Here is a 55,935-nt window from a genome sequence, read left to right as displayed (position 1 = left end):
GCAACCGTCGCCAGCCGAGTGGGCCTGCACGCACGCCCCGCCGCCATCTTCGCTGAGGCGGCAGGCGAGTTCGACCTGGAGATCACCATCGCCCGCGAAGGGGAGCCGGCAGACGAGGCAATGGATGCCGCCAGCATCCTGTCCCTCATGAGCCTGGGCGCCTCGCACGGCGACGTGGTGGTCCTCCGCGCCGAGGGCGCGGGTGCGGACGACGCCTTGGAACGCCTGGTGCAGATCCTGGAAACGGATCACGACGCCGAGTAGCAGCCACGCTGCCTGGCAGCACACAGCCGGCGGCCGCCGTCGGGCTTCCCTCAAGGAGGGGTGCCCGACGGCGGCCGCTTGGCTTTAAGCGCCACGCCACCCAAGCAACTCGCAGTTGTTGTCTTTTTGTACGCCCAAAACGACAACATGTGCGACCCAGTTGGGAGGCGGGGATCAGCCGCGTTCGGCGATGGCCTTTACGTCCGCCACCAGCTTGTCCCACATCGCCTGGGAGTGGGCGGCGGCTTCCTCGCTGGGGTTGTTGTCCTGGGCCAGGGACAGCCGGGTGGTGCCGTCCTGGTCCTCCAGGGTCCATTCGAGCGTGTGGTAGTTTTCGGGCTCGTCAGGCTGGCCGGAGAGCGGACTGAAGTGGGTGTGGACCAATTTCCGTCCAGGTTCCACGGCCAGGATCTCGCCCTTGTCCTGGTACGGTTTCCCTTCCCACTCGCCCTGCCAGACGATGGGGCTGCCAACCTTCCAGTCCGTCTGCAGGGTGGCTCCGAACATGAACTCCTTCACCGCCGCGGGGTCGGTGATCACCTCCCACACACGGTCCGGCGGGGCATCGATGGTGGTGACTGACGTTGCCACGTGGTTTCCGGTCATGCTCAATCCTTCCTCGCGGTGAAGACCAGGTATTCCCATTCCATCTGGAACGGGATGTCGCCGTGCGCGTCCCCATAGGAGTCCGCCAGGTCCGTGAGCGCCCGGTCCAGGGCTTTGACCTTGTCCGGGTCATCGGCCAGTGATTTGTACACGGAGATCATCGGGCCATAATGCGATTTGAAGTACCTGACGAAGTCCGCCGGCTGGTGGAAGCTCCGGACGGCCAGGTTCTGCTTCCGGGTGCGGATCCCGGCCGCCCTGTCCCCCAGGAGTTCGCGGAGGTGTTCCTCGCTCCCCCACAGCGTGGCGGGCTGGGCACCCGCCGGGGGTGGGGGCGCGAACGGTCCCAGGGCGGCAAACAATTCCCCGATGAAGCCTTCCGGCGTCCAGCAGAGCAGCCCGATGGTGCCACCCCGTTTGCAGACGCGGAGCAGTTCATCGGCGGCGGCCTGGTGGCGCGGCGCGAACATCACCCCGATGCAGCTCATGACGGCGTCGAACTCCTCATCGCCAAAGGGCAGGGCTTCGGCGTCAGCCTCCGTCCAGTCGAGGGTGACGCCCCGGTTGGCCGCCTCTTTCCGGCCTGCGTCGAACAGCTCTGGGGTGAGGTCGCTGGCCACTACTTTGGCGCCCATCATGGCAGCGGGAATGGCTGCGTTGCCGGTCCCTGCCGCAACGTCGAGGACACGCTGCCGCGGTTTGATGCCGCACGCCTCCACCAGCACGGCACCCAGTTCCAGGAGCAGTTCGTCCGCGAGCGCCGGGTAGTCCCCCGACGCCCACATGGCCCGGTGCTTTGCCTTGAGTTGCCGGTCCGCCTCCGCTGCTGCCTGGTCGTTCATGTCCGCGCCCCTTTACGTGCCCGTTCCCACGGGTCCGTTCCGAATGGGTGACAGCACGCTGTTGGCACAGCGGAGGCTGCGATGCGACTCATTGTGGACGCGATGGCAGCCCCTGTAAAGGCGCAGCAACTGTCCCGGCCGGGCAGGATCAGGCAGGCTTGCGGGTCCTGGTGCTGGTCTTCGCGGCCGGCTTGCCATCCGCTGCGCCGGTGGACTTGGTGCCGGCGGACTTAGTGCCCGAGGTCTTGGCGGCGGTTTTGGCCGCCGGCTTCGCGGCAGCCTTCGTGGCAGTGGCCTTGCCTGCCTGCCTCGTGGTGGCCGGCTTTGCCTCATCGGTGCCTGTCTTGGCAGCGGCTGTCCTGGCACCGGACGCTTTGGTGCCGGCGGCCTTGCGTGCTGGCTTGGCAGGTTCCCCGTCCGCCGCGTCCTCGCCGCCGTCGGAATCTCCGCCCGAGGCGGCACCTCCGCGCTTCCGGTCCAGGCTCCGCTTCAGGGCTTCCATCAGGTCGATGACCTCGCCCTTGCCGCCCTCACCGGACTCGACGCCGAAAGTCTCCTCCGTATCCAGCGATTCACCCTGTTCGAGTTTCGCCTCAATGAGCTGGCGGAGTTGCACCTGGTACTCGTCGGTAAAGGAGGTGGGGTCGAAATCAGCTGCCATGGACTCCACCAGGGCCGCGGACATGTCCCGTTCCTGCGCCGAAATCCGGATGTCTGCTTCGAGGGAGGGGAAGCTGGCCTCCCGCACCTCGTCCGGCCAGAGGAGGGACTGCAGCACCAGTACGTCGTCCTTGATCCGCAGGGCCCCCAGCCGGGTCTTCTCCCGCAGCGCGAATTGGACCACCGCCACCCGGTCCGTGTCCTCCAGGGCCCGCCGCAGCAGGACGTACGCCTTGGGCGACTTGGAATCCGGTTCCAGGTAGTAGCTCTTCTCGAACATCATGGGTTCGAGCTGCTCGGACGGCACGAACTGCACCACTTCGATCTCGTGGCTGTTCTCGGCCGGAATGGACTTGAGTTCCTCCTTGGACAGCACCACGGTCCGGCCGTCCTCCTCGAACGCCTTCTCAATGTCCGAGTAGTCCACCACCTCCCCGCAGACCTCGCACCGGCGCTGGTAGCGGATCCTTCCGCCGTCGGCGTTGTGCACCTGGTGCAGACTGATGTCATGATCCTCAGTGGCGCTGTAGACCTTCACGGGCACGTTGACCAGCCCGAACGCGATGGCACCCTTCCAGATGGCTCTCATTCATACAGTCAACATCAGAGCGGGCCGGAGGTGAAGACCTGTGGCCGGCACTAGGGAACGTGTCCGGGTGGCGGGACGCGAATTGACGCTCACCAACCTGGACAAAATCATCTATCCGGAGACCGGCACCACCAAGGCTGACGTGCTGGCTTACTACGCCGCAGTGGCCCACGTCCTGATCCCCGCCGCGGCCAACCGGCCGGCCACCCGCAAGCGGTGGGTCAACGGCGTGGGCACGGCAGGCAAGCCCGGTGAGGTGTTCTTCCAAAAGGACCTGGAGGACTCGGCCCCCGGCTGGCTGCCCCGGGCCGCGATCACCCACAAGGACCGGACCATCCACTACCCCCTGGTCAATGACGCCGCCACGCTGGCCTGGTTCGGGCAGATCAACTCACTCGAAATCCACGTGCCGCAGTGGCGGGTGGATGCACACGGCAACCAGTTGAACCCGGACCGGCTGGTACTGGACCTTGACCCGGGTGAGGGCGCGGGCCTGCCGGAATGCCGCGAGGTGGCACTGCTCGCGCGGTCCATCCTGGAGGACGTGGGCCTGGAACCGGTGCCGGTGACCAGCGGCAGCAAGGGCATCCATCTCTACGCCGCGCTGGACGGGAGCCAGACGTCCGAGCAGATCTCCGCTTTCGCCCGCGAACTGGCCCGGGCGCTCGAGGCGGACCACCCTGACCTCGCCGTCAGCGACATGAAGAAGACGCTCCGCAGGGGCAAGGTGCTGGTGGACTGGAGCCAGAACAACGCGGCGAAAACCACGGTGGTTCCCTACTCGCTGCGCGGCCGGCCCACGCCTATGGTGGCAGCCCCGCGGACGTGGCGGGAAATCGGGTCTCCCCGCCTGAAGCACCTGGACTACCGGGAAGTGCTGCGCCGGGTGCGGGACGGCAAGGACCCGTTCGCCGTCGTCGTCAATGCTGCGGCCCGCGCGGAGGAACCGGAGGACGGGCACGACGGCGACCCCCGCCTGGGCGCGTACCGCTCCATGCGTGATCCCAAGGCAACGCCCGAGCCTTTCGCGGGCATCCCGACGGGCGGGAACGCGTTCGTCATCCAGGAACACCACGCCAGCCGGCTGCACTGGGACCTGCGCCTGGAGCACGAGGGCGTCATGGCGTCCTGGGCGTTGCCCAAGGGGGTCCCCCAATCCGGCGGCAAGAACCACCTGGCCGTCCAGACCGAGGACCATCCCATGGACTACCTCACCTTCCACGGGACCATCCCCAAGGGACAATACGGGGCGGGTGAGATGACCATTTGGGACACCGGCACCTACGAACTGCACAAGTGGATCAATGGCAAGGAAGTCATCGTCACCCTGACCGGATCGGAGGGTGGTGGCCTGGGAGGGCCCACGAAACTGGCGCTCATCCACACCGGCCGCGGCCGGGACAAGGACGGGGAGAAGCAGTGGCTCATCCACCTCATGGACCCGGAACACGCGGGCGGGAGACCACGGCACGCGCCGACGGGAGCAGCAGAGCCGTCGCCGGAACGGGGCGACGCCGGCGCAGGTGGCACGGCGCCTGCGCCGGAGCCTGCCCGGACCGCGCCCACCGCACCGGATCCGTCCCCGGACCCTGCCGAATACCGGCCCATGATGGCCACGGCGGGCACCGAACCCGACCTGCGCGGCAGCACGTGGCAATTTGAACTCAAATGGGACGGGGTCCGGGCAATCCTGGTGGCCGACAGGGAAAAGATCCGGATATTGAGCCGCAACGGCAACGACGTGACCAAGACCTACCCGGAGCTTACGGACCGCGCCTGCTGGCCGGAGCAGCCGTTCGTGGCCGATGGCGAGATCATCGCCGTCGGGCCCGGCGGCAGGCCCGACTTTGGGCTCCTGCAGGGCAGGATGAAACTCACCCGGGCCGCCGACGTCGCGAAAGCCCGCACCGCCATCCCGGTGCAACTGATGCTGTTCGACCTGCTTTTCGACGACGGGAAAGACCTGCGGCGCCTGCCGCTCAGCACCCGGCGGCGGAGGCTCGAGGAGTTCTTCAGGCCGTCGGCCTGTCCGGTGGACCTGTCCATGGTGCTCGAGGAACCGGTGGGGCTCCTGCTGGACAGCGCCAGGGAGCTGGGCCTGGAAGGAATCATGGCCAAACGGACGGACAGCCGGTACGTCAGCGGCCAACGGACCCGGACCTGGATCAAACTCAAGCTTGAGCAAACCCAGGAAGTGGTGGTGGGCGGTTGGCGGCCGGGGAAGGGCGGCCGGGAAGAAACGGTGGGCTCACTGCTGGTGGGGATTCCCGATGGCGACAAGCTGCAGTACGTGGGCCGGGTGGGCAGTGGTTTCAGCATGCGCGAGCTCACGGAACTGCGGCAAACCGTGGAACGGCTGGGCCGGAAGGCATCCCCGTTCCACGATGTCCCCCGTTTGGACGCAGCGGACGCCCATTGGGTGGCCCCGGAACTGGTGGGAGAGGTGACCTACAGCGAATGGACCGGGCCGGGCAGGCTGCGGCACCCTCGGTGGCGGGGCTGGCGCGTTGACAAGGACCCGGCGGAGGTGGTCCGGGAATGACGCCCCGGCTTGCGACGTACCGTGCGCGCGGCAAGACGGAAATTACCCGGCGCCCGCGACATTTCCGGGGCGCCAGGTAATTTGCGTTTCGATCGGTGCAGTGGCCTTTGCCAGGCGGCTAAGAGGAGTGCGGCATCTGCGGCCGGCCGGTCCGGTGGACGGCGGTTACTGCCGCCTCGTGGCCCATGCGGCCGTGTCCGGCAGCCCGGTCCTTCGGATGCCGGCGTTTGCCGCCGCCATCCGGCCATGCATTCTGCCGGGCCAGGGGGACAGCCCCGCCTACTGCGGGCCCGGGTGTGACCGGGGCGTCCATGGCTGCGGCAAGATGGTCCGCCACCTCTGGCCTGATATGGAACTGGTTGGACTCTTCACCCATGTCTTTTTCCCTTCTTTCCATCGTTCTTCGTTGAAACGAGGCGCCGGCCGGGCGCCCGGGCGTGCGCGGGCAGTCAGCCGAAAAGAAGTGTGTTCATCGCTCTACCATAGGCACCCCGAAGGCTCCTGTGAACCCCTCCTGAGGCCGTGACCGTGCTCACTTCCGCGCCCGCATTTACCCAAATAAACGGCTTGAAACGGTTCCCGAGGAAAAATTTTTGGTAACGGCGCCGTTGATCAGCCTGCTTCCCAGTAGTAGCGCGGGAATCCACGGCGAAAAAAGGTACCAAATGCGGCACTTCAGGGGTAGAAAAGGGAGCATGCTACGCCATTGGGCCGAGCAAACGCCATAGACATCCCGTAAAATTGAAGGCCTGCCCGGAGCGGGGCAGCTACAAGTCGCAAGCAAATGACCTCCACAGGAGTTGCCCAAATGCCCACAGACCGAAGCAGTAACCACTCTCCAGCAGGCGCCAAGAGCGCCCGCGGAACCGACCCTGCGGCCCCCACGGCTGCCAAGAAGCCCAGGCTCCTGCCACGCCGCCGGCTCAAGGAATCCGACGTCAACGTAGTTGACCAGCCCATGCTCAAAAAAGCACTGGGCGGCACCATCGTTGGAAACACGATGGAATGGTACGACGTCGGCGTTTTCGGCTACCTCATCACCACCATGGGGCCCGTGTTCCTGCCGGAATCCGATCCCACGACGCAGAACCTCTTCCTGCTGGGCACATTTGCGGCGACCTTTATCGCCCGCCCCCTCGGTGGCGTCATCTTCGGCTGGCTCGGCGACAAAGTGGGCCGGCAAAAGATCCTGGCCACCACGCTGATGATCATGGCGGCCAGCACGTTCGCCGTCGGCCTGCTGCCCGGATACGCCCAGATTGGATTGTGGGCGGCAGCATTGCTGGTGCTCCTCAAAGTCATCCAGGGTTTCTCCACCGGCGGTGAATATGCCGGTGCCACCACCTTCGTCAGCGAGTATGCCGCCGACAAGCGCCGTGGCTTCTTTGCCAGCTTCCTGGACCTGGGCAGCTACATGGGCTTCGCTATCGGCGCGGCCTTGGTCTCGGTCCTGCAGTTGACCCTGGGCCAGGCCACCATGGAGGACTGGGGCTGGCGCATCCCGTTCCTGATTGCGGGCCCGCTGGGCCTGATCGCCGTGTACTTCCGGAGCAAGATCGAGGAGTCGCCGCAGTTCCAGGCCACCCTGGACGCCCAGGAGGCAAACGCCAAAAACGCCTCCGAAGGCACCCCTACGGCCAAGGGACCTGTCGGTATCGTCAAGGCCTACTGGCGTCCGATCATCGTGGCCATGGTTGTGGTTGCGGCCGCCAACACGGCTGGTTACGCCCTGACCTCCTACATGCCCACCTACCTGACCGACGCCAAGGGTTACGACGAGCTCCACGGCACGCTGTTGACCATCCCGGTGCTGGTAGTCATGAGCCTTTGCATCCCACTGACCGGCAGGCTGTCTGACCGGATCGGCCGCCGCCCCGTGCTGTGGATCGGTGCGGTGAGCACCATCGTCCTGGCCGTTCCGGCGTTCCTGTTGATCGGTATCGGTGCCGTTTGGTCCACCCTGGCAGGCCTGGCCCTGGTAGCCTTCCCCGTGACCTTCTACGTGGCCAACCTCGCCTCGGCCCTGCCGGCCCAGTTCCCCACGTCGAGCCGCTACGGAGCCATGGGCATTGCCTACAACTTCGCAGTGGCGATCTTCGGCGGAACCACACCCTTCATCGTGGAACTGCTGATCAAATCGACCGGCAACGACATGATGCCGGCGTACTACCTGATGGCAACCTCTTTGGTTGGCGCCGTGGCCATTTACTTCCTGAAGGAATCCGCCAACCGCCCCCTCCCGGGATCGATGCCCAGCGTTGATACCCAGGCGGAAGCCAAGGAACTGGTGGAGACCCAGGACCAGAACCCGCTGATCAACCTGGACGAACTGCCGTTCGACACCCAGGACGGCACGGATCCGCATGCACACCGCGGTGTTCCGGCAGGAGCGTAAGCTCCCGCCTGCCGCCCGGGCATTCTTGTAGCCCACGCTCACAGGCCCGCTCCTGTGCTTCCTGCGGGAAGTACGGAAGCGGGCCTTCGCGTGCCCGCCGGATGTCCTGGTGTGTCAGGAGCCCAGCCGGCAACATATGACTCTGCGGGATGCCTGGTGATACGTTCCCAAAGGCCCTATCAGGCGCCGGCACCGCAGTAACAGGGAATGGATTCGGGATATGAAGCGCGTAGTGGACCAGGTGCGCGCGCTGCACCGGCTGGAACCGGCCACCAACGACCATCTTGCGGCGCTCCGGGTTGCCCTGAGCGTCGCAGCCCCCTCCCTGGTCCTGTTGGCCTTGGGCAGGACTGACCTGATCATCTACGCCGTGTTCGGTGCCCTTACCGGGATGTACGGCCGCTCGGAGCCCCACCAGTTGCGGCTTCGGCACCAAGGCCAGGCCGCCTTGGTACTGCTCTGCGGAGTGGCCGTGGGGATCACGCTGTCCATCAACCACCTCCATTCCTGGTGGCTGGTGGCCGTGGAAGCCACCCTTGCCGGGGTGGGCTCCGTCTACTCGGACCGGGTGCGGCTGAAACCCAACGGACCCTTCTTCGGCATCCTGGCCCTCGGAGCCTGCGCTTCCGTTCCTGTCGCGGTCCCTTGGTATGTGGCGATGCTCATCGCCGGCGGATCGGCTGTGTTCTCCATGGCTGTGGGCTTCAGCGGCTGGATACGGCGCAGGTCCTGGGAACCCGGCGCCACCAGGGCCGTACCCTCCCCCACCCCGGCGGGCCGGCGTGAGCTGCTGGTCCACGCCGCACGGTATGTGCTGGCCGTGGGCGCAGCCGGAACAGTGGGCGTCCTCAGCGGCAGCGGCCATCCGCACTGGGCCATGGCAGCCGCGGCAGTGCCGCTCGCCGGGGCGGACCTTCCCAGCCGTGTCCGGCGCGGCATCCACCGCATCGTGGGGACCTTCCTGGGCCTGGCCGTGACCGCCGTCGTCCTCCTTCCGGCACCCTGGACGCTGGCCGGGCTCTACCCCGCGTTCCAGGAGCCCGCGCGCCATGCCCAGGTGCTGGCCCTCCTGGTGATCCTTTTCCAGTTCGCCACCGAGCTGTTCATGACCAGGCACTACGGCTTGGCCATGGTCTGGTTCACCCCGGTGATCCTGCTCATGACCCAACTGGCCTCGCCGGCCGAACCGGGGGTCCTGATCCTGGAGCGGGCCGTGGAAACGTTGGTGGGCGCGCTGCTGGGCATCCTGGTAGTGGTGGCCGTCCGCCGCTCCGGGCCGCAAGCAGGCACCGGCTTCGAAGGCCCGGTACAGCTACCCGGGGTTGCGCTCCGGCTTGGGTTTGCGCGCCGGTCCCGCCATTAGCCGCGCCGGCGCCAGCTTGGCCACGGCGGCCACCGCCTTGTAGCGCCTGGAAGGCACGGACACCGCCTTGCCGCGCTCGTTGTCCGCCAGGCCTTCCCGCACCACCCGCTCCGCACGCAGCCACGTCCAGGACGGGGCCACGGACTTGTCCATGCCCATCCGGTCGTGGAACTCGGTATGCGTAAACCCCGGACATACCGCGGTGACCTGGATCCCGCGCGAGCGGTACGCCAGGTTGGCCCACCGGCTGAAACTGACCAGCCATGCTTTCGCTGCCGAGTAGGTGCCGCGGGGTAGGAAGGCGGCCACGCTGGCCACATTGATGATCCTGCCCTCCCCGCGTTCGAGCATTCCGCCGAGCGCCGCGTGGGTGAGCACCATGGCCGTTTCCACGTGCAGCTTCAGGTGGTCTTTTTCCGCCCCGATCGGGTTGTCCTCGAAGTTGTGCAGCAGCCCGATACCGGCATTGTTCACCAGGATGCCCACCGGCCGCGCGGGGTCCTTGAGACGTTCGACGACGGCGGCGACGTCGGCGTCCACCGTGAGGTCAGCGGGCAGGACCTCAGCCGTGATTCCGTACCGCCGGTGCAGGTCCGCCGCGGTTTCCTCCAGGCGGGAGGCGCTGCGGGCCACCAGGACAAGGGGGTGCCCCTGGGCCGCGAGCTGCTTGGCGAATTCGTGTCCCAGCCCGGCGCTGGCTCCGGTAACGAGTGCGATTGTTGGCGTCATGCTGCCAGCCTAACCAGTTGCCGGTACTACACCCCTGCGAACCGGGCCAGCGGGTTGGCCAGGCGTCCGGCCAGCTGCAGGCCGCCGGAGGGATCGGAGAGGTCCAGCATGTGCTGGTTGTTGCGCAGCTGCAGCCGGTTGAGGCAGGACAGTGGAAAGTCCGGGGCGAACAGGTTGTGTCTTGCGAACTGGTCCGCAAGCTCTGGATGCTCCGCCTGGTAGTCCCGGATGGCTGCGGCTGCGGTGCGCCAGAACTCCTCTTGGGGCAGGGTGCCGTCCTCGTCCAGCAGGGCCGCGAGGAAGCGGAAGATGCAGTCGAAGACGTCGGTGAAGATCGCCAATACCTTCTCCCCGTCAGGAATCGCGGCCTTGATCCTTGCGGCTTCGGCGGGCACCTCCAGCCGGTCCCCCATCACGACGATTTCCTCGGCGATGTCCTTCATGACGGCCCGCACGGGCACGCCGTTTTCCAGGACCAGGATGACGTTTTCGCCGTGCGGCATGAACGCCAGCTCATAGCGGCAGAGGCAGTGCACCAGGGGAACCAGGTAGGCCTCGAAGTACCGGCGGAGCCATGTGGCGGGCGCCAGTCCGGAACGTTCGATCAGTGCGGCGGCCATCGGCTTTCCTGCCGCATCCACATGCAGGAGCGACGCCATGGTGGCCAGCTGCCCGCCGTCGCGCAGCAGCGGCAGCGGACTTTCCCGCCACAGGGCGGACAGCATCTTCCGGTACGGTGAGCCTTCCGCGGAGCCGGCCTCGTAATGCGGGTTGTGGTAACCGACGGCGGCCACCTCGCCGATCATGGTGAACCCGCGGCGCTGCAGTGCCGGGTCTGAGCCGATTAGGTCCCGCAGCCAGTCGTTGATGGCGGGCGTCGCCTTCATGTACTGCGGGGAGAGTCCGCGCATGAAGCCCATGTTCAGCACGGACAGGGCGGTCTTGACGTAGTGCTTGGCGGGGGCGCCGGTGTTGAAGAACGTCCTGATCGACTGCTGCGCCTGGTATTGATCGGTTCCCCTGCCCAGGTGGACGATGCGTTGCCGGGCGATCTCCGCCGCGAACGTACCCGTGAGCTTGTTCTGCCACTGCCAGGGATGCACCGGCATGAGGAAGTACTGCTCCGGCTCGAGTCCCTGTTCCGCCAGCACGGCGTGGAAAGTGTCCAGCAGCGGCCCCAGTTCGGCGGCCAGGTGTGTCCGGTAGTCCAGCCCGGCAGCCGCGGTGAAGACGGCGCAGCTGCGGTGCACGGCGATCCATTCCAGGCGCACGGCGGCACCGGTTTCGGGAGCGAAGGCGTGGTAATCGCCGATGCCGAAGCCCAGCCGGCCGTTGTTGGCCACGAAGCAGGGGTGGCCTTCGGACATGCTGCGTTCGATGGCCTGGAAATCGGCGGCAGCGTCCGCGCCGCGGGTTATTCCGGCCGCCAGTTCCGCCGAGTCCGGCCTGCGGTCCGCCAGTTTGTAGGCGTGTCCGGCCAGCGTGCTGCTGATTTCTTCCAGGTAGACCGGAAGCATGGAGATGGTGATGCCGAGGGTCGTGTGGAAGGCCGTGATGAACTCCATGGCCTCCAGCGGCGCCTCGGCGCCCTCGTGGAGATGCCGGATTGAACCGGCGTCGATGGACCAGTGGTCCAGGTCCAGGATCCGCGCGTCGAAACGGTACTCGCGGGTTCCGTCGTCGCTGACCACCCGATAGCTGGCGGCGTGGTCCATCTCCTGAAGGCGCTCAGGCGCAAGGATCCGTTCGTGCGAGAACTCGGCGAGCGCCTTGCGGAGCAGATGCCGGTTGGCTGCCTCCCAGCGGTGCGGGCTGAGGTGGGAAACGTCGGACGGGAAGGCAGCGGCCGGGGCGGGGTAGAGGTCAGTGGTCACAGTGGTGCTCCATTGCGGTCGAGGTGGCGGGCAAGCGGATTGGGGCGGTGAGAAGGTTCAAAGCCCGGGCAGCCAGGTAGTCCTCCCGGCTGCAAAAGCTCAGGAGCGCGTCCTTGTCCGGGAGGGCCACCACCCCCTCGGGGCGGAAGCCGAGCCGGTTATTGAGGGCGTGGATCCGGGTATTCCGGACGTCGGGTTCCACCACGATCCGGTCCACCCCGGGTTTGGCGAACAGCCGGGCCAGCACGGCATCCATGACGGCCGTGGTGAACCCGGCCACAGGAGCGTCCGACGGCGGGGCCACCAGCAGGTGCATGCCGGCGTCACCGGGCCGGACCGGGTAGGCCGTGGCCAGCGGTGAGGACGCGGGCAGGTACTCCTCAACGAGGAAGGCCGGAATGCCGTCGTCGAGCCCCAGCAGGGCGTGGTGGTGTCCGCTCGCCTGGATGGCGGCGTACTCCTTTTCGACGTCGTCAACGCCGGAGGCCAGCATTCCCCAAAAGGAGGCGTAGGGCCGCGTGACCCAGCTGTGCAGGAGCGGGGCGTCGGCCGCGGGGTCGACGCAGCGGAACGTGAATCTCATGCGGGCACCTCCGCCGTGATGCTCTCCGGTGCGCCGAACTGTTGGAACGCGATGCTGCGTTCCACCGGATAGACCTCCCGGCCGCTAATTGCCCGGAGGATGCACGAGTTGCGGTAGGCACCCATGCCCAGGTCCGGGGCGGCGAATCCGTGGGTGTGCAGCTCGGCGTTCTGGACGAAGATCTCTCCGGGTTCCACGCCGGTGCTGTAGTTGCGGTCCACCGCAAAACGGCCCCCGCTGTCCCGGGCAATCCTGTCCCGGATTCCCGCGAGGAACTCCGGTTCCCGGTAGGTGTAGCCGGTGGCGAAAACCACGGCGTCGCTGTCCAGGGTGTAGGCGGTGCCCTGCTCGTCGTGGTGCAGGCGCAGGGTGTGGGTTCCGGCGGCGGCGTCCCACGCGGCGGCTGTGAGCGTGGAATGGGTCAGCAGCCGCGTGTCCACCATCCCGGCGAGGCTCCGGGTGTAGAGGAGGTCGTAGATTGCGTCGATCAGGTCCGCGTTGATGCCCTTGTAGAGGTTCTTCTGCGTCTTGTTGAGGTGGTCGCGGCGGTGCGGCGGGAGGCCATGGAAGTAGTCCACGTACTCGGGCGAGGTCATCTCGAGGGTCAGTTTGGTGTACTCCAGGGGAAAGAACCGGCCGGAACGGGTCACCCAGTCCAGCCGGTACCCGTAGGCGTCCGCGTCCGTGAGCAGGTCATAGTAGATCTCCGCCGCACTCTGCCCGCTGCCCACGATGGTGATGCTGCGGCGCTGCTGCAGGTCCGCCTTCCGGGCCAGGTAGTCGGCATTGTGGAAGGCCATGCCCCCGCGGCCTGCGGCGGCCTCGGCCATGATGCCATGGCCGGCTTCCGGTACGTAGGGGCTGGTGCCGGTGCCCAGCACCAGCCGGCGGGCGGAAAGTACCTCCGTGCCGCCGGGGCCGGAGACGGCCAGCCGGTACACGCCGTCGTCGTACGCCGCATCCAGCACGGTTGTGCCAAAACGTACCGAAGGCAACTGCCCGGCCACCCACTGGCAGTACTGGTTGTATTCGGCTCGCAGCGGGTAGAAGTCCTCGCGGATGTAGAACCGGTACAGCCGGCCGGTCTGCTTGAGGAAGTTCAGGAACGAGTAGGGCGAGGTGGGGTCCGCCATGGTCACCAGGTCCGCCAGGAAAGGGACCTGCAGGTGGGCCGGCTCCAGCATCATGCCGGGGTGCCACTCGAAGGATTCGCGCTGGTCGAGGAAGATGCCGGCCAGGCCCTCGACGGGCTCAGCCAGGGCGGCGAGGCCAAGGTTGAAGGGGCCGACGCCGATGGCTGCGAAGTCATGGACGTGGCCGGTTGCGGGGGTGGTCATGCGGCCGCACCGTCCTGCAGGAGGTCCGCGCCGGTGCGGCGCAGGAGGTCGATGATGCCGGCGATGTCCTCCAGGGTGGCTTCGGCATTGAGGAGGGTGAACTTCAGGTAGTGGCGGCCACCCACCGTGGTCCCGGCAACCACCGCCCGCCCGGACGCGAAGACGGCGGCGCGCACGGCAGGATTGAGCGCGTCGGCGGCGTCCTCACTGAGCCGCGCTCCCCCGTCCAGCCGCGGGCGGTAGCGGAACACCAGGGTGCTGAGCTGCGGCGGTGCCGCGATTTCGAAGTCGTCGTCTGCCTCCAGGAGCAATCCGACGCGCCCCGCGAGGTCGATGGCTTCGTCGAACAGCGCGCCGATGGCGTCCGCCCCCATGATCCGCAGCGTGAGCCACAGTTTCAGGGCGTCGAAGCGGCGGGTGGTCTGGAGGCTCTTGTCCACCTGGTTGGGAATGTCCGCAAGGGCAGCACTTTCCGGGTTCAGGTAGTCGGCGTGGAAGGTGACGTGCCGCAGCATGGCCCGGTCGCGGACCAGAAGCGCGCTGGAGCTGACGGGCTGGAAGAAGGTCTTGTGGAAATCCACGGTGACCGAGTCCGCGGACCGGGTCCCGTCCAGGAGGTGCCGGTACCGGCCGGAGACCATGAGGCCGCCGCCGTAGGCGGCGTCCACGTGGAGCCAGGCGCCGGAGGCGCGGGCAAGGGCAGCGAGGTCTGCGAGCGGGTCCACCGCGCCAAAGTCGGTGGTCCCGGCGGTGGCCACCACCGCCATCGGGACCAGGCCGGCCCGGTTGGCGTCGGCCAGGGCATCGGCCAGGGCATCGGGGTCCATCCGGCGGTCCGGCGTGCAGGGGACGCTGATGACGGCGTCGAATCCGAGGCCGAGCAGGGCGGCCGACTTTTGGATGCTGAAGTGGCTGTCCCCGGAGGTGAAGATCCGGAGTTTATCCAGCAGCGCCGGCAGGCGGAGGCCGCTGCGGGCCGGGTCCTGGCGGAGGCCTGCCACGGCCTGGTTGCGGGCGATCAGCAGCGCCTGCAGGTTGGACTGGCTGCCGCCGGAGGTGAAGATACCGTCAGCGGCGGCGCCCAGGTGCAGCCGTTGCGCGGTCCAGTCGATGAGGCGCCGCTCGATCATGGTGGCCCCCGCGCTTTGGTCCCAGGTGTCCAGCGAGGAGTTGACGGCGGAAAGGACGGCCTCGCCCACCAGTGCCGGGATCACCACCGGGCAGTTGAGGTGCGCCGCGTATTTGGGGTCATGGAAATAGACGGCGTCGCGCAGGTAGACGTCCTCGAGCTCCTCCAGTGCCGCAGCGGTGTCCCGCAGCGGCACGTCCAGGTCAACCGCCCCCACCCGGGCCTCCAGCGCTGACGGTTCGACGCCGGTAAAGGGCCGGGTGGTCCGCTCCAGCTTGGTGGCCACGGCAGTGACACCCTGCAGGACCTGCGCCACGTACCGGGCTGAATTCCTGGCATTGAGGAGGTGGTTGCTGGCCCCGAACGCCAGTTCCAGCCGCGAGGCAAAGTCCTGGCCGGCGGAAGCGGCTGGCGGGCCCTGTGGTGAGGCGGTGGCGGGAAGCGGTGTTTCCACGTGCGGAGCAGGGTGGGGCATCAGGGGCATGGGTTTCCTTTGCTGGGCATTGCCGGAGTGGCAATGGTCGTAGCAGGCAGGGCTGGAGCCGAACACCCCTGCCCTGCCTTCTTGTAAGGTAAGCCTTACTTAGGTAACCCTTTTAATCAAACTTTTGTGATGTATTTCGTGTTAAACCGCGGATTCGGCGTTCCGGAGCACCGGCAGGTCCCCGCGACGCTACGCTTGGGGTCAAGCGGGCACTGGGGATTGCGGGCCATCACCAGATGCCGGAACTTGTGCATCAATTAGTAAGCATGCTTTTCTTATGGGGTAGATGAACCTCCGCAAGCAGTTCGCGGCGGGACTGCCGGCTATGGCGGTTCCGTGAAAGAAGCCCAAGGAAGAACATGATGACCACCGCAATGGATGAGCAGCTGATGGCGTTTGGGGAGCGCCGCGAACCGGCTGAGCAGTTTCCGGCCGCCACGGTACCTGTCGATGCAGGACTGCTGGTGACCCTCAATTCGCGCATGCACTGCCGCACGCCGATGCAGCTTGTCGATCACGGGGAACTTCCGGTCCGGCAGCCCGTTTACGTTGACGGAACCTCCGTGGTGGCACTGCGGCCGGAGGCGGCCGAAACCGTCACCACCTACCGCTGTGCCTGCGGCTTCACCATCGACGACCCCGGGACCGCCTGGGCGGTCAGCGATTCGGCCCTGGCCAGCTGACCCTGCTCCGAGCGCGGGCGCCGGCCCGCGGCCAGCGAATGTGATCGGCGGATGCAATCAGCGTGCGGGGCCGGCGGGCGGGTCAGCGCTCGGGCCAGTCCACGAACTGTTCGTAGCCCTCGTGCTTGCGGAGGTAGCTGGACATAAACGGGCAGTGCGGGATGATGCGTTTGCCGGTGGCCACCACGTCATCCAGGGCAAAATGCGCCAGCACCTTGCCCAGCCCTTGCCCCTCGAAGTCCTGGCCCGTTTCGGTATGGGTGAAGTCGATATGTCCCGGCAGGTCGTGGAAGAAGGCCTGGACAGCGAGCCTGCCGTCCACCAGGAGTTCGTACCGGTGGTCCGCGTCGTTGCGCCGCAGGGTGACGTTGGGGGTGAACTTATCCTCTGTGGACATGGTGTTCTCGGTCATGGTTTGACACTGGCACTACTTCACCCCGCTGGCAATGCCCCTTCGGCCGCGCCTCCGGCGGGAGGTGGTCCGGGCCGCCGGCCCGCGCGCCGGCCGTCGCGGGGGCCTGGTCCCGGCCAATGGCCGGCGCCGCAGCGGAAACCCGCCCAGCAGGAGGATCGCCGCGGAAAAGCACAAGGTGCCGGCAGCCAGCAGCCCCAGTGACAACCCGTTGAGGGCGGCGTCCGCCGCGGGAAGGAAGACCACGACGACGGCGGCCGCAGCCAAGGCGGGCCGGCTGCGGTAGGCGTGTGGCGCCGTTACCCGGTCCTCAAGGCGGCCGAAGGCGGCAGCGACGGGGAGCAGCAGGACGACCAGGGCCAGGACCACCACGGGCCGCGACCACCACCACGCGGCGGTGCCGGCGCCGGGCTTGGGGAACGGCACCAGGAGCAGCAGCCCTGACATCGCGCCCAGCAGCGGCAGGTGCCACAAGTACACCGTCAGGGACCGGCTGCCCGCCACGCCCACGAGGCGGCCAATCCAGCGGACCTCGGCGAGCGACGCGAGGACCGGCCGCGCCAGCTCCATCGCGGCCAGCTGGGAAACGCCCAACAGGACCAGGGTGAGGTTGGGTGGATTGAGGTTCACCAGCATGTTGCCGGTGTACAGGCCCAGCCCCGTCACCACACCCAACGCAAGGTTTGCTGCCAACGCGATGGCCAGCAGGCCCGAACGGGAAAGCCGGGACGTCCAGCCGTCGGCCGCCAGGAAGCCCAGTTGCTGCACTGCGCACCACACGAACACCAGGTTCGCGTAGGCCAGGTTCGGCAGCGCCCCCCGGAGGCAATCCACGGCAACCACCAGGCCGAGGAGCAGGCCCAGCGCCAGCCAGGGGGAACGCGCATGGAGCGCCGCCAGGACCGGAATGTTCAACTGCGCCGCGAGGTAGGCGGCCAGGAACCACAGCGGCATGCCGGCGCCGGTGGCCATGAGCTGGACCACTTGAGGGTCCACCCCGAGGGCACGGGCCAACAACAGTCCCAGGACCATCGCCGCAAGCAGCGCGGTGGCCGGACGGACCAGGCGCAGCAGCCGTGCACGGATGAACTGGGCCGCCGTCCCGCCCCGCGCCTTCATCCGGCGCCAGGACTGCAGGCCGGTCACACCCCCGGTAACGAAGAACAGGGGCATGACCATGAAGATCCAGATGACGGGGACAAACCAGTCCTGGTCGCCAAGGGTGTTCTCCGTTGTCACGGTCCCGTCCGGGTGCAGGACCGGACTGACCATCATGGAATGGCCCACCACCACCAATGCCAGGCAGACGAAGCGGACAAGGTCGATCGCCGGATCACGGGCTGCCGTGTCCGCGTGGTCTTGGTTCCCCTGACCCCGCCGCACCGCGTGGCCTTACAGCGTTCCGACCCTGTTCACAGCACCATTCTGCGCCTGTTGCCGGTGGTGTAGAAGAGGCAGGGGTGCCGGGCTAGAGCACAGCCACCAGGCCCAGGACGACGGCGAGCAGCGGCGTTGCGCCCTGGGTGGCCGCCGCGCGGAGGTACTTGCGGCCGCTGAGGGCCAGGACCACGGCCGCCAGGAGCATGGAGCCGCAGCTTGAAAACACCAGGGTCCAGCCCGCCACGTGCTGCGCCGGACCGGCCCCGAACACCACCAGGCCGATTCCGACCAGGGCACCCACTGCCAGGAACAGGTTGTAGAACCCCTGGTTGTACGCCAGCGGCCTGGTGATCTCTGCATGGTCCTGGGATCCGATGCTGAAGCGTTTCCACGTGGCGGGCCGGGTCCAGGTCACGGATTCCATGGTGAAGATGAAAACGTGCAGCGCCGCGGCGAGGAAGGCAAAAAAGAGGGAGGCCAGGATCATGGCTTGATCCTAGCCTCCCCCGGAGTGGGGTCTTTCCTACCGTGCCAGCGTGGCCAGCGTGGCGGTGGCGAACTCCTTGGCCGAGTGGTTCCACCGGGCCAGCAGGCCCTGCAGGTTTTCGCCGTCCGCACGATGGGCGGGCAGCTGGTCCTGGAGGGTGGCCAGCACGCCGGTCCGCAGCTCGGTGTTGAAGTTGACCTTGCCTACGTTCATGGCCGCGGCTTTCACCAGTTCCCCGGCGGGGATGCCGGAAGCGCCGTGCAGCACCAGCGGAATGTGGATTCGGGCCGCAATGTCCTGGAGCACGTCCCAGCGCAGCCTCGGCTCGCCCTTGTACTTGCCGTGGACATTGCCCACGGCCACGGCAAGCAGTTCCGCGCCGGTACGGGACACGAAGTCCTCCACCTGCGCCGAGTCGGTCAGGCCTGCAACGTCGGCGCCGGACTGGTCTGCACCGAAGGCGCGGTCCTCGTCGCCGGCCAGGCCGCCAAGTTCCGCTTCGAGCACGACGTCCGGGCCCAGCAGGGCGCGGGCCGACTTGACCAGGGCAATGTTGTCCTCGTAGGGAAGGGATGAACCGTCGGCGAGGACCGAATCCGCCCCTGCCGCGACGGCGTCGGCCATCACCTTGAGGTCGCTGGCGTGGTCAAGCTGCACGGCAACCGGAACCGCGGCCGCGTCGGCCAGGGTGCGGAGCGCCGCTATGAGCCTGAGCCCGTTCGCGGTAGCCGCGGTCTTGGGTGCCACCAGCAGGATGGCACCACGTCCTGATTCCTCTGCGGCGCCCACCACGGCCAGCGCGGTGGTGAAGTCGTAGCAGGTGAAGGCCGGCACGGCGGAACCCTGCTGCAGGGCGGTGGTGACCAGGTGGTCCAGTCGGGTACGCATCAGACGCCCAGGCCTCCCACCAGGATCCAGGCCACGAAGGTCAGCGCGAAGCCGGCCAGGCCCAGGATGGTAGTCAGGACGGTCCAGGTCTTCAGGCCGTCCGAGACGGTCAGGCCGTAGTAGCGCACCACCACCCAGAAGCCGGCGTCCGTGACGTGGGAGAGGCCCAAGGCGCCGAAGCCGATGGCGATCACGATCACCGCGATCTGGGCCGGGCTGTAGCCGCCGCCGCTGACCGCTGCGGAGAGCAGGCCGGTGGTGGTCACGATGGCCACGGTGGCCGAACCCTGGGCGGCACGCAGTGCGAGGGAAATGATGAAGCCGAGCAGCAGCAGCGGCACGCCGAGCGTGTCCAGGGTCTTGGAGAGCGCCCCGCCGATGCCCGAGACCTGCAGGACGTTGCCGAAGACGCCGCCGGCAGCCACCACCATCAGGATGGAGGCGATGGGAGGCAGGGCGCCTTCGAAGATTTCACCGGTCTCCTTGAAGGACCAGCCGCGGCGGACCGCGAGCAGGAAGAAGGACAGCGCCACGGCCACCAGCAGGGCCAGGAACGGGTTGCCGATGAAGGCTGCCAGGCCGTAGAGGGGATCGCTCTTGGGGAGGATGAGGGTGCCGGCGGTACCCAGGAGGATCTGCACGATCGGGGCGGCGATCAGGAAAATGATCAGGCCCGGGCGAGGGGGTGCGATGGCGGCGGCACCGGGGCCGTCGTGGCCCACCTTGACCAGTGAGTCGGAACCGAACTCCTCCACCTGGGTCTTCACGGCCGGCAGCAGCTCGTAGTCCTTGCGGTTCATGATGGACGCCACCCAGTAGGACAGGAAGCCGAGCGGAATGCAGATGAGCAGTGAGATCAGGGCGATCAGCCCGATGTCGGCACCCAGCACGCCGGCGCCGGCAACGATCCCCGGGTGCGGCGGAACGGCCACGTGGATGGCGAGCATGATGCCGGCCATGGGCAGGCCGAACTTAACCGGGTGGACTTTGGCGATCTTGGCGAAGGCGTAGACGATGGGCACCAGCACGATGATGCCGACTTCGAAGAACACGGGGATGGCCACCAGGAAGCCGACGGCGGTCAGCGCCACGGCCACCCGGCGGGCGCCGAGTTTGCGGGTGAAGTGGTCGGCCAGCGACTGGACACCGCCGGAGACCTCGATCATGCGGCCCAGCACGGCGCCGAGCGCGATCAGGATGGCCACCTTGCCCATGGTGCTGCCCACGCCGCCGGACACCACGGTGAAGATGTCCTGCAGCGGGATCGTGGCGGCCACGGCAACCAGGATGCTGACGGTCAGCAGGGCCACGAACGCCTGGATCTTGAAGCGGATGATCATCACCAGCAGGATGGCGATGCCAACGGCGGCGATGGTGAGCAGCAGCGGGGTGCCCAGCTCCACGGCGGGCTTGATGGCCGGGGCATCGGCCGCCCGCTGTATCAGCGGGCTCATCAGGTGGTTCACGGGAAATGTCTCCTTTGACGTGCCGGTCCGGGGCAGACGGGCATCAGGTATCACGGCGGGGATGGAACGCTGCGGAACTAAGCCGCAACGCTGGGAGGTACGACGACGGCGGAGGGGGGACCGCCGTCGTCGTACCGTTCGGGGGGAGAGACGCTTACTTGGTCCTCTTGGCCGGGGCGACCACCTTGATGACGGCGGAGTCATCGGCCGCGGCGAGGCCCTGGGCCTGGCCCAGCAGGTAGAGCTGCTCGGCGGCGGCGGCAACGGGGGCTGCCAGCCCGGCCGCGCGGGTGGCTTTGCCCACGATGCCCATGTCCTTGACGAAGATGTCCAGGCGGGACAGGACCTCGGCGCCTTCCTCGTTGTAGGCCTCCAGGATGCGGGGGCCACGGTTGGAGAGCATGAAGGAACCGGCAGCGCCGGCTTCGAGGGCGGCGAGGGTCTTGGCCTGGTCCAGTCCCAGCGCGTCGGCCAGGGCCAGGGCCTCGGCGGCCGCGGCGATGTGGACGCCGCACAGGAGCTGGTTGACGGTCTTCAGGGCCTGGCCGTCGCCGGGGTTGTCACCCACCACGGTGAGCGTGGAGGCCAGCAGGTCCAGGGCGGGGGCGGCCTTTTCGCGGGCTTCGGGGGACGCGCCGACGACGATCAGCAGGTCGCCTTCGCCGGCGCGCTTGGGGCCGCCGGACAGCGGGGCGTCCACCAGGTCCACCCCGTATTCGGCCAGCTTGGCCACGGTGGCGGGGATGGCGTCGGTGCCCACCGTGCTGCCGAGGATGACGACGGCGCCCGGCTCCAGGACGGAGGCCACGCCGTTTTCGCCGAAGAGGACGTCGTTGAGCTGCTCGCCGTTGCGGACGGCCAGGAGGACGGCGTCCGCTCCCTTGGCGGCTTCGCGGGCGGTGGTGAAGGTGGCGATGCCGGCTTCTTCGGCGAGCTTGAGGCGGGGCTCGGCGATGTCGAAGCCGTGGACTGTGAGCTGGGAGGCCAGTCGGGTGGCCATGGGCAGGCCCATGGCGCCGAGGCCCAGGACGGTGATGGTGTAGTTGCTGGTCATGGTGTTCTCCGTTGAATTTGTTCGGAACTCTTAGAACTTGTTGCTGAGCTTGCGGGTGACCTGGGCCAGGGAGTCGTCGTCGCCCACGTTGCCGGCGAACACGATGTAGGGGATGCCCTTGGCGGGGCCGTCCACCGGTTCCCAGAGGCTGACGATGCCCGGGAGCATGGGGCCGCGGACAATGCCGTGCCGGATTTCCAGGCCGTGGGCGGCGACGTCGGAGGACGTGATCCCGCCCTTGGCGATGACGAACCGCGGCGGGAAGGTCTTCAGGGTCCGGTTGACCACGTCCACGACGGCGGCGGAGACGGTACGGGCGATCCGCAGGCTTTCGGCGGGGTCGTCCGTCTTGATCAGCAGGCGGCTGGTGTGGACGATCACGTCGCCGGCGTGTAGGGCCTCGACCACGGCGTCCACCGTGCGGTCCAGGTGCTCCTTGGCGTTGGGGTCGGCTGTTCCAGCTTCGGCGGCGAGGAGCTTCTCGACGTCGATCTCGATGATGCGCGCCGAGCTGTGTTCGGCGGTGAGGACGTTGAGCTGCCGTGTGGTCACGCCGACGTGCGAGCCCACCACGATCAGGCCGCCCGCCTCCGACGGGGTGTTGCCTGCGTAGGCCTCTTCGGAAGTCAGTGCGGCCCGGATCTCCTGGCCGATGCGGCCGCGGACGAACGGCGGGCCCACTCGGTACAGGAGCTTCTTGCCGCGGCGTTCTGCCTCTTCCAGTCCCAGCGCCAGGGCGCGGAAGTCATTCTCGGTGACGATGTCCGCCACGATGGGCGTGGAATCGGTGGCGGGCTCGATGGCGTCCGCGATCGCCTTGGCGGAGATAGCCGGGTCCTGGGCGGCGGCGCCGGCACGGATGATGTTCAGGTCCAGGACGATCACTGAGTCCGCCGGGAACCTGCCCTGGGATTTCTCGGCGACGTAGTCGGCCATGACGGAGGTGCTGAAGCCGAAGGACGCATCCTTGGCGAATTCGGTCTCGGAGACGGGGACCACGGTGCCCTTCGCGTCACCGGTGCCGCGCATGTAGTGGACGCCGCCGATGGTGAGCCGGCCGGCGTCTGGGAATGCGGGGACCAGGACCACGCCGTCGGTCGTCTCGCCGCTGACCCCGGCAACGGTGGCCGCGATGACGTCAGGCTCCAGGGGGTAGTGGCCGCGGAGGGTGGAGTCGCTGCGGCTGACGAATCCCAGCCGCAGGGAGTCGGGCGATCCTGCCGCCGCGAGGGCGTTGCGGACCACTTCCTCATTGCGGGCAGCCGCTTCGGCGGGGTCGAGGGACCGGGTGTTGGTGAGGACGTAGACCGCGGGCTTTCCCTGCGCAAAAGCCCAGCTGAAGTCCTCTACGTCCCACCTGGTGAGCACGGGGAGGTCTGCCACGGACTGGGTGCCGGTGGGGTCGTCGTCGAGCACCACCAGGACGCGGGGAACCTCTGCGTTGGAAGCGGCCAGGGAGCCGGCAACGAGCCCTGCGGGGATCTCGAGGTCAGCCGGATAGGCGGCCAGAAGGTCTGCTTCAAGCGTCACAGTGCACTCCATTGTGTAGCGATCCGGGACCCGGATACTGATGTAAGGGTAACTGTAAGATGTCTGACATCTTGCATTTGAATGTTAGTGTGGCACACGGCATAAAGACGCGCAAGTAGACTTGTCTGACATATCCGCCGGGCGTTGGCCGGAAGCAGGAAGCGGGGGAACCATGGCAAGGAAATCGCTGGTCGGCATCGTGGCCGATGAGCTGCTGGACCGCATCATCGAAGGCGAGTTTCCGCCCGGCGCCACGGTTCCGGGAGAGCTGGAACTCAGCGCCCGCCATGAAGTCAGCCGCATGACGGTCCGTGAGGCGATGAAGACGCTCCAGGCCCAGCAGATCCTCAGCGTCGAACGAGGGCGGGGGACGTTCGTCAACCCCCTGAGCCGGTGGACATCGCTGGAAGCGGTGCTGCGGGCGGCATCGGAGGGCAAGAACGACGCCGACGCCTCCATCCAGCTCATCGAGCTCCGCCGGATGCTGGAAACAGGAGCCTGCGAACTTGCCGCCGGACGCATCTCGGAGGAGGACATTGCCTCCTTGTTCGCCTACGTCTCGGCCATGAAGGCCGCCAACAGCATCAACGACGTCGCAGCGTTCGTAGAGGCCGATCTCGGCTTCCACGAAGTCATCCTGCGCGCCTCGGGGAACGTCTTCGTCTCCGTCCTGTTCGAGCCGCTGCACCGCGTCCTGGAAAAGCGCCGTGCCGAGACGTCGGCGGTACCGGCCATCCAGGAACACGCCATCGGACACCACCAGAACATCGCCGAGGCCCTTGAGTCCCGCGACCCGGCCCGCTCCCGCACCGCCATGGACGCCCACATGCAGCAGACCCTGGACGACCTGCGGAACCTGGTCCTGCCCGCCAAGTGAGCCCGCGGGCGGCCTGCATGAAGGGGGCCGGTCCTCTGGTCAACGCTCTCGCAGTGCCACTAGGCTTCAGGGACGGCCCGCAACCGGGAGCAACGATGATCACGAGGAGCGAAGTTGTCCAACCACACGTACAGCATTTCTGAAATTGTCGGCACCTCCACCGAAGGCGTGGACGACGCCGTCCGGAACGGGATCGCCAAAGCCTCCCAGACCCTCCGGAACCTCGACTGGTTCGAGGTGAAGGAGATCCGCGGCCACCTGGAGGAAGGCAAGGTCGCGGACTGGCAGGTGACCATCAAACTCGGCTTCCGGCTGGAAGATCACTGAGCACTCCAGCCTTAACGCCGGGAGGTCGTGAAGCGATGGCTTCACGACCTCCCGATTTAAGCTTGGTGCCCCGGGCTCGTGCCTTAGTTGGCTGTTCCCGGGCTGCGGCGCCGCCAGACCGTTGGAACGCCGTCGAACGCGGGGAAAACCTGGCCTTCGAAGAAGGACAGGACGGTGCGGGAATCGGAGTCCGGGCTCCACAGTCCGGAGGCCGGGCAGTGCGAACCTGTGGCTGTGGACGTGGCGCCGGCGGAAGCCTGGCGTTCCTTCAGCAGTGCGATGCGTTTCATCGTTGAGACCATCCTGGGGTGGTAAGAACCGGGCGGGGAAGCTTGTTCTTCAACCCTAGGAAACAGCCGGCCGAAGCCCAATGGGCGGCTGGCCAGAATCGGCGCCATTCGCTGGACGAATGTACAGTTACGGTACCGAGCCGCGGCGCTTAATCCGCCGGCCCGCCGTCGGCCACCGTGGCTGCGTCCCGCAGCGCGCCTGCATCTCCCGCACCGGGAGCACTGGGGGCACCCAGGCTGCCAAGCAGGGCCAATGCGTCCGACGACGGCGAACCCGGACGGGCGGAATACACCCGCAGCATCTGGTCGGGATCCTCCGGCAGGACCAGGTTCTCGAAGTTCAATTCCAGGTCGCCCACCGCCGGATGGTGCAGCCGGACAGTGCCCGCCGCCCTCGTGGCCACCCGGTGCCCGGCCCACCACTGGCGGAAATGCTCGCTGTTCACGGCCAACTCCCCCACCAGGTGGTTGGCCTGCGGATCGTTGGGATGCCGGCCCACGTCGAGCCGAAGGGATCCGGCGGCTTCGGCAGCCACCGTCTTCCAGTCCCTGAAAAGCTCCCGCGCCGCTGGATCAAGGATGGTCCAGCGGGTGAGGTTCCGCTCCGCCGCCGGCAGCGCCGGAAAATCGGCGAACAGCAGGAACGCCATCCGGTTGCCGGCCAGGACATCGCTGCGCCGGCCCAGCACCAGGGCGGGCACCTCCCCCACCGCGTCGAGGAGCTGGCGCAGCGCGGGCCGGACGCCCTGCGCTGCGGCCGTACCGGCCTCGCGCGGACCACCGGCACAGTTCTCCAGCAGGTCCAGCATGTGCGCGTGCTCGCTGCTGTCCAGCCGCAGCGCCCTCGCGACGGCGTCCAGGACGGTGCGTGAGGGGTGGATGTTGCGCCCCTGCTCCAGCCGGACGTAGTAGTCGGTACTGACCCCGGCCAGCCGCGCCACTTCCTCCCGCCGCAGCCCCGGAACCCTGCGGGCACCGGTGCTGGGACCCGTTCCGGCAACCTCCGGACTCAGCCGGGACCGCATGGCTTTGAGGAATTTTCCGAACTCGGCGCTTTGACCCATGCAGACCATTCTGCCCGGGAAGGGTGCCCCGCTCCACCCAAAAGGTAGGACTGGGAATCCTAGGAAAAACAGGAACAGCCTTCTCTGCTGACTTGTCGGGCAAAAGTGCATAGGCTCAGGAGTGAGCCAGCGGAAACCGCTTTCTTCGTCGAGCAGCCGGCACCGATCCACATCACCATCGTCCTAGGAGCACACCCATGTCAGAGCTGACACTCAACAAGGGCGTCACCATCCCGCAACTTGGCTTCGGCGTTTTCCAGGTTCCGCCGGAAGACACCCAGCGCACCGTCGAGGACGCCCTCGAGGCCGGCTACCGCCACATCGATACCGCCGCCGCCTACCGCAACGAGGCCGGAGTGGGTGCGGCGCTTGCCGCCACCGGCATCGCCCGCGACGAGATCTTCGTAACCACCAAGCTGCGCAACGGCGAGCAGGGCCGCGCGCAGGAGGCGTTCCAAAACAGCCGCAAAGCACTGGGCCTGGACTTCATCGACCTCTACCTCATCCACTGGCCGGTGCCCTCACAGGGTTTGTTCGTCCAGGCGTGGAAGGAGATGGAGCGGTTGTACCAGAACAAGGAAATCCGCGCGATCGGGGTCTCGAACTTCTTGTCCGACCACCTGGACACCCTGCTTGAGTCCGCCGAAACCGTCCCCGCCGTCAACCAGATCGAACTGCACCCCAGCTACCAGCAGGCGGACCTCGCCGCAAAGTGCCGGGACCTGGGCATCGCCGTGGAGGCGTACAGCCCGCTGGGCCAGGGCGGGGACCTGAACGGAAACGCCGTCACCGCGATTGCCAGCGCCCACGAGGCCACCACCGCCCAAGTGGTACTCGCCTGGCACCTGGCCCAGGGAAACATCGTCATCCCCAAGTCGGCCAACCCCGGCCGGATCCGGGAAAACTTCGCGGCATCATCGCTCACGCTCTCCGCCGACGAACTGGCCGCCATCACGGCGCTTGAGTCCGGTGCCCGCATCGGGTCCGATCCCGCCGTCGCGGCCTTCACCCAGATGTAGGTTTCGACAAGCCCGACCACCTGGCCGACAAGCTCCACCACCGAAAGGAATTTCCGTGCAGTACACCCACCTGGGCCGCTCCGGCCTGAAAGTTTCCCGCCTCTGCCTTGGCACCATGAACTTCGGGCCGCAGACGGAGGAAGCGGACGCCCACAGCATCATGGACTCCGCCCACGCGTCCGGCGTCAACTTCTTCGACACCGCCAACGTCTACGGCGGGGCAGACCACCGCGGCTGGACCGAGGAAATCATTGGGCGCTGGTTCGCCAAGGGCGGCGAGCGCCGCGAGCACACCGTCCTGGCCACCAAGCTCTACGGCACCATGACGGACCGGCCCAACGAGTCCAAGCTCTCGGCACTGAACATCCGCAGGGCCCTGGATGCGAGCCTCAAGCGGCTGCAGACGGACTACATCGATGTGTACCAGTTCCACCACATCGACCGTGACACACCGTGGGACGAGATCTGGCAGGCCATCGAAGTGGCGGTGCAGCAGGGAAAGATCCTGTACTCCGGCAGCAGCAACTTCGCCGGCTGGCACATCGCCCAGGCCCAGGAAGCGGCGCGGCGCCGGAATTACACCGGGCTGGTCAGCGAACAGTCCATCTACAACCTGTTCATGCGGCAGGTGGAGCTGGAAGTCATCCCGGCGGCCCAGCAGTACGGCCTGGGCCTGATCCCCTGGTCACCGCTGCAGGGCGGCTTGCTGGGCGGCGTGCTGAAGAAGGAGCGGCAGGGCGTGCGGCGTACCGAAGGCCGCGCCGCCGAGACGCTGAAGAAGCATGAAGACCAGATCCGCCAGTACGAGGACTTCGCCGACGAACTGGGGCACGAACCGGGCGACGTCGCACTGGCGTGGCTGCTGCACCAGCCCGCCGTGACCGCCCCGATCGTGGGCCCGCGCACGCAGGAACAACTGGATGCCGCCATCCGCGCCCTGGACGTCACACTCGACGCAGACGCGCTCAAGCGGCTTGACGACATCTTCCCCGGCCACCGCACGGCACCGGAAGACTACGCGTGGTAACTCCCCTGGCTGCCGGCACGGTGGCGCCACGGAACCTCCTCTTCATCGGCGGCACCGGGGTGATCAGCGCGGCGGCGGCCGAACACGCCGTCGCGCTCGGCCACCGGCTGACCATCCTGAACCGGGGCCAATCCACCAGGCCGGTTCCGGACGGTGCTGAAGTGCTGCACGCGGACGTCCGGGATGCGGCCGCGGTCCGTGAGGTGCTGGGCGGCAGGGAGTTCGACGCCGTGGCGGACTTCATCGCCTATACCCCGGACCAGGCGCAAACCAGCATGGATCTGTTCCGGGACCGGGCGGGCCAGTACGTCTTCATCAGCTCCGCCTCCGCCTACCAGAAGCCGCCCACCAGGCTGCCCATCCTGGAGTCCACGCCGTTGAAGAACCCCTTCTGGCAGTACTCCCGGGACAAGATCGCGTGCGAGGAGCTGTTGTTCCGGGCCTACCGGGAAGAGGACTTTCCGCTGACCGTGGTCCGGCCGTCGCACACCTACGACCGCACCAAAATCGCCATGGTGGGCGGCTGGACGGACATCCACCGGATGCGGAGCGGGCTTCCGGTCATGGTGCATGGCGATGGCACGTCACTCTGGACGCTGACGCACAGCAAAGACTTCGCGAAGGCGTTTGTTGGCCTGCTCGGAAGGCCCCAGGCGGTGGGTGAAAGCTACACCATCACCTCCGACGAATACCTGCCGTGGAACCAGATCTACCGGCTGTTCGCCCGGGCGGCCGGCGTCCGTGAACCCGAACTGGTGCACGTGGCATCCCAGACCATCGCCGCGCACGACCAGGAACTGGGGTCAAACCTGCTGGGCGACCGGTCCCACTCGGTGGTCTTCGACAACACCAAGGTCAAATCCTTGGTCCCGGACTACACCGCCACCATCCCGTTTGCGGACGGAGCCCGGGAAATTGTCCAGTGGTACGACGCCCACCCGGAGCTGCAGCAGGTCAACGAGGCCTACATGCAGCTTTCGGACAAGCTCACCGGCTGGGCCCGGCAAGGCGCCTGATCCGTACCTGCCGGCGTGGCCGGCCTGCCGCACCATCCCGCGGCAGGCCGGCCACAGTGCCGCTGTGCTAGATTTCGGCGCATGACCCCACCCCCTCCCAGCCATCCTGCCGACGGGCCTGTCGCCGCCGCCATCGAACTCCTGGCAAAGCAGGGTTTCGATGCAACGTCTGTTGAGGAACTCGCGGAGGCCTCGGGCATGAGCCGCAGCACGTTCTTCCGGAGGTTCGGATCCAAGGAGGATGTGGTCTTCGCTGACCACGAGCGCATCCTGCAGCAGGTGAACACCCGGCTGGCGGACTCACGGCTGGAGCCACTGGCCGCCGTCGCGGACGCCGCGCTCCTGGTGTTCGACCACCACTTGCGGAACCGCGCAACGTCCCTGGCCCGGTACGGGCTCCTGCAGGCGGTGCCGGCCCTCCGGGACCGGGAACTGGTCACCTCCCACCGCTATGAACGGGCATTCCTGCGGTACCTCAACGACACCCTGCCCAGGGACGGCCGCCGCGAGTACGCGGCCGTTGCCTTCGCCGCAGCCGTGGTGGCCGTGCACAACGCCTTCCTGCGGCAGTGGCTTCGCGCGCCCTTCGCGGCCGGGGAATCCGGGCAGCCTGACAGGTCGGCAGCCCTCGCCCGTGAACTCGCGGCCCTGGCCGAAACGTTCCGGCCAACCCTCCTCGGTCCCGGCGCCCCTGTTGACGCCACGGAGCAAAGGGCGGCCACCGTCGTCGTCACCGTGCTCGCCGGCCCGGCAGACAAGGATGCCATCGCCCGGGCGGTCCGCGATGCGTTGCCCTGACGCCCAGCCGCATCTGGTACGGAGTTTCTTGACGTGGAACTGCGTTTCAGTGCATTCTTGGTCGGTGCGGCGTGAGCCACATCACCCGGGTGGCCCGCAGCCGCCGCTGAACCAGAGGATGCAGACATGACGACGACGTCGCCCAGCCCAGCACCCACCGTCACCGGCGGTGCGCCGGACTTCCCGGCCGGGACGGTGGAACCCGAGTACCTTCTCACCGAGGCCCTCGGCACCGATCCCGCCTCCGTCTTCGCCGGCATCAGCGCCGAGGACCGGAAGTACTGGGACCGCGCCCGCTGCTTCGTCCAGGAGGAAGTCCTCCCCGTCATTGACGGCTACTGGGAGCGCGGCGAGTACCCGCTCCACCTCCTCCACCGCCTCGGCGAACTGGACCTGCTCCGCGACGGCACCGCCGTGGACGGCTTCGAACCGATGAGCAGCATGGCCGCCGGACTGGTGAACATGGAAATCAGCCGCGGGGACGGATCCGTGGCCACCATGATCGCGGTCCAGGGCGGCCTCGCCCTGCGGTCCGTCGCCGAGTGCGGATCCGAGGCGCAGAAGGAACGCTGGCTGCCCGCGATCGCCCGCGGAACCGAGTACGCAGCCTTTGCCCTCACAGAGCCCACCCATGGATCCGACTCCGTAGCCCTGGAAACCACGGCAACCCGCACTGACGGCGGATTCCTGCTCAATGGCGAAAAGAAGTGGATCGGCAACGGCTCCATCGGCGGGGTCAGCGTTGTCTGGGCGCGCGGCGACGATGGCCAGGTGCACGGCTACCTGGTCCCCCAGGATTCCCCCGGCTACGCCGCCACCAGGATCGAGGGCAAGCTGGCCCTTCGCGCCATCTGGCAGGCCCACATCCGGCTGGAGAACGTCTTCGTCCCCGAAAGCAACGTCCTGCCGGGCGCACGCACGTTCAAGGACACCGCCCGCGTCCTGTTGGCGACCCGGCTCGGCGTGGCCTGGTCCGCCGTCGGGCATGCCACGGCCTGCTACGAGACAGCCGTCCAGTACGCCAAGCAGCGCAAGCAGTTCGGCCGGCCGCTGGCCGCGTCCCAGATCATCCAGGAGCGCCTGGCGCGGATGCTCAGCGAACTGGCCACCATGCAGCTCATGGTGGTGCAGATGACCCGGCTCGACGAAGCCGGAACGCTGACCCCGGAGCAGGCCTCGCTGGTCAAGTACACCTGCACCCGGACGGCCCGCGGGATCGCCTCCAATGCCCGCGACATGTTGGGCGGCAACGGCATCCTGCTGGCCAACCGGGTGGCCCGGCACCTGGCCGATATCGAAGCGATCCATACCTACGAAGGCACCGAAACCGTGCAGGCCCTGATCATCGGCCGCGCCATCACGGGTGTCTCCGCCTTCGCCTGACCCTTACCGGCTGACTTTGGCCGCCCCATCGTCCCGAAAGGACTGTTCTTGAACCAGAACGCCAACATCCCCGTCATCCTCGGCGGCGCCCGGACACCTTTTGGCAGGTTCCGCGGCGGCCTCACCCCCTTCTCCTCGAGCGAGCTGGGCGCCCACGCGATCCGGGCGGCGCTGGAACGGACGGGCGTGGCCCCGGAACTCATCGGAGCCGTCATCGTGGGGCAGGTCATCCAGGCCGGGGCCGGCCAGGGCCCGGCGCGGCAGGCCAGCCTGGCCGCCGGCATCGGCTGGGACGTTCCCACCATCACCATCAACAAGCTCTGCCTGTCCGGCCTGACGGCAGTCATTGATGCCGCCCGGATGATCCGCACCGGCGAAGCCGACTTCATTGTCGCCGCCGGCCAGGAGTCCATGACCAATGCGCCGCACCTGGTCCCCGGGCTGCGCGCCGGCGTCGTCATCGGCGATGCCCCCATGCTGGACTCCCTGAACCATGACGGGCTCCAGGATCCGGTGAGCGGCAAACTGATGGGCGAGGCAACTGACGCCGGAAATGTTGAGCGCGGGATCACCCGTGCCGAGCAGGACGCCGTGGCCGCCCGCTCGCACCAGCGTGCCGAAGCGGCGCGCGCTTCCGGTGCCCTGGCAGAGGAAATCGCGCCGATCCAGGTACCGCAGCGCAAGGGCCCCGCCGTGACCCTTGAGCACGACGAGGGCATCCGGCCGGACACCACGGCCGAATCGCTGGCGCAGCTCCGGCCTGCCTTCTCAAAGGATGCCGCAGCCACCATCACCGCCGGCTCGGCGTCGCCCCTGTCCGACGGCGCGGCGGCGCTGGTGATTGCCAGCAAGGCCGCCGCCATCGCCGCGGGGCTGGAATGGATCGCCGAGATCGGCGCACACGGCCAGACTGCAGGCCCGGACGGATCGCTGCACTCCCAGCCCGCCCGGGCCATCGAGCGTGCCCTCAAGGTCGAGGGCCTCAGCACGCAGGACCTCGACCTGGTGGAAATCAACGAGGCCTTCGCCTCGGTCCTGATCCAGTCCGCGAACGATCTTGGCATCGACGCCGAAACGGTCAACGCCGAGGGCGGGGCGATTGCCCTGGGCCACCCCGTCGGCGCCTCGGGCGCCCGCCTGGTGCTGCACCAGGCATTGGCGCTGAAACGGCGTGGCGGCGGCACCGGCGTCGTAGCCCTCTGCGGGGGCGGCGGCCAAGGCGACGCCCTCATCCTCAAAGCCTGACCCTCCCACCAGCGAGTCCCTCCCACCAAGGAAGCAGGCCATGACCAACACCAGCACCGCCGACGGTTTTGCCACCATCTCCGTCGCCGCCATCCTGGCCGAATCGGCACACCGGACCCCGGACAGCATTGCCCTCGTCGTCGGTGAGGACCAGGTCAGCTACCGGGACCTGTGGAGCCAGACCCGCGCCTACGCCGGAGCGTTGCGGGCCCGCGGCATAGGTACGGGAGACGCCGTCGCCGTCCTGATTCCCAACGTTCCGGACTTCGCGCGGGTTTACTACGCCATCCTGTCCCTGGGCGCCATCGTGGTCCCCGTGCACGCCTTGCTCAAGGCCCGTGAGATCGAATATGTCCTGCAGGACAGCGGGGCCGGGCTGCTGATCTGCGCTGCCCCGCTCCTGGCCGAGGGTGCGGCGGGTGCTGCCGCCAGCGGAGTGGACGTGGTGACGGTGTTGGCACCGGACGACGACGGGTTCCCCCGGCTGGAGACGGAGGCCGCCGCCGCCGACCCCATCCGGACCTATGAACCCTGCCGCCCCTCGGACACGGCCACCATCCTTTACACCTCGGGCACCACGGGCAAACCGAAAGGGGCGCTGGGCACGCACTTCGCCCTGGTGGAACAGACCAGCGTCCTGCTCACCAGCGTGATGGACTTCCGGCCCGGCGACGTCCTGTTCGGTGGACTGCCCCTGTTCCACACCTTTGGCCAGACCGTTGTCCTCAACACGGGACTCCGCGCCGGCGCCACGATCGTCCTGATGCCGCGATTCACCGGCGCAGACGCCCTGCAGCTGCTGGTAAAGCACGACGTGAACATCTTCCTCGGCGTGCCCACCATGTACGTGGCTCTCCTGGAAGCCGCCAAGTCAGCGCCTGAACGGCCGGCGGCCTTGCGGTACGGCATCTCCGGCGGGGCCTCCCTTCCGCTGGCCGTGATGGACCGGTTCCGCGACGTCTTTGGGGTGGAAATCCATGAAGGCTACGGCCTCACCGAGACCTCCCCGGTGGCCGCCTTCAACCACGTGGGCACCCCTTCCCGGCCGGGAACCATCGGGGTCCCGATCTGGGGCGTGGATATCGAGATCGCCCGTCCCGAGACGGTGGAAAGCATCGAACTGCTGCCCAACGGGGAACTGGGCGAGCTCGTGATCCGCGGACACCTGCTGATGAAGGGCTACCTCAACCGCCCGGAGGCAACGGCAGAAGCCGTGGTGGACGGCTGGTTCCGCAGCGGCGACCTTGGGACAAAGGACGACGACGGCTACCTCACCATCGTGGACCGCAAGAAGGACATGATCATCCGCAACGGATACAACGTCTATCCCCGGGAGGTGGAGGAAGTCCTGCTGACCCACCCGGCCGTGGTCAGCGCCGCCGTTTACGGAATTCCGGACGAGATGCATGGGCAGGAGATCGCGGCCGCAATCGTACTGGACCCGGGAGCCGCCGTCACCGAATCCGAGCTGGTCGAGTTCGCCAGCACCCGGCTGGCGGCCTATAAGTACCCGCGGGTGGTCAGGATCCTCTCCGAACTGCCCCTCGGACCAAGTGGAAAGATCCTCAAGCGGAAACTGGCCGGGGACGCCGGCTAAGCCCGCGGGACCGGCACACCGGAGGACAAACCCCAAAGCTTCCCCCGAAACCTCATGGACGAAGGCACCGCCGCGGCCGATTCAGGGCAGACTGATGCCATGACACTTGCACCGCTCATCCCCCTCAATGACGGCAACAGCATTCCCCAAATGGGCCTTGGCACCTGGCCGCTGGACGACGACCAGGTGGCTGCCGCCGTCGTAGAAGCCGTGGAAGCCGGGTACCGGCACATCGATACCGCCGTGAAGTACGGCAACGAACGCGGCGTGGGCAACGGCATCCGGGCGAGCGGACTGGACCGCAGCGAGCTCTTCATCGCCACCAAGCTCGACGGTGAGTTCCAGGGCCACGACCGCGCCGTCTCAGGGCTGGAAGACTCGCTGAAACGCCTGGGCCTGGAGTACGTTGACCTTCTGCTGATCCATTGGCCCCTCCCGGGCAGGGACCAATATATTTCCACCTGGCAGACGTTCGAGCGGCTGCAGGCGGAGGGGAAGGCCAGGTCCATTGGGGTGTCCAACTTCAAGCCGTCGCACCTGGAGCGCCTGATGGCGGAGACGGACGTGGTGCCCGCGGTCAACCAGGTCCAGCTCAGCCCCGCAATTACCCGGACCGCTGAGCGCGAATTCCATGCCAGGCACGGGATCGTCACGGAATCCTACAGCCCATTGGGCGGATCCGGAGCCGGTTTGCTGGGTGCCCCCATTCTGGCGCAACTGGCGGAAAAACACGGGAAAACACCCGGCCAGCTGGTCCTGCGATGGCACATACAAAACGGATTGGTAACGATTCCCAAGACCTCTTCCCCGGAGCGGATGCGGGAGAATCTGGACGTGTTCGATTTCGCCCTGGATCCGCAGGATCTAGCGGAACTTTCGGTATTGGACGAGGGTCCCGGCGCCGGCAACGATTCCGACAAAACCGGGCATTAAGAACAGCCTGGACAGCACTTTTCCAGAAAACAGGTTGGCAAATAGATAGTAAGCATGATTACTATTGAGCCAGAAGGATGAAGTGCCTCCGGGACCCGGAGGCCTCCTCTACCTAGGAAGAGAGCAACAAATGGGATTTATTGCATTTCTGATTCTCGGACTTATCGCTGGTGCGATCGCTAAGGCGATCCTCCCGGGCAGGCAGGGTGGCGGCTGGGTCGTCACGCTGATCCTGGGCGTTGTTGGCGCGCTCCTCGGCGGCTGGCTGGGCGGAATGATCTTCGGCAGTGGACTGCAGGAGTTCTTCTCCATCCAGACGTGGCTGCTGGCGATCGTCGGCTCGCTGATCGTCCTTGCCATCTACGGCATGGTCACTCGGCGCAGCGCCCGCTAACAGCTCGGGCAAGCCAGGAAGCCGGCTTGGGGACACCCTCCCCAGGCCGGCTTTCATTTTCTCCGGCAACGGGTGCCCCCGCGTATGCCGGAACTGACAACCCTCTCGCAGAGCAGGAGTTCATCATGAAAAACAAGCTTCTTTTGGGTGTGGGCGTGGCTGTCGGCTACGTTCTCGGCTCACGGTCCGGCCGTGCAGCGTATGACAAGCTGAAGGCCCGCGCGGCCGGCCTGTGGGACAGCAAGCCGGTTCAGGACAAGGTGGCAGCAGCCACGGAGGCCGTCAAGGAAAAGGCCCCTGAAGTGGCCGACCAGCTCGGCGAAGCCGCCCGCAGGGCAGGCACTGTGGTTGGCTCGGCACTGCACCGCGAGGGTGCCTCCGACGGGAGCCGGACCTCCGCCACCGTTACCGGCACCCCACCGGCTGAGAGTGCGGCGGGGCTGGGCGAGGACCACATTCCCGCCCACAGCACCCACCCGGAGACCACCAACCTTGGCACCTCGGACGCGACCGCAGGAAAGGCCTGACTCCAGGTCTATTTGTTTGCATTTAGCGCTGCGGCCGTGTGACAAGCACAGCCGGCCAGTGTTGTGCTACAACTGAATCGCCTTGCTGGCCGTCGCGATCCTTGGGGGACGCGGCGGCCGGCATCGTCTTAAGTGTGGCGGGGTCACTTCCTTAGGCAAAATTCCTGCCCCGCGACAGCACTTAGCCCCGGCTGGTCCCGGGCAGGGCGCGCCCCGCCACCACCGTCGCGTCCAAGTCCTCCGAGCGGACCGTCTGCGTCCGGAACCCGGCCGCAGCCAGGATTGCAGATGTGCCGGCCGCCTGGCGTTCACTGGTTTCGATCAGCAAGTGTCCCCCGGGCGCGAGCCACTCGATGGAGCCGGCGGCAACGCGGCGGTGGAAGTCCAGCCCGTCCTCGCCGCCGTCCAGTGAAGCCACCGGCTCGTAGAGCCGGGCTTCGGGCGGCATGGTCCTGATGGCCCCGGTGGGCACATAGGGCGCGTTGACGGCCAACAGCCCGACCCGGCCGTGCAGCGAGGAAGGGAGTGCCTCGAACAGATCGCCCCGATGGACGCGGCCGCCCAGCGGCCCGATGTTTCGCATCGCACACCGTGCGGCTGTGGCGTCGATGTCGGCCGCGTGCAGCTCCACACCGGGCAGCGCGTAGAGGATGGCAGCCCCCATGGCGCCGGACCCGCAGCACAGGTCGACGACCACCTGAGCTACCGCCAGGGAAGAGCCGGACAAGAGGGCCACAGCATGGTTGACCAGCAGTTCAGTACGGCGACGCGGTACGAAAACCCCGGGCTCGACAACAATGCGGCGGCCCGCGAACTCCGCCCAGCCCAGCACGTACTCCAGCGGCACCCCTTCAACGCGCCGCTGCACATTCAGCGCGAGCTCCGCAGGCCCGGACGCGTCCGACAGCAGCAGCCGGGCCTCCTCCTCGGCGAAAACGCAGCCGGCGGAACGCAGGAGGGTGGCGATGTGGCCGAAGGCCCGGGTGGGGTGGCTGTCAACGGCGCTTGATTCAGGATCTGGCATATCGACGCCTCTCATGTGAATCAGCGGGAACACTCACCGACACCGTCCGCCACCAGTCTGGACCGGCATGCGGTGGACAACGAAAACTGCAGAAGACGGCATCGTCGCCTGCTGCAACAGCCGGACTTCCCCATGCTAACGGCCAGCCCGATGCAGGGAAATGGGGCCAAGTGTTGAAAGGATGGAACCATGACCACCGGCACAGCCAGCAGCGCTCTTTGGATCGGCAGCTACACCGACGACGCAGGCGGCCGTGCCAGCGGCATCGGCGCGGTGGGCACGCGCCAGGACGGAAGCCTTGAATGGCTGGGCACGGCGGTCGAGGCCCCGTCGCCGTCGTTCGTGGCCGTCCACCCAACTCAGCCGGTGGTGTACGCGGCCGCCGAGCACCGCCAGGAAGTGCGGGCCTACCGCCGCCGGGGCAATTTCGGTTTGGAGCCGCACGGACAGCCCCAACCGGCCGGCGAGGCCACGTGCCATGTCGCCGTGGATCCGGCCGGGCGGTTCCTCACTGCGGCGTGCTGGGGTGACGGTCAGGTCCTCCTCTACGAATTGGATAACGACGGCGCCATCACCGGGCGGTTCCCCGGCGCACCATCGGTGGATCCCTACGCCGGCACGGCCCCCGGCAGCCCCAGGCAAAGCCGCGCCCACGCCGGCCTGGTGCTGCAGGACGGCCGCATCATGACCACCGACCTGGGCCATGACGTGCTCCGTATCTGGAACTATGTGCCGGGAACCGGGCTGGTTCCCGACCATCATGTGGTCCTCCCCCGCGGCAGCGGTCCCCGGCACATGGTCCAGCACCATACCGGCGCCGTTTTCATCGTGTCCGAATACTCCGTGGAGGTCTTCGTGGTCCGCGCGGCGGCCGGCACCTACGAACTGATATTCAGCGGACCGGCCACGGCAAGCGGTGGCAAGGACAGCGATTCCGCGGCCGAGATCTGCCTCGGCCCCCAGGGCAGGTTCGCCTATGCCGGTGTCCGCGGCTCGAACATCATCAGCGTCCTGGCCGTCACAGAAGGCGGCACGGAACTCATCCCCGTCAAAGACGTCCCCAGTGGCGGTGACTGGCCCCGGCACCACCTGGTCCGGGGAAACCGGCTGCACGTAGCCCACGAACGGTCGGACAACATCGCCACATTTGACCTGGACCCCGCCAGCGGCATCCCCGGCCCGGTCCTGCACCGCCTTTCCACCCCGTCACCCACCGCCCTCATAAACGCCGGTTAACAGCAAGGCACCAGGGAACGCCAGCTTCCCCAAACGCTGGAGTAATCCGGTGCAAGCGCTTACAGTTGTGACTTGGTTCACAAGGACAGCAAGCTGCCCTTTCGAGCTCTCCTGCCGCATCCCCATGTCAACGGCACGCCTGTACAGCAGCGCTGCTTCCCAGGAAGGTCTCACCCTTGTTATTCCGCACCCCCCATGGCGCGCCCCCACGCGCCCACCTGCCGGGCACACCGGCAGCATCCCAGCACGTCACTGCGTCCCGGCGGAACAAACAGTCCCGCCGCGCCGCATCCCGGCCAACTTCCGCAATCCACCTCACCGCTGCCCGGTCCGCCGCCGCATTGCTGGCAACGGCACTCGCCGCAGGCATCGCGGTCCTTCCGGCCCAGGCGGCGCCCGGCATCAAGGATCCCGGACCCAAGAACCCGGACTCCGCTCCGGCACTGCATTCGCTGCGCGGCCCCGTGACCGACGAAAACTTCTACTTTGTCATGGCGGACCGGTTCAACAACGGCAGCACCGCCAACGACCAGGGCGGCCTGGGCCCGGATCCCATGGTGTCCGGCTTCGACCCCACCAAGAAGGGTTTCTACAACGGCGGCGACCTGGCCGGCCTGCGAAACAAGATCGATTACATCCAGGGCTTGGGCACCACCTCCATCTGGTTGACGCCCAGCTTCAAGAACAAGGCAGTCCAGCCGGAGGACAAGTCGGCCGGGTATCACGGTTACTGGGTCACCGACTTCACCCAGATCGATCCGCACCTGGGCACCAACGATGAACTCAAGGCGCTCATCGACGAGGCACACGCCCGCGGCATGAAGGTCTACTTCGACATCATCACCAACCACACGGCGGACGTCATCGGCTACGAAGAGGGCGACCGCAAAGGCTACGTATCCAAGGACGCCGCACCGTACAAAACTGCCTCGGGCCAACCGTTTGATGACCGGGATTACGCCGGCACCGGGACCTTCCCGCAGCTGGATGCCGGGACATCGTTCCCCTACAAGCCGGTCCTGGCGCCCGGCGAAGAAAACCTCAAAGTACCGGCCTGGTTGAACGATCCCACGCTGTACCACAACCGGGGCGACACCACCTTCACCGGCGAGGACTCCATGTACGGCGACTTCTTCGGCCTCGATGACCTCTTCACCGAAAACCCCACGGTGGTGCACGGCATGGAAGACATCTACACATCGTGGATCGGCAATTTTGGCGTGGACGGCTTCCGGATCGACACCATGAAGCACGTGAACAACGAGTTCTGGCAGGAATTCGGCCCCAAGGTCCTTAGCTACGCCAAGGAACACGGCAAGGCCGAATTCTTCATGTTCGGCGAGGTGTTCGATACCAGCAAGAGCTTCACCTCCCAATTCACCACCCGCAACAAAATGCAGGCAGTCCTGGATTTCCCGTTCCAGGATGCCGCCCGCAACTTCGCGTCCAAGAGCCAGGACGCCAAAGGACTCCAGGCCTTTTTCGCCGGCGATGACTGGTACACCGACGCCGATTCCAACGTCTACGAACTGCCCACCTTTCTCGGAAACCACGACATGGGCCGCATCGGCAGCTTCATCAGCCAGGACAACCCCGCCGCAGGCGACGCCGAGAAGGTGGCACGGGACGAACTGGCCCACGAGCTGATGTACTTCTCGCGCGGCAACCCGGTGGTGTACTACGGCGACGAACAGGGCTTCACCGGACCGGGCGGTGACCAGGATGCCCGGCAAACGCTCTTCGCCAGCAAAGTTCCGGACTACCTCGACGACGACCTGCTGGGCACGGACGCCACCCACGCCACCGACAACTTCAACCCAAGCCACCCGCTGTACGCCAAGATCCGGGAGCTTGCTGCCCTCACCAAGGAGCACCCGGCGCTGCGGAACGGCGCACACCAAAACCGTTACGCCTCCGACGGCCCGGGCATCTACGCCTTCTCCCGCACGGACGCCCAGGACCAGCGCGAATACGTGGTGGCACTGAACAACAGCGCCCAGGCCCGGACGGCGGACGTTCCCACCTACATCGCCAAGCGCAGCTACACGCGCGTTTACGGCGAAGGCGCCAATGAAGCCAAAACCTCTGACGACGCCAAACTGACGGTGACCGTCCCGCCGCTTTCCGCCGTCGTCTACGAATCCTCAGGCCGCATTCCGCACTCAAAGGCCGCTCCCGCCGTCGCCCTCCAACAGCCGGCAGCAGCCACGAGTGAAAACGGGCGCATCCAGGTGACGGCCGACGTCGACGGCAGGTCGTTCTACGAGGTCACCTTCGAGGCCAGGACGGCGGGCGGCAGCTGGGAGCCGATCGGGACGGACGACACCGCCCCGTACCAGGTGTTCCACGACGTGGCGGCCTTGGATGCCGGGACACCGCTGGAATACCGCGCCACCGTGCTGGACAACGGCGGCCACACAGCCACCAGCCAAAGCCGCTCCACCAACGTTCCCGCGCCCCTGCTGACCCTCCAGAAGCCTGCCGAAGGCAGCAGCGTCGAGGGCAAAGTGGAGCTGAGCGCCACGGCTGACCCGGAGAAGGCAAGCCATGTGGTGTCCTTCGAGCGCAGCGTCAATGGCGGGGATTGGACGTCGGTGGGCACCGACTCGTCCTCGCCCGTGTACTCGGCCACTGATGACGTCTCCGGACTGGCGGACGGTACCAAGGTCCAATACCGGGCGGCGATGATCGGCGCCGGCTTCAACGTCACCAGCGGCACCAGGACTGTCTTGGTGGGCCAGGCCCCGCAGCCCGACTCGGTCACGGTGGCCGGATCACTGAACCTGGCCATGGGTTGCACCGCGCAGTGGGATCCGGCCTGCCCGCAGGCAAAGATGGTCCTGGACCCGGCGGACCGGATCTGGCGGCTGACCGTGGACCTGCCGGCCGGGAAGTACGAATACAAGGCAGCGCTCAACGGCGGCTGGGACGAAAACTACGGCGCAGACGGCCAGCTCAACGGGCAGAACATCGTGCTGGACCACCCCGGCGGCCCGGTCACGTTCCGCTATGACAACAGCACCCACCTGCTCAGCGCCGTCTTCGCGTCGCAGCAGCCGGCCGCCGTGGCAGCCGCTGGAAGCATGGACAGCGAGCTGGGCTGTGCCTCGGACTGGGAGCCGTCCTGTGCCCAGGCGCAGCTGGTACTGGACCCGGCCGACCTCCTCTGGAAGCTGTCCATCCCGGACCTCCCGGCGGGAAGCTACGAGTTCAAGGCCGCCCTCAACAAGTCATGGGACGTCAGCTACGGAGCGGGCGGGGCAACGCCTGGCGCCAACATCGTGTTTAAGCACGACGGCGGCCCGGTCACCTTCCGCTACGACCACTTCACCCATGTGATGACCGCCGGCTAGCGTTCGCCGGCAACACACCGAAGGGCCCCGCCGCTTCCCGGGCAGTTCACCCAGCGGCGGGGCCCTTCGTCAATGAACACCAGTCAGGATCCGTGCAGGGCCCCCTCCACCACCGCGAGCAGCGAGTTGAACCTCTTGTTGGCCGGAAGGTCGTCCAGGAACACCGGTTTGCCGTCGGGGCCGCCCAAAGGCACCTGCCAGTTGGGGTACAGCGCTTCGGTGGTCCCGGGCTGGTTCTGGACCCGCCGCTCCCCCACCGCATCCACCAGGGCCACGCCGAGCAGCACCGAAGGCGCCTGGGCCAGCAGCAGGTGCAGCGCCTCGATGGTGTTCGCCTCGGCACCGGGTTCGCCCGGTCCGGTGGTGTTCGCCTCGGTGAGATAACCGCGTTCGCGCAGCAGGGCGAACATCTTTTCCAGCGACGCATTGTGCTCGGCCCGCTCGTCCTCCTCGGAGCGCTCCAGCAGGCCAAGACGGCTCCGCAACGCCACATGGTCACCCGCGAGGTAGCCGGCGGTGGGCGGGAGGTCGTGCGTGTTGACGCTGGCGAGTGCCTGCGTCCGGTACTTTTCGGGCGCCAGCGGGGAGTCGCCGTCGTACTCGAACCACAGGATGGACGTGCCCAGGATGCCGCGGGCAGCGAGGTAGTCACGCACCCACGGTTCAAAGGTTCCCAGGTCCTCCCCGATCACCACGGCACCGGCGCGGTGCGCTTCGAGGGCGAGGATGCCGATCAGGGCCTCATGGTCATACCGGACGTAGGCGCCGTCCCCCGGCGCGTTGCCGGCAGGGATCCACCACAACCGGAACAGGCCCAGGATGTGGTCAACGCGGATACCGCCGGCGTGCCTCAGCACGGTGGCGAGCATGTTGCGGAACGGCTCGTAGCCGGTTTCTGCAAGCCGGGTGGGGTGCCATGGCGGCTGGCCCCAATCCTGGCCCTGCTGGTTGTACATGTCCGGCGGCGCGCCCACGCTGGTGGCCGGCGCCAGCACGCCGCGCAGCGTCCACGCGTCGGCACTGCTGTGGTCAACCCCTACGGCGAGGTCGTGCACCACTCCCAGCCGCATTCCGGAGCGCAAGGCTGCCTGCTGCGCTTCTTCCAACTGTTCGTCGCAGATCCACTGAAGCCAGCGGTGGAAACCGATCCGGTCCGCCAATTTCTCCCGCAGTGCCTCCGCCTCGCGGGTTCCGATGGCGCAGGCCGGGTCTGTCCAGAGCGGATCGTCCGGCGCGAGGTCCTCCCTGATGGCGGACCAGAGGGCAAAGTCGTCCAGGCCGCTGCCGGAGATACGGCAGAACTCGTCGAACGCCGCCTGCCGGGCCGGCGAGCGCCGGGTGTGGTACAGCATTTCCAGCGCCTGCAGCTTCGCCGCGTAGACGGCATCGCGGTGCAGCCGGGCCCCGTCCCTGTTCAGCCCGGCGACTTCCTCGTGCAGCTTTTCCAGCGCCGCCCGTTTCCGCGGCCGCAGGTAGGCAAGCTCGGGGACCGCCTCAATACGGATGTAGAGCGGGTTGAAGAACCGCCGCGTGGACGGGGAATAGGGCGAGGGCTGGATGGGTGGCACCGGTTCCGCCGCGTGCAGGGGATTGACCAGCACATAATCGGCGCCGCGCCCGCCACTGATCGCCGCCAGGTCCGCCAGGTCCGCGAAATCGCCGATGCCCCACGAGCGCTTGGACCGGACCGAATACAACTGCGTGGCCAGGCCCCAGCCGCGCCGCTCCATCAGGGGCGCCGCCGTGTCCAGGCGCGCCGGCGTCACCACCAGCGTGGCAGTGGCCGTGGCGCCCTCGGAGTCGGCGTGCAGGGTATGCCAGCCCAGCGGGAGATCCGGCGGCAGGGAAAAGGTGGCGCGTCCGGTGGGGATGCCGTCGACGTCCAGGGGCTGGACCCAGACGTCCTCCTGGGCCGCCTCGAGTGAGCCTGCGCCGCCTTCGAGGGCGACCGTCAGCCGGGCCGTTGCGCCGTCCCGGACATGGACCGGAACCTGGGCGGGCTCACCCTGCTTGATGACGACGGCGGGCGGCAGCATCCGCCGCCATGGCGCCAGTTCCGCTTCCGCCAGGGCAGCTTCGATGTGCTGGTTCGTATGGGCCTGCACACCCAGGGCGGCGAGCACCTTGATCAGCGTTGGCGCGGCCACGGAGTGCGGGAGCCCGTCCCAGCCTTGGAAGGACGTGCCCACGCCGTGCGCATCCGCCAACTGCTGGAGCAGGTGCGGATCCACCGGCGCCTGGGCGGCGGGAGGGTCTGCGGGCATGTTTGGCCGTGGTGCGTGCTGCTGGTCTGAAGCCGTCATGGGTGTCCGCCTCGTCTGTGATGGTCCCGAACTTACAGTGCTGCCTGTTGCCCCGGGAGCTGACACCCCAGTGCACAACCGTTGGTTCAGATTATTGCAGGGGGCAGCCGGGGCGAAACCCGGGCCGAGGATGGCGGCGGCCGCCACAAAACGTCATCCTGCGGCGCTCCGGTTACTCCATGCGACGAAAAGAGAAGGACTAAGGCGGAATTCTGCGGCCGTCCGGGGAATCTGTGTAGCGTCATGACGATCCACGGCGCGGCAACTATATGGAGGAGACCGGAGATGAGCCTTAGCGAACTGCGGGTGTTCGGACGGTCAGGCACCCCCATCAGCCCGCTCACCCTTGGCACCATGAACTTTGGCGAAGGAACCGGCGGGCCGCCGGGCGCCCCCACCGGCGCCGATGATGCCATCCGCATCATCCACGCGGCGCTTGATGCCGGCATCACGGCGGTGGACACCGCCGATGTCTATTCCCAGGGCGAGTCCGAACAGGTGGTGGGGAGGGCACTGCGCGGCCGGCGGGATGACGTCTTCCTGGCCACCAAGTTCCACGGCCAGATGAGCCCCAATCCGGCGCACTCGGGCAACTCCCGCCGCTGGATCACCCAGGCCGTCGAGGGCAGCCTCCGCCGGCTGCAGACGGACCGCATCGACCTGTACCAGGCGCACCGGCCGGACTACAACACCGACGTCCTGGAAACCATCACCACCCTCAACGACCTCATCCGCCAGGGCAAGATCCTCTACTACGGCACGTCGGTGTTTACCCCGGCGCAGCTCGTCGAAGCGCAGTGGCTGGCAACCACCAACCACCTGATTCCGCCGCTGGGCAACCAGGTTCCCTATTCAATGCTGGTCCGCGGCAACGAACGCGACGTGCTGCCCATCGCCCAGCAGTACGGGCTGGGCGTGCTGGCGTACGGACCCTTGGCCGGCGGCTGGCTTTCCGGCAGCTTCGTCCTTGACTCGGGGAAGCCGCCCACCCGGGTGCACACGCTGCCGGGGCGGTACGACATTTCCGGGCCCTCCAGCGAGCGGAAGCTGCTGGCAGCGGATTCCCTGGCCCGGCTGGCGGACAAGCTGGAGATGCCCCTGGTGGACCTGGCCGTCGGCTTCGCCCTGACCCACCCCGCGATCAGCAGCGTAATCATCGGCCCGCGCAGCGAGGAACACCTCCAGGCATACCTCCGCGCCGCGGATGTCCAGTTGGGCGAGACGGTCCTGGACGCCATCGACGATCTGGTTCCGCCGGGGACCAACTTCGTGGAGCGGGACGCCGGGGCAATTGTCCCGTCCATCGAGTTCGCCGAATTACGACGCCGGTAGCGGGCTCACGGGCGCGGCAGCACGGTCAGCGTCCGGCAGCACCGTCACGGCCCGGCGTCGAACGACACCGGCGGGCGGGACGGCGGGGCGGGCCGCCGGGGAAACTATTGACTAAGCGGTAGAAGACTCCTACGGTCGATAGCGAAACCGCCTCCCAGGGAATACAGGGGCTGCCATGCCAATGTCCGATGAGGAGCGACGCCTGCTCAAGGAGCTGGAACTGGGGCTGATCGCGGACGATCCCCATCTGGCCATGGAACTGCTGTCCGGCTATCCAGCGCGCCGTTTCCCCACGGCTCTCCTCCCGGGATTGGCGGTGGCGGTCATCGGCCTGGTGTTGATCCTGGCGGGGGCAGGTCTGCCGGCGCCGGGCGCGGTGGTGCTAGGAATCCTGCTGCTGGGGCTGGGCGCCTGCCTGTTGCTGGGCCCCATCGGGTTGAACAGGAGCGCGCGGCGGCAGCCCACCGCCTGACAGCGCCGCTGGTGAGCGCGGACCCGGGATTGCTGCCGGCCCTGGTACGGCCCGGGTGCGCGGCGCCAGGATGAACAGGCTGGCCAGGACCGCGGCGGCGCCAAGCCAGCCGAGCGCCGGAAGCCGTTCACCCACTACGAATACCGCCAGTACGGCGGCAACCACCGTTTCGAGCAGCGAGATGCCGGTGGCCGTGCTCGCCCCCACCCGGGCAAGGCCCCAGCCGAACAGGAGATAGCCGGCGAACATCGGCACCACCGCCATATAGGCGCCGACGCCGACCGTGGACCAGGAGGCCAGGAGTGGGCCGCCCGTCAGGGCAAGGACCGGCATCAGGAAGAGCCCGCCCAGGCCAAAGACCGTGCCCATGGCCGCCCTGGGTGTGACACCGTCCCCGATCAGGCGGTGGGCTGCCCAGGAATACAGGGCGTACGTGCTGCCGGCCAGCAGTCCCAGGGCCACTCCCGCCGTGGTGGTCCAGGAATCCGTGGCGGCGGGCCCGGCAGGGCCGTGCCCGGCAAAGGAAAGGAGCGCCGCTCCACCCACTCCGAGCATTGCCCCGGCAATCCACCGCCGGCGCAGTGGATTCCTGTCCGCCGCCCGCTCGATGAGGGCCGCCGCGATGGGGGCCGAGCCGATGGAGACCACAGTTCCCACGGCCACGCCGGAGAGGTGCATTGAGCTGTAGAAGGCCAAGGGATAGACAGCCACCGCTGCCGCCCCCAACAACACCAGTCTCCACCGCCGGAACAGGCCGGCCGGCCGGCTGGCAATGTGCCGTGCGGCGTACAGAGCCTGCAGCAACCCGCCCGCCCCCATGGCCACCGCGCCGATGGCCAGGGGACTTACATCCGGTGCGAAGGTGGCGGCCGTCCCGGTGGTCCCCCAGAGGACGGACGCCGCCACCACGGACAACGCTCCCCAGGGCAACGCAGGGCGGCGTGGAGTGGAGTTCACAGCGCGTCCAACAGTTGCGCGGCGATGGCCCGGGCTTGCCGCAGCGGCGCGTCGCCGCCCTCCAGGCCTGCCCTGGCCATGGCACCCTCGAGGAGGAACGCCAAGTGGGCGGCAACGGCGGGCGCCTGCCCCTCCCTCCCGGGCAACAGTGCCGTGACGTGCCGGGCCAGGAGTTCCTCTACTTCCTCCTTGTGGAGCCGCACTGCGGTCCGCCCGGGGTCCCCCGCGGGCAGTTCAGCCGCCGCGTTCAGCAGCCCGCAGCCGCGGAATCCTTGCTGGTAGGCGGCATTTGCGTGGTCCAGGTAGGCGTCGAAGACCGCCAGTGCCTGCTCCGTCGGGGTCCCGGCCCTTTCCAGCCGCGTCCGGTAAAGGCCCAGCCACTCCTCATGCCGTGCTTCCAGGTAGGCGGCCACGAGGTCCGCTTTGGACGCGAAGTTGTTGTAGAGGCTCTTTTTAGCCACGCCCGCCTCCGCAGTGATCGTGTCGATCCCGGTAGCCGCAACGCCGCGGTCGTAGAAGAGGCGGGCGGCGGCGTCGAGCAGCAGTTCCCGGGCGGGAGGCCGGCTGGGCGCCGAGGCGCGTGACACAGGCATGGGGCTCCTTGCGGTGATGGTAGGTAGACCAGTCTACCTACCACCAGCGCAGGGTGGAACACTTGCTTCTTGATTAGGCGGTGCGGACCGTCCGGGCGGACATGGCCTGGAGCTCCGTGGCCAACCGTTCCACCAGGAGTGCCGGGGGTTCGGTGATATCGGCCAGGACGTGGGCCTCGTCCTGGTCCAGTTCCTCCAAGGCGGCGAACTGGGATTCCAGCAGGGTCCGCGGCATGAACTCGTGGGCGCGGGCTTCCATCCGCGCTCCAATGGTGTCTGTGCTTCCGGTGAGGTGGATGAAGACAACATCCGGCGCTGCGCTGCGCAGCAGGTCCCGGTACCGGCGCTTCAACGCTGAGCAGGCGACGATCGGCGGGACTGTCGTGACGCCGTCGGCCTTTCCTGCGAGCAACTCCCCCAGCGTGCCAAGCCAGGGCTCCCTGTCAGCGTCCGTGAGCGGTATGCCGGCGCCCATTTTCTGCTTGTTGGCGGCCGGATGGAATTCGTCGCCATCGAAGAACGGCATGTCCAGGCGCAGGCCCAGCAGGGAGCCCATGGTGGATTTCCCCGAGCCAGACACGCCCATCACCACCAGGGGCGGCAACGGGGCGTTCACCGTTGCTCCCCGTTCCCGTCGAAGCTGAGGAGGACTTTGCCGGAGCTGGTGGAGTCTTTGGCCACCTCGAAGGCGTGCAGGGCGTCCTCCACGGGGTATTGGTGGGTGATGACGGGGCTGATGTGCAGTGATCGGTCGGCAAGCGCCGCGATGACCTGGTCGATTTCGTCGTTGAAGCGGAAGGAGCCTTTGAGGTCCAGTTCGCGGGTGATGGCCAGCGAGATGGGCAGCGGTTGCATGCCGGTGGGCAGCAGCCCCACCATGACCACGGTCCCGCCCCGGACCGCGCCGCGGATGGCGGAGGCCAGTCCGTGGTGGTTGCCGGAGGATTCGATCACGACATCGGCCTCCACGGCGGCGATCGCTTCGGTGTCTGCGGCGTTGATGACCTGGTCCGCGCCGACGGCCATGGCGATCTCCAGCGGCTTGGGATGGAGGTCCACAGCGGTGATGTGCGCGGCTCCAGCGCGTTTGAGGACCGCGACGGCGAGGGCACCGATGGGCCCGGACCCGATCACCAGCGCGGTCTTCCCGGCCACGTCCCCGGCCCGGGAGACGGCGTGCCAGGCCACGGACGCGGGTTCGACCAGGGCGGCCGTGCGCAGGTCGATGCCCTCGGGCAGGGCCCGCAGCATCCGGGCCGGCAGGTTCACGTACCGGCTGAAGGCGCCGTCGGTGTGCGGGTAGCGGGCGGCGCTGCCCAGGTAGGTGCACCCGGGTGAGAGGTTGGGCCGGTCCACAGGGTACCTGGCCGCGCCCGGACCCGGGGTGGCGGGGTGGACGGCGACGGCGGTTCCGGGCTGCGGCCCCTGGCCGTTGGCGGCGGCGCGGACCACCACACCGGAGATTTCGTGGCCCAGCACCAAGGGCGCCTTCAGGATGGATTCCCCGGCCGCACCGTGCAGCCAGTAATGCAGGTCCGACCCGCAGATCCCGCCATACAAGACCTCAACCACGGCCTGGTCATCCGCCGGCCGGGCCAGCGGGACCTCATCGACCCGGAGATCCCCCGCGGCGTGGGCCACCACGGCCGGCCCGGAGCCGGGCAGCATGTGGGCCCCTGGCTGGACGGGTGTGTTCGCGGGCATCAGACCACCACCGTCATTCCGCCGTCGATGAAAATGGTCTGCCCGTTCACGAAATCCGACCCGTCCGAGGCCAGCCAGACCACCGGCCCGGCCAGGTCCTTCGGCGTGCCCCAGCGGTGGGCCGGGGTGCGGCCCAGGATCCAGGCATTGAACTGTTCGTCATCCACCAGGTTCTGCGTCATCTCGGTGTGGATATACCCCGGCGCGATCCCGTTGACCTGCAGGCCGGACCCGGCCCACTCGGCCGTCATGGCCCGGGTGAGGTTCCGCAGCCCGCCCTTGGCCGCAACATACGGGGCAATCGTGGGGCGGGCCAGGTCCGTCTGCACCGAACAGATATTGATGATCTTGCCCCGGCCCCGCGGAATCATGCGCCGGGCCGCCTCCCGCCCCACCAGGAACGCACTGGTCAGGTCCGTGGAAATCACCCGCTCCCAATCCGCCACGTCCAACTCCAGCATCGGCACCCGATGCTGGATCCCGGCATTATTCACCAGGATCTCCAACGGACCCACATGCTCTTCGATCCACGCGATACTGCGGCCTGCCGCCTCGCCATCGGTAACGTCAAACGCGACACTATGCACCCGGCCCGGGGCATAATCGGCGGCCATCGCCGCCTCGGCCTCCTTGAGCCGCTCCCCGTTGATGCCATTCAACACAACCGTTGCACCGGCGTCCGCCAACGCCCGGGCGAGTGACGAGCCGATACCGCGGCTGGAGCCGGTGACCAACGCGACGCGGCCGGTGAGGTCAAACAGTGAGCTCATGCGAACGGTCCCTGCTGCACCAGGTTGACCGGGGTTTCGCCGGCGGCGAGGGCCTCAAGCTGCCGTTTCAGGAGTTTCAGGATCCGTGGTTCGAACGCTGAGGCGTTGCCGCCAACGTGGGGGGTGATGAGGGCGTTCTCCGAGGACCAGAGCGGGTGGCCGGCGGGCAGCGGTTCGGGGTCGACCACGTCGAGGGCGCAGTGCAGGCGGCCGGACACCACTTCAGCCGTGAGGGCGTCGGTGTCGATCACGGCGCCGCGTCCGACGTTGACCACCAGGGCGCCGTCCGGCAGGGCGGACAGGACCTTGGCTCCCACCAGATGGTGGGTCGCCTCCGTGAGGGGAAGGACGGAGACCATGATGTCGTGGTCGGCGGCGAGCGCTGCGAGTTCATCAGGACCGTGGACCTGACCATCCGCATCGGTACGTGCGGCGCTTCCCACCCGGGTCAGTGTGACTTCGAAGGGTTCCAGCCGGCGGGCAAGCTCCTGGCCGATTCCACCGATGCCCAGCAGCAGGACGCGCCTGTCGGCCAGGGACTGCCGCCGCTGCGGGGCCCAGTTCTCCACCTGCTGGTCCCGGACAGCCTGGTCAATGCCGCGCAGTTTGGCGAGGATAAGGCCAACGGCCAGCTCCGCGGTGGCAGCCGCATGGACGCCCGAGGCGTTTGCCACGGCGGCGGCCGGACCCGCTGCCTCGCGGACGCCGTCGAACCCTGTTGACTGTGTTTGCACGAACTTCAGGTCAGGGACCTTGCCCAGGGAACCCAGCACGGCACCGGCATTGAGGTACGGCAGGATGACCCCGTCGATGCTTCCGTGGGCCTCGTCAGGGGCCCGTTGCATGTCCCAAACCACTCCCGTCAGTCCCTCCGGGAGCGGGGACAATTCAGCCAGGAGCTGGGGTTCGGGGAAACTGACGGTTTGCACGTGCTGCATCGTTGAAGGCCTATCGGTTGGTGGGAAGGTGCTGCGGGGATCGTTATGCGTCGCGGCGGTCGAAGGTGAGGCCACCCGGGACCTGGAAGGTGGGCATGAGTTCAAGCATGCCAACGTTGACGTGGCGCGGGGTCTCGATGGCGTAATCAAGGGCATTGACGATGTCGTCCGTGGTGAGTGATTCGTAGCCCTCGTAGTAGGTCTGCCAGGCTTCTTCCATGGCCTCGGGGCTGCCGCCCAGGTTGCGGCCGAAGATTTCGGTTTCCACCCGGCCGGGGCAGATTTCGGTGACGCGGATGCGCTTGCCGACCGTGTCGTTGCGCAACTGCCGGGAAATCTGGTGCACCGCGGCCTTGGTGGCGTGGTAGGCGGTGTGGCCGTAGAAGTTGTAGAGCCCGGCGATCGAACTGATGTTGACCACATGGCCCAAATCCCGCTCCACCATGCCGGGCAGCACCAGCCGCGTGAGCTGCAGCAGGCCGCGGAGGTTGACGTCGATGAGTTCGTCGATGTCCTGCTCGGAGGAGTCCAGGATGTTGCCTGTCCGGGAGACGCCGGCGCAGTTGACCAGGACGTCCACCTTGAGGTCGCGGACGACGCCGGCCAGGGCGGCGGTGTCGGTCAGGTCCACCACATGCGGGACTGCTCCCGTGCGGTCGGCCAGTTCGGCGAGGCGTTCCTCGTTGCGGGCCACCGCGTGGACGGTCAGTCCGCGCTTGGCGAGACGCTCGGCGATTGCCGCGCCCATGCCGGTGGACGCTCCGGTGACGAGGGCTGTGGTGTAGTCGGAAAAAGGCACAGGGACTCCAAAAAGTGGTAGGTGGCGGGGCTTTTTAGGTCCGGCAAAGGACTGGACGTTGTGGCCCCCCGGTTGGCAGGGGTCAGGGATCGCGCGGCATTCTGTGGGTGCGGTCCTGGGCGGTGGGACTGTCAATCATGATGTTCAGGCTCCTGACGCCGGGCTGAGTTCGTGCCAGCGCTGGCCGGCGCCGACCCCGAGGAGTCCGAAGACCGTGTTCACGGTGTTCCGGAGTCTGTCCAGTTCCAGGCAGGCTGTGCGGTGCATGGCTGTTGCTTCAGCCACGGTTGTCTTCCTGAAGGTGACGGTGTGTCCGGGCCTGGATTGCGCCAGGACATCCAAGGAGCGGCTAGTGACGACCCCCAGGACCGGATAGCCCGCCGTAACGCCCCGTCCCCGGTGCAGGACCAGCAGTTCGTCCCGGGACGGAACCTCGATGGCCCCCACCGGGACACCGCGGGAGAGGACCTCGGAGGTGAGCTGGCGTTCGGGCAGTGCGCCGCCGAGCCGGAGTCCGATGTGGTTGCTTCGGGGGCTCACGGTGTACTGCGTGGTGAAAAGCAGGTCTGCGGTGTCGCCGAATTCGGCTACGTCCGGCCCGTCGGTGACGTCGATGACCGGGTGGGTGGTGAATTCCGGCTTTGCCAGCCCCAGCCGGAACAGGGGCAGGCCGAAGTGCGGCTGGATGATGGGTGCGGTGGTCTTTTGCGTTGCAAGCCGGCTGCCTTCAACAAGTTTCAGTCCGAAGCCCACCACCGTGTCCGGTGCGCAACTGCCCAGCAGCGTGGGGACGGTGAAGGATCCGCGGACGGCGATGTAGGCCCGGAGACCGGTGCGGATTCCGCGGACCGTCACTGTTTCGCCGGCCCGGACGGAGACGGGCTCCCACTGGGGTAAGTCGCGGCCGCCCACCGAGAGGTCCAGCGGGGCGCCGGTCACGGCGATCAGCAGGTCCGTGGTGGCGCGCATCCTGAAGTCCAGGGCGGTGAGTTCCAGGAGCGGATCGTTGTCCCCGTTGCCGGCCAGGATGTTCGCGGCCTTGGCCGAGAACTGGTCCAGGGCCCCGTTGACGGGAAGTCCGAATGCAGGACCCTTTGTCCGGCCAAGGTCGGTGACGACAGAGTGTCCGGGCTGAAGGACGATCAGTGCCCCGGTCATGGCCGGGCCTCCAGGAACTGCCCCTCGTACTTTTCGAAGTCCTCCGCTGGAATGCGGTAGAAGCGCAGTTCATCGCCGGGGACGTAGGGCACCAGGGGTTCGCGTGCTGCGTCCAGGACCGTCAGGGGGGTCTGGCCGATGACACACCAGCCTCCTGGTGCGACGGCGGGCGCGATCACGGCCTGGCGTCCGGCCACGGAGACTGCACCGGCGGGCACGGAGAGCCGCGGGTCCCTGAGCCTGGGGACGGGGGCCGGGAAGTCTGGTCCGTCCATCATGGGCGAGCCTGCCGGCGCTCCGAGGCAGCGGATGACGTAGGTCTTGGCCGTGTGCCGGGCGATCACGTCCTGGACATCCAGGCCCTGGTGCTCTGCCACGCTTTCCAGGTCCGGCCCGTAGCTGCCGCCGTACACGACGGGTACCTCGAAGCGGCGCGGCTCGCGCAGGGTGGTGCCCACAAAGTCCAGCTGGCGCATCCCCAGGAGGATGAACGCCCTGACCTGGCGGGCGGAGGTGAGGTAGGGGTCGAATTCGACCAGGACGGAGTCGTAGGTGGGAACGGCGCCGTGGATGCCGTCGACGCCGACGGTCGCCAGCCAGCCGGCCAGGGAGTGGACGGTGGCCCAGTTGGCTTCTGCGTCACCGGACTGTGCCACCACGCGCAGGGCGGCGTCGCCCGACTCGTAGATGTCCAGCATTGTCCGGCTGGTTGTCGTTGGGGCGGCCATGGTCAGGAGACCTTTTGCTTTGCGGCGAGCACTTGTGCCAACGGGGCAATGGTGACCCCCGCGGCGACCAGTTCGCTGCGAACCAGGCGGGCAAGTTCGACGGCGCCCGGATTGTCGCCGTGGAGCAGCACCGTGTCGGCATGGACGGCGATGTCGCTGCCGGAGACTGTTTCGATGAGTCCTTCGGTCACCATCCGCACAGTGCGCCGGACAATGACGGAGGGGTCGTGGATCACGGCGCCGGGCCGGCTGCGCGGCACCAGAGTCCCGTCATCCTGGTAGGCGCGGTCCGCGATGCCAACGATGGCCACCCGCAGGCCGCGCTCCGCCGCCGCAGTGGCGAGTTCACCGTCCTGGGCCAGGATGATCAGCTTCGGGTCCACCCGGGCGGCAGCATCCGCCACAGCCCGGGCGTAGTCCGCACGGGTGGCCACCAGGTTGCCCAGGCGGCCGTGGGGAGCCAGGTGGGAGACGGTACCGCCGTGGTAGGCGGCAAACGCCGACAGGGCACCCAGCTGGTAGATGACGTCGTTGCGGACTTCGTCAGCCGTGAGGTCCATGGCGCGGCGGCCGAAGCCGCGAAGATCCGGGAAGCTCGGGTGGGCGCCGATGCCGACTCCCGTCCTGACACATTCAGCCACGGTGGCGTCCATGATGTCAGGGTCCCCTGCGTGGAAGCCGCAGGCGATGTTGGCGCTGGACACGATTTCCAGCAGGGCTTTGTCGTCACCGATCGAGTAGGCGCCAAAACCTTCACCAAGATCCGCTACGAGATCGACTGTGGGCATTGCGGGCCTTCCTCTGCTGGTGCTGCGGGTGTAAATCAGTGTGGCATCGGGATTGGAGCCACACAAAGACGAATGCGGTATCACGCTATAGGGAACAGTTATGACCTTTTGAGGCGCCATTGGCGACCCAAAAAATTCAACCGGCCCATGTTTAGTGACGCCAAGACTGGGCTTTCCAGCAAATTGCTTCCCCGCTTATGCACAAAACATATGCCGGCATCAAAACCGGTGATGGCTTGGGTGGGGATAGAATGCTCTGGTCATTGGAAAGTCATCTGCAATTAACCTATGCCCGAGACTCGGATCACACAAAGACGTATTGCCTGTCCCGCCATAGCGCCAACGTATGACCCCGCAGGCTGTGCCGTCCCCGGCTGGAAAAGAGGAGCGCTATGGACACCCGGAAGCTGGCGTACTTCGTGAAGATCGTCGACTCAGGAAGCATCACGAAGGCGGCCGCCGCCCTCCACGTCGCCCAGCCGGCGCTGAGCCAGCAGGTGTCGGCACTGGAAACGGAGCTGAAGCAGCGGCTCCTGATCCGGAGCAAGCAGGGCGTGGAGCCCACGGCGGCGGGCCATACCCTGTACCGGCATGCGCAGACCATCCTGCGGCAGGTGGAGCAGGCCAGGATCGATGTGGCAGCTTCAGGAGCTGCACCTTCAGGCCGCGTCTCCATAGCAATCGCTCCCTACAGCATGGCCTCAAGCCTCACTCCGCGGATTATCCGCGAAGTAGGACGGCGCTACCCAGACATCGTGCTGCACCTGACCGAGATTTACGGCGGCGTGCTCAGCGAGGCCATCAAGAACGGGCGGCTGGACATGGCCCTCATCTATGAACCGGGGCCCATCCGGGGCGTGCAGTTCACCACCCTCATCGTCGAGGACCTGTACCTGGTGGTCAACGCCGCGCGGGAGCTTCCGGTGGACCCAGGGGCCGGCACCATCGCCCTGGAAGCGGCGGCCACCCTGGGCCTGTTCCTGCCCGAACGGATCCACACCCTGCGCCAGGTGGTGGAGGCGGGCTTCGACAGCAAGGGCCTCACGCTGCACCTGGTGGGGGAAGTGGAATCGGTCCCGTCCCTGACCAGGTTGCTGCGCAGCGACCTGGGTGCGACCATCCTGCCCAAGTCGGCCGCGGATGCACTGTTCCACGAGGAGGACTTCCGGGTCCTGCGGATCACCAGGCCTGCATTGCAGTGCAAGATCGCGCTGTGCACTCCGGACCACGAACCGCTCTCCGAGGCCGGTTCCGCCGTACTGCTGGTACTGAAGGAAATGCTCCAGGAAATGCTGCGCAGCAAATACCAGCCGCTTTCCAGCGGAAAACCCTCCGCCGCCGCGGATGCGTCATAAGCGGCCCTTATCAGGTCACGCTCCATTAGTCTTATCCATGGAATTTACTGCGTCCTAGGATAAAAGCCATAAAGGTTCGCCAACGGCGTTTACCCGGCACAAATGATTCCCTTGGAGCCCAGCATGAAAAAGATCACCAGCCTGCAATACCGGAATTCCTCTGAACGACGGATCCAGCTCAAGGCCAGCACCGGTTCGCATTGCCCCACCAATGGCTTCTGGCGGGCCGAAGACGGCGCAGCCTCGGATCCGGTATTTGTCTTCGAGGGCAGCATGATGCCGCCGGGCAAGCGGGGATCCACCATGTGGTACCTGGACGACTCCCAGGTGGGGCCGCCTGCGTACCTTCTTCCGGGGATGAACTGAGGTGGCGTGAACCACCGCACCGCCGGCGGCCAAGAAGGCCCGGAGTTCCGAAAGGAACGCCGGGCCTCTCTGCTTTAACCCCATCATTGGGGGTGGAGCTACAGCGCCGGCTCCAATTCGGCGTCCTCCACCAGCAGGCCTTTGGCCTTCAGCACGTCGGTCAGTTTGCACAACTCGATGGTGGTGCCGCCTTCCTTATAGCGGCGGATGAGGTCGTCCTCAGCGTCCACGCGTGCCTGCGACAGCTTGATGACTTCCTCGATCT

At 67.2% G+C, this 55,935-nt stretch carries 54 protein-coding genes (2 of these 54 only partly in view); 23 read left to right on the top strand and 31 right to left on the bottom strand.

Features of this window, described 5'->3' with window-relative positions; genetic code table 11:
* Positions 1-264, top strand: partial view of an HPr family phosphocarrier protein gene (locus AC4EEV_RS13500; RefSeq protein WP_018763716.1) — the 3' portion only. The gene continues 15 nt to the left of window position 1, outside the view; only the last 264 of its 279 coding nucleotides appear in the window; its start codon lies beyond the left edge, outside the window; its stop codon occupies positions 262-264.
* Positions 265-438: 174 nt separating this feature from the next.
* On the opposite strand, the gene AC4EEV_RS13495 is transcribed toward AC4EEV_RS13500, so the two are convergent.
* The 3 genes from AC4EEV_RS13495 to ku form a co-directional block, all read right to left on the bottom strand.
* A complete protein-coding gene (locus tag AC4EEV_RS13495) occupies positions 439-870 on the bottom strand; it encodes an SRPBCC domain-containing protein (RefSeq protein WP_491329191.1) in 432 nt (143 codons plus the stop codon).
* Positions 871-872: 2 nt separating this feature from the next.
* On the bottom strand, positions 873-1,712 hold the full coding sequence (locus AC4EEV_RS13490) for a class I SAM-dependent methyltransferase (protein ID WP_285318582.1): 840 nt from the start codon (positions 1,710-1,712) through the stop codon (positions 873-875).
* Between the two features lie 148 nt (positions 1,713-1,860).
* Positions 1,861-2,961, bottom strand: coding sequence for a non-homologous end joining protein Ku (ku, locus tag AC4EEV_RS13485; RefSeq protein WP_018763719.1), 1,101 nt, complete (start codon positions 2,959-2,961; stop codon positions 1,861-1,863).
* Between the two features lie 40 nt (positions 2,962-3,001).
* Here ku and AC4EEV_RS13480 point away from each other — a divergent pair, with 40 nt between their 5' ends.
* Entirely contained in the window at positions 3,002-5,503 is a 2,502-nt protein-coding gene (locus AC4EEV_RS13480) for an ATP-dependent DNA ligase (RefSeq protein ID WP_491329190.1), read from the top strand.
* Between the two features lie 118 nt (positions 5,504-5,621).
* On the opposite strand, the gene AC4EEV_RS13475 is transcribed toward AC4EEV_RS13480, so the two are convergent.
* On the bottom strand, positions 5,622-5,879 hold the full coding sequence (locus tag AC4EEV_RS13475) for a hypothetical protein (protein WP_109863632.1): 258 nt from the start codon (positions 5,877-5,879) through the stop codon (positions 5,622-5,624).
* Between the two features lie 432 nt (positions 5,880-6,311).
* Here AC4EEV_RS13475 and AC4EEV_RS13470 point away from each other — a divergent pair, with 432 nt between their 5' ends.
* Complete coding sequence (locus AC4EEV_RS13470; RefSeq protein ID WP_018763722.1) at positions 6,312-7,898, top strand: MFS transporter; 1,587 nt, start codon at positions 6,312-6,314, stop codon at positions 7,896-7,898.
* Between the two features lie 220 nt (positions 7,899-8,118).
* Complete coding sequence (locus AC4EEV_RS13465; protein WP_109863633.1) at positions 8,119-9,261, top strand: FUSC family protein; 1,143 nt, start codon at positions 8,119-8,121, stop codon at positions 9,259-9,261.
* On the opposite strand, the gene AC4EEV_RS13460 is transcribed toward AC4EEV_RS13465, so the two are convergent.
* From AC4EEV_RS13460 to AC4EEV_RS13440, 5 genes are read right to left on the bottom strand one after another with little or no spacing between them, the layout of a single operon-like run.
* Positions 9,211-9,990 carry an SDR family NAD(P)-dependent oxidoreductase gene (locus AC4EEV_RS13460; protein ID WP_285318589.1) on the bottom strand — a complete coding sequence of 260 codons (780 nt, stop codon included), beginning with the start codon at positions 9,988-9,990 and terminating at the stop codon, positions 9,211-9,213. The genes AC4EEV_RS13465 and AC4EEV_RS13460 overlap by 51 nt on opposite strands.
* A gap of 26 nt (positions 9,991-10,016) precedes the next feature.
* Entirely contained in the window at positions 10,017-11,864 is a 1,848-nt protein-coding gene (locus AC4EEV_RS13455; RefSeq protein WP_109863635.1) for an IucA/IucC family protein, read from the bottom strand.
* A complete protein-coding gene (locus AC4EEV_RS13450; RefSeq protein WP_491329189.1) occupies positions 11,854-12,447 on the bottom strand; it encodes a GNAT family N-acetyltransferase in 594 nt (197 codons plus the stop codon). Before AC4EEV_RS13450 ends, AC4EEV_RS13455 begins: the two co-directional genes overlap by 11 nt.
* Positions 12,444-13,784 carry a lysine N(6)-hydroxylase/L-ornithine N(5)-oxygenase family protein gene (locus tag AC4EEV_RS13445; protein ID WP_491329188.1) on the bottom strand — a complete coding sequence of 447 codons (1,341 nt, stop codon included), beginning with the start codon at positions 13,782-13,784 and terminating at the stop codon, positions 12,444-12,446. The genes AC4EEV_RS13450 and AC4EEV_RS13445 overlap by 4 nt, the downstream gene beginning before the upstream one ends.
* Positions 13,781-15,397: a pyridoxal phosphate-dependent decarboxylase family protein gene (locus AC4EEV_RS13440; protein ID WP_491329187.1), complete on the bottom strand. Its 1,617-nt coding sequence runs from the start codon at positions 15,395-15,397 to the stop codon at positions 13,781-13,783. The genes AC4EEV_RS13445 and AC4EEV_RS13440 overlap by 4 nt, the downstream gene beginning before the upstream one ends.
* Positions 15,398-15,756: 359 nt before the next feature.
* On the opposite strand from AC4EEV_RS13440, the gene AC4EEV_RS13435 reads away from it, so the two are divergent.
* On the top strand, positions 15,757-16,080 hold the full coding sequence (locus AC4EEV_RS13435; protein ID WP_018763725.1) for a hypothetical protein: 324 nt from the start codon (positions 15,757-15,759) through the stop codon (positions 16,078-16,080).
* Positions 16,081-16,162: 82 nt separating this feature from the next.
* Here AC4EEV_RS13435 and AC4EEV_RS13430 read toward each other — a convergent pair whose 3' ends face one another.
* The 7 genes from AC4EEV_RS13430 to AC4EEV_RS13400 form a co-directional block, all read right to left on the bottom strand.
* The gene (locus AC4EEV_RS13430; protein WP_018763726.1) at positions 16,163-16,492 is read right to left on the bottom strand and encodes a GNAT family N-acetyltransferase; all 330 of its coding nucleotides are present in this window, start codon (positions 16,490-16,492) and stop codon (positions 16,163-16,165) included.
* 15 nt (positions 16,493-16,507) lie between these two features.
* Positions 16,508-17,875, bottom strand: coding sequence for an acyltransferase family protein (locus AC4EEV_RS13425; RefSeq protein WP_018763727.1), 1,368 nt, complete (start codon positions 17,873-17,875; stop codon positions 16,508-16,510).
* Between the two features lie 85 nt (positions 17,876-17,960).
* Positions 17,961-18,359, bottom strand: coding sequence for a DUF1304 domain-containing protein (locus AC4EEV_RS13420; RefSeq protein ID WP_018763728.1), 399 nt, complete (start codon positions 18,357-18,359; stop codon positions 17,961-17,963).
* Positions 18,360-18,395: 36 nt separating this feature from the next.
* Positions 18,396-19,247, bottom strand: a complete 852-nt coding sequence (locus AC4EEV_RS13415; protein WP_491329186.1) for a class II fructose-bisphosphate aldolase — start codon at positions 19,245-19,247, stop codon at positions 18,396-18,398.
* Complete coding sequence (locus tag AC4EEV_RS13410) at positions 19,247-20,713, bottom strand: GntP family transporter (RefSeq protein ID WP_018763730.1); 1,467 nt, start codon at positions 20,711-20,713, stop codon at positions 19,247-19,249. The genes AC4EEV_RS13415 and AC4EEV_RS13410 overlap by 1 nt, the downstream gene beginning before the upstream one ends.
* A 154-nt stretch (positions 20,714-20,867) precedes the next feature.
* Complete coding sequence (locus AC4EEV_RS13405) at positions 20,868-21,767, bottom strand: NAD(P)-dependent oxidoreductase (protein ID WP_018763731.1); 900 nt, start codon at positions 21,765-21,767, stop codon at positions 20,868-20,870.
* A 30-nt stretch (positions 21,768-21,797) separates the two neighbouring features.
* Positions 21,798-23,297, bottom strand: coding sequence for a four-carbon acid sugar kinase family protein (locus tag AC4EEV_RS13400; RefSeq protein WP_109863641.1), 1,500 nt, complete (start codon positions 23,295-23,297; stop codon positions 21,798-21,800).
* A gap of 172 nt (positions 23,298-23,469) precedes the next feature.
* On the opposite strand from AC4EEV_RS13400, the gene AC4EEV_RS13395 reads away from it, so the two are divergent.
* On the top strand, positions 23,470-24,174 hold the full coding sequence (locus AC4EEV_RS13395; RefSeq protein WP_285318598.1) for a FadR/GntR family transcriptional regulator: 705 nt from the start codon (positions 23,470-23,472) through the stop codon (positions 24,172-24,174).
* Positions 24,175-24,288: 114 nt separating this feature from the next.
* Entirely contained in the window at positions 24,289-24,501 is a 213-nt protein-coding gene (locus AC4EEV_RS13390; RefSeq protein WP_018763734.1) for a dodecin, read from the top strand.
* Between the two features lie 83 nt (positions 24,502-24,584).
* On the opposite strand, the gene AC4EEV_RS13385 is transcribed toward AC4EEV_RS13390, so the two are convergent.
* Together AC4EEV_RS13385 and AC4EEV_RS13380 are read right to left on the bottom strand one after the other, a co-directional pair.
* Positions 24,585-24,791 carry a hypothetical protein gene (locus tag AC4EEV_RS13385; protein ID WP_018763735.1) on the bottom strand — a complete coding sequence of 69 codons (207 nt, stop codon included), beginning with the start codon at positions 24,789-24,791 and terminating at the stop codon, positions 24,585-24,587.
* A 149-nt stretch (positions 24,792-24,940) separates the two neighbouring features.
* Positions 24,941-25,855: a helix-turn-helix domain-containing protein gene (locus AC4EEV_RS13380; protein ID WP_109863642.1), complete on the bottom strand. Its 915-nt coding sequence runs from the start codon at positions 25,853-25,855 to the stop codon at positions 24,941-24,943.
* Positions 25,856-26,052: 197 nt separating this feature from the next.
* Between AC4EEV_RS13380 and AC4EEV_RS13375 the strand changes: the two genes are divergently transcribed.
* The 10 genes from AC4EEV_RS13375 (at position 26,053) to AC4EEV_RS13330 (ending at position 35,794) form a co-directional block, all read left to right on the top strand.
* A complete protein-coding gene (locus AC4EEV_RS13375; protein WP_491329185.1) occupies positions 26,053-26,874 on the top strand; it encodes an aldo/keto reductase in 822 nt (273 codons plus the stop codon).
* A gap of 55 nt (positions 26,875-26,929) precedes the next feature.
* Positions 26,930-27,901: an aldo/keto reductase gene (locus tag AC4EEV_RS13370; protein ID WP_491329184.1), complete on the top strand. Its 972-nt coding sequence runs from the start codon at positions 26,930-26,932 to the stop codon at positions 27,899-27,901.
* Complete coding sequence (locus AC4EEV_RS13365; protein WP_491329183.1) at positions 27,895-28,917, top strand: NAD-dependent epimerase/dehydratase family protein; 1,023 nt, start codon at positions 27,895-27,897, stop codon at positions 28,915-28,917. The genes AC4EEV_RS13370 and AC4EEV_RS13365 overlap by 7 nt, the downstream gene beginning before the upstream one ends.
* 81 nt (positions 28,918-28,998) lie before the next feature.
* On the top strand, positions 28,999-29,715 hold the full coding sequence (locus tag AC4EEV_RS13360) for a TetR/AcrR family transcriptional regulator (protein ID WP_018763740.1): 717 nt from the start codon (positions 28,999-29,001) through the stop codon (positions 29,713-29,715).
* 126 nt (positions 29,716-29,841) lie between these two features.
* Entirely contained in the window at positions 29,842-31,098 is a 1,257-nt protein-coding gene (locus AC4EEV_RS13355; protein WP_491329182.1) for an acyl-CoA dehydrogenase family protein, read from the top strand.
* Positions 31,099-31,146: 48 nt separating this feature from the next.
* Positions 31,147-32,343: an acetyl-CoA C-acetyltransferase gene (locus AC4EEV_RS13350; RefSeq protein WP_018763742.1), complete on the top strand. Its 1,197-nt coding sequence runs from the start codon at positions 31,147-31,149 to the stop codon at positions 32,341-32,343.
* Between the two features lie 40 nt (positions 32,344-32,383).
* Positions 32,384-33,940 carry a long-chain-fatty-acid--CoA ligase gene (locus AC4EEV_RS13345; RefSeq protein ID WP_491329181.1) on the top strand — a complete coding sequence of 519 codons (1,557 nt, stop codon included), beginning with the start codon at positions 32,384-32,386 and terminating at the stop codon, positions 33,938-33,940.
* A 99-nt stretch (positions 33,941-34,039) separates the two neighbouring features.
* Complete coding sequence (locus tag AC4EEV_RS13340; protein WP_491329180.1) at positions 34,040-34,873, top strand: aldo/keto reductase; 834 nt, start codon at positions 34,040-34,042, stop codon at positions 34,871-34,873.
* A 130-nt stretch (positions 34,874-35,003) separates the two neighbouring features.
* Positions 35,004-35,267 carry a GlsB/YeaQ/YmgE family stress response membrane protein gene (locus AC4EEV_RS13335; protein WP_018763745.1) on the top strand — a complete coding sequence of 88 codons (264 nt, stop codon included), beginning with the start codon at positions 35,004-35,006 and terminating at the stop codon, positions 35,265-35,267.
* Between the two features lie 125 nt (positions 35,268-35,392).
* The gene (locus AC4EEV_RS13330; RefSeq protein ID WP_109863649.1) at positions 35,393-35,794 is read left to right on the top strand and encodes a hypothetical protein; all 402 of its coding nucleotides are present in this window, start codon (positions 35,393-35,395) and stop codon (positions 35,792-35,794) included.
* A gap of 181 nt (positions 35,795-35,975) precedes the next feature.
* Here AC4EEV_RS13330 and AC4EEV_RS13325 read toward each other — a convergent pair whose 3' ends face one another.
* Positions 35,976-36,818, bottom strand: a complete 843-nt coding sequence (locus AC4EEV_RS13325) for a putative protein N(5)-glutamine methyltransferase (protein ID WP_018763747.1) — start codon at positions 36,816-36,818, stop codon at positions 35,976-35,978.
* 189 nt (positions 36,819-37,007) lie between these two features.
* On the opposite strand from AC4EEV_RS13325, the gene AC4EEV_RS13320 reads away from it, so the two are divergent.
* The gene (locus AC4EEV_RS13320) at positions 37,008-38,054 is read left to right on the top strand and encodes a lactonase family protein (protein ID WP_285318610.1); all 1,047 of its coding nucleotides are present in this window, start codon (positions 37,008-37,010) and stop codon (positions 38,052-38,054) included.
* 176 nt (positions 38,055-38,230) lie between these two features.
* Entirely contained in the window at positions 38,231-41,407 is a 3,177-nt protein-coding gene (locus AC4EEV_RS13315; RefSeq protein ID WP_491329179.1) for an alpha-amylase family glycosyl hydrolase, read from the top strand.
* Positions 41,408-41,490: 83 nt separating this feature from the next.
* Here the strand turns inward: AC4EEV_RS13315 and malQ are convergent, their stop codons facing one another.
* A complete protein-coding gene (gene malQ, locus AC4EEV_RS13310) occupies positions 41,491-43,710 on the bottom strand; it encodes a 4-alpha-glucanotransferase (protein ID WP_491329178.1) in 2,220 nt (739 codons plus the stop codon).
* A 285-nt stretch (positions 43,711-43,995) separates the two neighbouring features.
* Here malQ and AC4EEV_RS13305 point away from each other — a divergent pair, with 285 nt between their 5' ends.
* The gene (locus tag AC4EEV_RS13305; protein WP_491329177.1) at positions 43,996-45,042 is read left to right on the top strand and encodes an aldo/keto reductase; all 1,047 of its coding nucleotides are present in this window, start codon (positions 43,996-43,998) and stop codon (positions 45,040-45,042) included.
* Between the two features lie 175 nt (positions 45,043-45,217).
* Positions 45,218-45,514: a DUF3040 domain-containing protein gene (locus AC4EEV_RS13300; protein ID WP_081624215.1), complete on the top strand. Its 297-nt coding sequence runs from the start codon at positions 45,218-45,220 to the stop codon at positions 45,512-45,514.
* Here the strand turns inward: AC4EEV_RS13300 and AC4EEV_RS13295 are convergent.
* The 10 genes from AC4EEV_RS13295 to AC4EEV_RS13250 all read right to left on the bottom strand — a co-directional run bounded on the left by AC4EEV_RS13295 (position 45,425) and on the right by AC4EEV_RS13250 (position 53,949).
* On the bottom strand, positions 45,425-46,471 hold the full coding sequence (locus AC4EEV_RS13295; protein WP_491329176.1) for a DMT family transporter: 1,047 nt from the start codon (positions 46,469-46,471) through the stop codon (positions 45,425-45,427). The two genes, AC4EEV_RS13300 and AC4EEV_RS13295, sit on opposite strands and share 90 nt — an antisense overlap.
* Complete coding sequence (locus tag AC4EEV_RS13290) at positions 46,468-47,064, bottom strand: TetR/AcrR family transcriptional regulator (protein WP_109863655.1); 597 nt, start codon at positions 47,062-47,064, stop codon at positions 46,468-46,470. The genes AC4EEV_RS13295 and AC4EEV_RS13290 overlap by 4 nt, the downstream gene beginning before the upstream one ends.
* Positions 47,065-47,137: 73 nt before the next feature.
* Complete coding sequence (locus tag AC4EEV_RS13285; RefSeq protein WP_491329175.1) at positions 47,138-47,680, bottom strand: gluconokinase; 543 nt, start codon at positions 47,678-47,680, stop codon at positions 47,138-47,140.
* Complete coding sequence (locus AC4EEV_RS13280; RefSeq protein WP_491329174.1) at positions 47,677-48,768, bottom strand: L-idonate 5-dehydrogenase; 1,092 nt, start codon at positions 48,766-48,768, stop codon at positions 47,677-47,679. The genes AC4EEV_RS13285 and AC4EEV_RS13280 overlap by 4 nt, the downstream gene beginning before the upstream one ends.
* Positions 48,768-49,538, bottom strand: a complete 771-nt coding sequence (locus AC4EEV_RS13275; RefSeq protein ID WP_491329173.1) for an SDR family oxidoreductase — start codon at positions 49,536-49,538, stop codon at positions 48,768-48,770. Before AC4EEV_RS13275 ends, AC4EEV_RS13280 begins: the two co-directional genes overlap by 1 nt.
* Positions 49,535-50,476 (bottom strand): 2-hydroxyacid dehydrogenase, encoded by a 942-nt coding sequence (locus AC4EEV_RS13270; RefSeq protein ID WP_491329172.1) that lies wholly within the window; start codon positions 50,474-50,476, stop codon positions 49,535-49,537. The genes AC4EEV_RS13275 and AC4EEV_RS13270 overlap by 4 nt, the downstream gene beginning before the upstream one ends.
* Positions 50,477-50,519: 43 nt before the next feature.
* The gene (locus AC4EEV_RS13265; RefSeq protein WP_018763292.1) at positions 50,520-51,275 is read right to left on the bottom strand and encodes an SDR family oxidoreductase; all 756 of its coding nucleotides are present in this window, start codon (positions 51,273-51,275) and stop codon (positions 50,520-50,522) included.
* 144 nt (positions 51,276-51,419) lie between these two features.
* On the bottom strand, positions 51,420-52,433 hold the full coding sequence (locus tag AC4EEV_RS13260; RefSeq protein WP_491329171.1) for a 5-oxoprolinase subunit C family protein: 1,014 nt from the start codon (positions 52,431-52,433) through the stop codon (positions 51,420-51,422).
* Positions 52,430-53,161 (bottom strand): 5-oxoprolinase subunit B family protein, encoded by a 732-nt coding sequence (locus AC4EEV_RS13255; RefSeq protein WP_491329170.1) that lies wholly within the window; start codon positions 53,159-53,161, stop codon positions 52,430-52,432. The genes AC4EEV_RS13260 and AC4EEV_RS13255 overlap by 4 nt, the downstream gene beginning before the upstream one ends.
* A 2-nt stretch (positions 53,162-53,163) precedes the next feature.
* Positions 53,164-53,949 carry a LamB/YcsF family protein gene (locus AC4EEV_RS13250; RefSeq protein WP_491329169.1) on the bottom strand — a complete coding sequence of 262 codons (786 nt, stop codon included), beginning with the start codon at positions 53,947-53,949 and terminating at the stop codon, positions 53,164-53,166.
* Positions 53,950-54,341: 392 nt separating this feature from the next.
* On the opposite strand from AC4EEV_RS13250, the gene nac reads away from it, so the two are divergent.
* Together nac and AC4EEV_RS13240 are read left to right on the top strand one after the other, a co-directional pair.
* On the top strand, positions 54,342-55,304 hold the full coding sequence (gene nac, locus AC4EEV_RS13245; protein WP_491329168.1) for a nitrogen assimilation transcriptional regulator NAC: 963 nt from the start codon (positions 54,342-54,344) through the stop codon (positions 55,302-55,304).
* Positions 55,305-55,427: 123 nt separating this feature from the next.
* Positions 55,428-55,670 carry a hypothetical protein gene (locus AC4EEV_RS13240; RefSeq protein ID WP_018763287.1) on the top strand — a complete coding sequence of 81 codons (243 nt, stop codon included), beginning with the start codon at positions 55,428-55,430 and terminating at the stop codon, positions 55,668-55,670.
* Between the two features lie 98 nt (positions 55,671-55,768).
* Here AC4EEV_RS13240 and AC4EEV_RS13235 read toward each other — a convergent pair whose 3' ends face one another.
* Positions 55,769-55,935: the 3' end of a 4-carboxy-4-hydroxy-2-oxoadipate aldolase/oxaloacetate decarboxylase gene (locus AC4EEV_RS13235; RefSeq protein ID WP_491329167.1), read on the bottom strand. Its footprint extends 529 nt past the window's final position; the window shows 167 of its 696 coding nt (coding positions 530-696); its start codon lies off the right edge, out of view — the gene reads right to left on this strand; the stop codon is at positions 55,769-55,771.

The organism is Pseudarthrobacter sp. MOO14, from assembly GCF_058267675.1.
This window is presented reverse-complemented; position numbering and strand designations above follow the sequence as displayed.

Excerpts from the sequence above, each read along its gene's own strand:
- AC4EEV_RS13250 (WP_491329169.1), bottom strand. The coding sequence starts at position 53,949 with ATGCCCACAGTCGATCTCGTAGCGGATCTTGGTGAAGGTTTTGGCGCC.
- AC4EEV_RS13260 (WP_491329171.1), bottom strand. The coding sequence starts at position 52,433 with ATGACCGGGGCACTGATCGTCCTTCAGCCCGGACACTCTGTCGTCACC.
- AC4EEV_RS13240 (WP_018763287.1), top strand. The coding sequence starts at position 55,428 with ATGAAAAAGATCACCAGCCTGCAATACCGGAATTCCTCTGAACGACGG.
- AC4EEV_RS13345 (WP_491329181.1), top strand. The coding sequence starts at position 32,384 with ATGACCAACACCAGCACCGCCGACGGTTTTGCCACCATCTCCGTCGCC.
- AC4EEV_RS13275 (WP_491329173.1), bottom strand. The coding sequence starts at position 49,538 with ATGAGCTCACTGTTTGACCTCACCGGCCGCGTCGCGTTGGTCACCGGC.
- ku (WP_018763719.1), bottom strand. The coding sequence starts at position 2,961 with ATGAGAGCCATCTGGAAGGGTGCCATCGCGTTCGGGCTGGTCAACGTG.
- AC4EEV_RS13320 (WP_285318610.1), top strand. The coding sequence starts at position 37,008 with ATGACCACCGGCACAGCCAGCAGCGCTCTTTGGATCGGCAGCTACACC.
- AC4EEV_RS13325 (WP_018763747.1), bottom strand. The coding sequence starts at position 36,818 with ATGCCAGATCCTGAATCAAGCGCCGTTGACAGCCACCCCACCCGGGCC.
- AC4EEV_RS13405 (WP_018763731.1), bottom strand. The coding sequence starts at position 21,767 with ATGACCAGCAACTACACCATCACCGTCCTGGGCCTCGGCGCCATGGGC.
- AC4EEV_RS13450 (WP_491329189.1), bottom strand. The coding sequence starts at position 12,447 with ATGAGATTCACGTTCCGCTGCGTCGACCCCGCGGCCGACGCCCCGCTC.
- AC4EEV_RS13465 (WP_109863633.1), top strand. The coding sequence starts at position 8,119 with ATGAAGCGCGTAGTGGACCAGGTGCGCGCGCTGCACCGGCTGGAACCG.
- AC4EEV_RS13415 (WP_491329186.1), bottom strand. The coding sequence starts at position 19,247 with ATGCGTACCCGACTGGACCACCTGGTCACCACCGCCCTGCAGCAGGGT.
- AC4EEV_RS13430 (WP_018763726.1), bottom strand. The coding sequence starts at position 16,492 with ATGACCGAGAACACCATGTCCACAGAGGATAAGTTCACCCCCAACGTC.
- AC4EEV_RS13330 (WP_109863649.1), top strand. The coding sequence starts at position 35,393 with ATGAAAAACAAGCTTCTTTTGGGTGTGGGCGTGGCTGTCGGCTACGTT.
- AC4EEV_RS13270 (WP_491329172.1), bottom strand. The coding sequence starts at position 50,476 with ATGCAGCACGTGCAAACCGTCAGTTTCCCCGAACCCCAGCTCCTGGCT.
- AC4EEV_RS13440 (WP_491329187.1), bottom strand. The coding sequence starts at position 15,397 with ATGCCCCTGATGCCCCACCCTGCTCCGCACGTGGAAACACCGCTTCCC.
- AC4EEV_RS13475 (WP_109863632.1), bottom strand. The coding sequence starts at position 5,879 with ATGGGTGAAGAGTCCAACCAGTTCCATATCAGGCCAGAGGTGGCGGAC.
- AC4EEV_RS13490 (WP_285318582.1), bottom strand. The coding sequence starts at position 1,712 with ATGAACGACCAGGCAGCAGCGGAGGCGGACCGGCAACTCAAGGCAAAG.
- AC4EEV_RS13300 (WP_081624215.1), top strand. The coding sequence starts at position 45,218 with ATGCCAATGTCCGATGAGGAGCGACGCCTGCTCAAGGAGCTGGAACTG.
- AC4EEV_RS13360 (WP_018763740.1), top strand. The coding sequence starts at position 28,999 with ATGACCCCACCCCCTCCCAGCCATCCTGCCGACGGGCCTGTCGCCGCC.
- AC4EEV_RS13445 (WP_491329188.1), bottom strand. The coding sequence starts at position 13,784 with ATGACCACCCCCGCAACCGGCCACGTCCATGACTTCGCAGCCATCGGC.
- AC4EEV_RS13340 (WP_491329180.1), top strand. The coding sequence starts at position 34,040 with ATGACACTTGCACCGCTCATCCCCCTCAATGACGGCAACAGCATTCCC.
- AC4EEV_RS13290 (WP_109863655.1), bottom strand. The coding sequence starts at position 47,064 with ATGCCTGTGTCACGCGCCTCGGCGCCCAGCCGGCCTCCCGCCCGGGAA.
- AC4EEV_RS13460 (WP_285318589.1), bottom strand. The coding sequence starts at position 9,990 with ATGACGCCAACAATCGCACTCGTTACCGGAGCCAGCGCCGGGCTGGGA.
- AC4EEV_RS13280 (WP_491329174.1), bottom strand. The coding sequence starts at position 48,768 with ATGCCCGCGAACACACCCGTCCAGCCAGGGGCCCACATGCTGCCCGGC.
- AC4EEV_RS13305 (WP_491329177.1), top strand. The coding sequence starts at position 43,996 with ATGAGCCTTAGCGAACTGCGGGTGTTCGGACGGTCAGGCACCCCCATC.
- AC4EEV_RS13355 (WP_491329182.1), top strand. The coding sequence starts at position 29,842 with ATGACGACGACGTCGCCCAGCCCAGCACCCACCGTCACCGGCGGTGCG.
- AC4EEV_RS13495 (WP_491329191.1), bottom strand. The coding sequence starts at position 870 with ATGACCGGAAACCACGTGGCAACGTCAGTCACCACCATCGATGCCCCG.
- AC4EEV_RS13335 (WP_018763745.1), top strand. The coding sequence starts at position 35,004 with ATGGGATTTATTGCATTTCTGATTCTCGGACTTATCGCTGGTGCGATC.
- AC4EEV_RS13395 (WP_285318598.1), top strand. The coding sequence starts at position 23,470 with ATGGCAAGGAAATCGCTGGTCGGCATCGTGGCCGATGAGCTGCTGGAC.
- AC4EEV_RS13470 (WP_018763722.1), top strand. The coding sequence starts at position 6,312 with ATGCCCACAGACCGAAGCAGTAACCACTCTCCAGCAGGCGCCAAGAGC.
- AC4EEV_RS13435 (WP_018763725.1), top strand. The coding sequence starts at position 15,757 with ATGATGACCACCGCAATGGATGAGCAGCTGATGGCGTTTGGGGAGCGC.
- AC4EEV_RS13255 (WP_491329170.1), bottom strand. The coding sequence starts at position 53,161 with ATGGCCGCCCCAACGACAACCAGCCGGACAATGCTGGACATCTACGAG.
- AC4EEV_RS13385 (WP_018763735.1), bottom strand. The coding sequence starts at position 24,791 with ATGAAACGCATCGCACTGCTGAAGGAACGCCAGGCTTCCGCCGGCGCC.
- AC4EEV_RS13375 (WP_491329185.1), top strand. The coding sequence starts at position 26,053 with ATGTCAGAGCTGACACTCAACAAGGGCGTCACCATCCCGCAACTTGGC.
- AC4EEV_RS13420 (WP_018763728.1), bottom strand. The coding sequence starts at position 18,359 with ATGATCCTGGCCTCCCTCTTTTTTGCCTTCCTCGCCGCGGCGCTGCAC.
- malQ (WP_491329178.1), bottom strand. The coding sequence starts at position 43,710 with ATGACGGCTTCAGACCAGCAGCACGCACCACGGCCAAACATGCCCGCA.
- nac (WP_491329168.1), top strand. The coding sequence starts at position 54,342 with ATGGACACCCGGAAGCTGGCGTACTTCGTGAAGATCGTCGACTCAGGA.
- AC4EEV_RS13380 (WP_109863642.1), bottom strand. The coding sequence starts at position 25,855 with ATGGGTCAAAGCGCCGAGTTCGGAAAATTCCTCAAAGCCATGCGGTCC.